We start from the raw sequence: 44,598 nt of genomic DNA, 5'->3' as shown, positions 1-44,598 counted from the left end.
GATGGTACTGCATGCGGGAGCGTGTGGGAGAGTAGGACACCGCCGAACTAAACATAGAAGAAGCCCCGTTGACACGGTCAGTGTCAACGGGGCTTCTTCGCGTTTCCGGGAAGCTGTCTCGCTCACAGATAACGGGTCGATAAACCCGCGGGATCGTCCCCGTACCTCGCTCTCTCCTCCTGTGTACCCCCACAACAGGAGGCTTTGTGAGTTCGAAGCGAGCGCGTTCACGAGGAGAGCACCGCGCGAGGCGGTGGAAGTTCATGGCGCCCGGCGGGGCCGCGGCCGTCGTCCTCGCCCTTGTGTGGAGCGCGATGGGAATGCCCGGCTGGGCCGACGAGACGACGACGAAGTCATCGGCCGAGGTGGCTTCCGAGGTCAAGACGGCTCCGGTCGGCGCCGTGGCCTGCGACGACGGTAAGGACGGCGACGGCAAGGGCCGGTACCAGGCTGTTTACGTCTACCGCGAGGGGCACGGGCCCCGGAAGACCGGCCCCGCTTCGGTGCAGCGGGTGGTGTGGGACATCGACCAGGTCTTCGAGGCCAGCGCACAGCGGTACGCGGGCTACGACTCCAGCCGCCGCCCCCGCGTCGTCCAGGATGAGAAGTGCCGCCCGGACGTGCTGTCCGTCCCGGTCTCCGGGCTCGGCGAGAAGCACGCGATGGGCGAGGTGCGCGAGGCCGCGTCGGCCGCCGTGAAGAAGGCCGTCACCAAGCGGCTCGGCGGCAGCGAAGCGAAGTTCGAGAAGTGGGACAGCACCCACAGGAAGCTGTTCTTCTACGACACGGGGAAGCCCGACGGCTGCGGTACGGCCGGTGCGCCGGGGCCCGAGTCGCGTGCCGATGCGCACAGTGGCTGGGCCGAGGTGTCCTGGGGCTGTGCCGGCGAGGGCGCGATGACCCACGAGATGGTCCACAACTTCGGCGTGACCCACTGCGACGAGGACAAGGCCCAGGGGAACGACCCGATCTGCCGCGGCTACGACAAGACCCCGCGGTGCCACGGGGCGCGTTCCGGCTCCGTGCTCGACTGCGGACTGGACGACTTCCACTACTTCGACCCGCGCCCGGCCTCCGGCTCGTACCTCGCGAAGCATCCGAAGGAGAACGTCGCGCGCAGTCCCTATCTGATGCGGAATCGTACGGCGAAGCCCGTCGCGGCGCGGCTCGCCGACGTCGAGAGCGGCAAGTGCCTCACGAAGAACGGCAGCGGCAACGGGCTGAAGCTCAGCGCCTGTTCCGGTGACGAGCAGACCTGGGTGCGCCGCATCGACAAGCGCGGCTACTTCACCTTCCAGCTCGGCGAGAAGTGCCTGCAGAAGGGGAAGGGCGGCAGCGCGGTGCTCGCCGACTGCCGGTCGGGCAAGGGCGGTCAGCAGTGGTGGGTGAGCGCGAACCAGGGCGACACCCGCGACGCGTACCAGCTCCTGCCCCGCTTCGGCGGTGACGAGGCCGCCAAGCCGGCCGGGGCCAGCACGTTCCGGATGCGCCAGGCGTAGTCCGGCGCCGTTCGTCGCCGAGCCCTCCGCTTCGCATCCAGCTCGTCAGGTTCGTCAGGTTCGTCAGAAGAGCGTGCCGTCGTAGGTGAAGCGGAGGGACTTGGTGTTGTAGTAGTTGGCCGTGGTGCCGATGGTCGCGGCGTGGGGCTGGCCGTTGGCGGCCTCGTTCCAGTCGTCCAGTCCGAGAAAGTAGAGCCCCGAACCCTTCTGCGCGAAGACGATCGTGTCGTCGCTGGTGTTGTTCTCGCCGCCCTTGTAATACGTCCAGCGGGCGGAGCGGGACGAGCTGTCGCAGGCGCGCTGCTGGCGTACCGGGGAACCGTCCGCCTCCGCGCCCGTGTGGACCAGGCACATGCCGGTCGCGCGGTTGCGGATGCGGGCCTCCTGCGCCGCGCGGTCGACGAGCAGCTCCCACTGCTGCGAACGCCCGCCCGTGCACGCGGCCTCGCGCGGCTGGGCGCCCGCCGCCGCGGCGATGTCCATGCAACGGCCCGTCGACGCGACCCTCAGCCGGGTACGGGCGTCCGCGGCCGGGGACCAGGCGGGCGGGCGGTGCGTCGTACGGTCCGGCTTGCGACTGGGCTTCTTGCGGCCCCCCTTGGAGGGCTTGGGCTTGGGCTTGGGGCTCGGTGGGGCGGAGTCCTCCGGCGTGGCCGTAGCGGCCCGGCGGGTGGGTTCGGGGGCGGCGCGGTCCGGGTCGTCGCCGTCCGGGTAGAGGACGAAGCCGCCGATGGCGAGGGCGAGTACGGAGGCGCCGACGGCACACGCGATCTTGGTGGACGCGGCGATTCCGGTGGCCGTCGCGGCCGTGCCCGCGCTTGCCGTGCCCGCGCCCGCCGCCCCTGTGGCGGCCGTAGCTGTGACCGCTGTGACTGCTGTGGCCTTGGTGAGGTACGCGCTGCCCGCCCAGAGGAGGACCGCGGCGGGGAGGACGGTGCGCAGGCCCGTGTTGAGCCGGGTCAGTTCGAGACGGGCGCGGTGGCACTCGGGGCAGGTGGAGAGGTGGCGTTCGAGATCCCTGTTCGTACGGCGGCCCGTGCGGCGTATGGAGGCGGCGAGAAGGCCCGTGTAGCGGCGGCACTCCTCGGAGGCGTGCGGGGAGCTCTGCACGCGTTCGGCGTGCACGGTCAGGTAGGCCTCCCGCAGGCCCTCCCGGGCGCGTGCCGTGAGCGAGGCGAGGCCGCTCGGGCTGATGCCGAGCAACGCGGCGGTACGGGGCGCGGGTTCGTCCTCCACCGTCGCGTGCCACAGGGCGGTCTGCCAGCGCTCGGGGAGGGAACGGAACGCGCGGAGGACGAGCTGCTCGTCCTCCAGCCGCAGCATGCGCTCCTCGCCGCTCTCGGCGTCGGGATCGGTGGCGTCGGAGAGCCAGCGGTCGAAGTCCGGGGCGAGTTCGGTGCGCCGGGCGGTGTCGTACCAGGCGGCGGCCGTACGGCGGACGGTCGTCAGCAGATACGGGCGCCACGCCTCGGTGGGCCCGCCGCCGGAACGGAGCGCCTGGAGCGTGCGGACGAACGCCTCGGAGGCGAGGTCCTCCGCCGTGTGCGCGTCCCGGCAGCAGTTACGGGCGTACGCGAGGACGGCGGGGCGGTGGCGGCGGTACAGCTCGTCGAGCGCGGCCTGCGAGACCTCGGGCGGGCCGGTGCGTATCGCCGCCGTGAGGGCGGCGTCGCTGTCGGCTGGCCGGTCCGTGCGGCTCACGGGGCCGGAAGCGGGCCCGGAGATGGGGCTGGTGGGGCCGTTGGTACCACTGGTGCCGTTGGTGCCGTTGGTGCCGCTGGGGAGCATGGCGGTCATTGTGGGGGATGCCCGGCGGCGTACGGAAGCGGGGACTCCGATGCTCCGACCGTCCATCGGTTGACCGTCCGATGCCCGATCGTCCGCTGTCTGACGGTCCGATGCCCGATCGTCCCCTACGGGACGTTCAGCTCGACGATCGAGGTGAGTGGTGGGTCGAGCCGGCCGGCGGATGACCGTGCGGCCATGCGGCGGCCGTGCTCGACCACGCTCTGGGTGAGCGCGTTGAGGATCGGCAGCACGTCCGGATCCTCGCCCACTACGTACAGCGTGCCCGTTTCGTTGATGAACGATTCCATCGCGATGCGATCGGCACGCGCCGCGGTGCATGCGTTCCGGACATGGAGCTGTGAGAGCGGGGCCAGTGCACGACGGATCAGCGCCGTGGCGTCGGAGCGCAGTTGCGGGTGCCCCGTGAGGACGGCCTCCAGTTCGCCCGCCGAACCGGACGAGGCCTTGGGGTGCGTACGGAGCGTCTGCACCGGATCGGTCGCCGGGCTGGAGGCCAGGGCCCAGCGGTGGACCTCGCGGAACGGGCGGTCCTCCAGCGCCGCGGCGTGCAGCCAGCAGCGCAGCAGCGTCTCGGCGGAGGAGTGGACCGTCGCGTCGATGGGGCGCGGCGAACGCAGCGGGGCCAGGAGCGCGGCGGCGCGGGCGGCGGCCGTCGCGCGGTCGGCGCAGCCGTGGTGCGGGGACCAGCGGAGGCGGTCCGGGGTGTCACAGGCGTGCGTGGGGTCGAAGAGATGCACGGGGCCGAGCTTCGAGCGGGCCGCCTTGGTGGCCGCCCACACGGTGGCGCTCGGCGAGGCCACGAGGGCGGCGCCGGGGGCCTCCAGGACGCGGGTGACGGCGTCCTGGCCGTCCTGGCCGGGCTGTGCGGCGCCGGGGACGCCCGGTGCACCGAGGGGGCCCGGTTGGGCCGGGAACGGCGCGGGTGCGGCTCCTGGCCCGGATGCCGGTGCCGGGGCGCCCGCGCCGGACGGGTATGCGGGGCCCGTATCGTCGGCCGGGCGTCGTGCCGCGGGGTCCATCGGGTCGGCGTGGTCCGGGTGGCCGGAGGAGTACGCGACGGGACGTTCCTGTTGCGGACGCTCCCGTGGCGGATGCTCTGCGAAGTGACCATCTACGGAGGGACCGTCCGCGAGCGGACGTTCCGACGCCGGACGTTCGACGGGAGTACCTCCCGCAGAGAGACCTCCCGGTTCCGGACGGTGCGCGAGAGGACTCTCCGGTGTCGGACGATCCTTCGACAGACCATCTCCAATGGAACCGTCCCGTGTCGATCGTCCGCCTCCGCCCCCGCCTCCGTGCCCGCCGTCGTACCCGCCTCCTCGCCCGCCTCCGCGTTCCGCGTCGCCGCCCGTCTCCCTCGCGATCCGCCGTGCCTGGCGTACCGCCCGGGCGCGGGTGATCGTGCCCAGGGCGAAGATCGTCAGGACGATCAGGACCATGAACTGGCTGATGAAGATGCCCCAGAACAGTCCGTATCCCGACAGTTGGCCCGCCGGGGTCTCGGGCCAGGCGCCCTTGAGGTCGTGCGGCTCCGTGGCGAGTTCGCGGATGGCCAGCGGCGTACGCCCGAAGCTGACGCCCTCCGGCCACGAGCCGTGCGAGAAGAGCCCCGCCAGCCCCGTTGCCGTCCAGGTGAAGAGCGTGACGCCGAGGAGGAAGCCGAGCACGCCGATCAGCAGGCCGTCCGGGATGCCCGCGCTTCCCGTGCGTTGGGGACCGCGTGGGCCGTGCGGCCTGGGCTGGTGGGATGCGTTGTCGTGGGGCACGGCTCCGACATTCAACCGGGGGCGGGGTACAGGGGCAAGGTCTCCTGGCGGGGCTCCTGGAGCGAGGGACCGTTCCAGGCCACCCCGGCCGGGCTACGGCATCACGCCACCACGCCGCCCGAGTTCGAGGACGACGAGCGTTCCATGGCCAGGGCTCTCGCCTCGGTCTCCGCCTCCAGGTCCGCCTCCAGCGCGGCCTCGAACGTCGCCGCGTCGGTCTCGGCGCGGGCCGCCGCCGACTCGGTCATCGCGCGGTCGGTGAAGACGAGCGGGCGTTCGGCCTCGGTGACCAGGTGCTTGACGACCTGCACGTTTCCGTTGACATCCCAGACGGCTATGCCCGGCGAGAGAGTGGGGATGATCTCCACGGCCCAGCGTGGCAGGCCGAGCACCTTGCCGGTCGCGCGGGCCTCGTCGGCCTTCTGCGCGTAGATGGTCCGCGTCGAAGCCATCTTGAGGATCGCCGCCGCCTCCCGGGCCGCCGCGCCGTCGACGACGTCCGAGAGGTGGTGGACGACCGCGACGAACGACAGGCCGAGGCGCCGCCCGAACTTCAGCAGCCGCTGGAAGAGCTGCGCGACGAACGGCGAGTTGATGATGTGCCACGCCTCCTCCACCAGGAAGATGCGCTTGCGCCGGTCGGGCCGGATCCAGGTGTGCTCCAGCCAGACGCCGACGATCGCCATGAGGATCGGCATCGCGATCGAGTTCCGGTCGATGTGCGACAGGTCGAAGACGATCAGCGGGGCTTCCAGGTCGATACCGACCGTTGTCGGCCCGTCGAACATCCCGCGCAGGTCACCGTCGACCAGCCGGTCCAGCACCAGAGCCACGTCGAGGCCCCACGCGCGTACATCGTCCACCGCGACGTTCATCGCCTCGGCCGACTCCGGCTTGGGGTGGCGGAGCTGTTCGACGATGTCGGTGAGGATCGGCTGGCGGTCGGCGATCGTGGCGTTGACGTACGCGTGCGCCACCTTCAGCGCGAAGCCCGAACGCTCGTCCAGGCCGTGTCCCATCGCGACCTCGATGATGGTGCGCAGCAGCGCGAGCTGGCCCGTGGTGGTGATCGCGGGGTCCAGCGGGTTGAGGCGGATGCCCTGGTCGAGCGCGGCGGCGGGGTCGAGGCGGATGGGGGTTATGCCCATCTCCTCGGCGATCAGGTTCCACTCGCCGACGCCGTCCTCGCCCTGGGCGTCGAGGACGACGACCTGGCGGTCGCGGAAACGGAGCTGGCGCAGGACGTACGTCTTCTCCAGCGCCGACTTGCCGTTGCCGGACTCGCCGAGGACGAGCCAGTGCGGTGCGGGGAGCTGCTGACCGTAAAGCTGGAAAGGATCGTAGATGTAACCCTTCCCGCTGTAGACCTCTCGGCCGATGATGACGCCCGAGTCGCCGAGTCCGGGCGCGGCCGTGGGGAGATAGACGGCCTGCGCCTGGCCCGTGGACGTGCGGACGGGGAGGCGCGTCGTCTCGGTCTTGCCGAAGAGGAAGCTGGTGAAAGCTTCGGTGATTGCGGTCAGCGGATCGAGCGCGGCCATTGTGGCTACCTCCGGCCTGGGCCTGTGCGGGTGTTACCGGGTGATGCCGAGCGACTCCGGACGGAACCGGATGGAACCGAACGGTACCGAGTGGCACCTGGTGGTGCGGGGACGTGCGGGTGTGCCGTTCCTCTTGCCCTCTTGATCGTACGGACCGAACGGCACGACCCACAGGGGACGTTGGCTGCCGTGCGCCTCCCTCCCCGCCGTCCGTGTCAGCGGCGGATGCCCGTCGCGAACGGCAGGGTGTTGACGAACGCCCTGTGGTGTTCCCTGTCGCACCACTCCAGTTTCAGATAGCTCTTGCCGGCCGAGGCCCTGATCGTCCGCTTGTCGCGGGCGAGTGCCTCCGGGGAACGCGAGGAGACCGTGATGTAGCCGACGAGGTTGACCCCGGCAGCGCCGGAGGCCAGGTCCTCGCCGCGCTGGTCGACGCGGCCGTGCGCGGCGACGTCGCGCGGGTCGATCGTGCGGTTCATCTTGGCGGCGCGGCTCGCCTCGGCCTCGTCGTTGGTCTTCTCCGTCAGCATCCGCTCGATCGCGAGCTCGGTCGGTTCCAGATCCATCGCGACCGCGACCGTCCGGATCACATCGGGTGTGTGGACCAGCAGCGGGGCCAGGAAGTTGACCCCGACCGGCGTCATCGGCCACTCCTTCACCCAGGCCGTGGCGTGGCACCAGGGTGCACGGGTGCTCGACTCGCGGGTCTTGGCCTGGAGGTACGTCGGCTCCACCGCGTCGAGCTCGGCGGGCCACGCGTTCCGCTTCGACATGGCCTGGATGTGGTCGATGGGGTGATCCGGGTCGTACATCGAGTGGACCAGCGACGCCAGGCGCGCCTGCCCGAGCGGCTGGCGCACGCGGATGTCGGCCTCGGCGAGGCGGGCGCAGATGTCGGTCAGCTCGCGCGCCATCACGATCGCGAGCCCCTCGTCCTTGGTCAGCTTGCGGCCGGCCGTCCGTCGCGCGGCCTTCGCGAGCGTGGCGCCCTCCGTGGCCAGCTCGCGGCCGTAGTGCATGCAGGCCACGAGGTACGCGCGGTGCTGCTCGCTGGAGGTCGAGACCATGGACTGGAGCTGGTCGTAGGAGGAACGCAGCCAGGGCGCCGCCTTCTCGTCGCCGCGCTGGGCGACGTCCTTCGCGTGCGCGTCGGGGTCGGCGGGGAGGGTGCGGGCGAGCATCTGGAGGCGCGTCACGTACCCGTCGCCGTTCGCGACGTGCTTGAGGAGCGTGCCGAAGCGGTCGACCAGGGCCTCCTGGTCCTCGCTGTCGCGCAGGCCGACGCCGGGGCCCTCGATCTCGATCGCGGCGGTGACCGTGCGCCGGTCGGCGTGGAGCAGCACCGCGATCTCGTCGGGGCCGAAGGGCGCGGCGAGCCAGTTGATACGGCCGACACCGGGCGGCGGGCCGACCTCGACCTCCTTGCCGTCGATCCGGGTGCCGGCTTCGGCGGCGTCGGAGCGGTAGGTCGTTCCGTTGCGGAGCATCCGCTTGTAAGAACGGTTGATCTCAAACCATTTGTAAACCGTCCGTCCCTTGTACGGCACGTAGATCGCCGCCAGCGCGATCACCGGGAAGCCGATGAGCGCCGGGATGCGGAGGGACAGGACGGGGATGAGCAGGCCGCTCATCATGCCGAGGAAGGCACCGGCGATGATCAGGCCGATCTCGCCGGTCTCCCGGTTCTTGCCGACGATCGCGTTGGGCCGCGCACGGCCGATCATGTACGTACGGCGCGGACCCGTGACGCCGGGCGCCGTGTGGGAGGGGGTCGTCACCGGCGGTCACCTCCGGAGGGGCGGTTGGGTTTGGGGCTGGCTTGTCGGGGCGGACGAGAGGCGTGTGGCGAACGGGGCGCGGGGGGCGCGGGTTGTTTCCGTACGGACGCGCCGCCGCCGTCGGAGCCGGCGCCGCCTCCGCCGCCCGCGCCGACCGGGGGCACGCCTGCGCCGCCTCCGCCGTTCCGCGAGCTGTGGGCCGCGACGCCGCCGGTGACGGTGCCGCCCTGCCCGCCGCCGCCCGGCGAGGCGCTCTGCGCCGCCGCGCCGCCTGCCTGGCCGCCGCGCGCGCCGTGCGTGTTGATGCCCTGGCGGACGAGCGAGGCGGGCGAGGAGACGACCGCGGCCGCCGCGCGGGAGGAGGGGTCGCGGATGGAGTTGCGGTGGTTGACAATGTCGTCGCCGAAGCCGGGCACGAAGCGGTAGATCATCGCGCTCGCGAAGATGGCCAGCAGGATGATGGCCAGGCCGGAGATGATCGCCGACGTGGCATCGGGCCCGTCGCCGCTCGCGAGCGCGCCGGCGAGGCCGAGCACGATCACGATCACCGGCTTCACGAGAATCACAGCGATCATGATGCCCGCCCAGCGGCGGACGTGTCCCCACAGATTCTTGTCGACCAGCCCGGCGTACACGGCGGTGCCGAGCAGCGCGCCGACGTACAGCATCGCGGCGCGTACGACGAGTTCGAGGTACAGCACGCCCGCGGCGAGCACGGAGACGAGCGACACGACGATCAGCATGATCGGGCCGCCGCCGACGTCGTTGCCCTTCTTCAACGCCTCGGAGAACGTCCCGAAGAACTGATCCGTCTTCCCGGACGTCCCCGACGCGACGACGTCCGTCACGCCGTCGGTGGCCGAGACGACCGTATAGAGGATCAGCGGCGTGAACGCGGACGCCAGCACGGTCAGCCACAGGAACCCGATCGCCTCGGTCAGCGCCTCGGTGAGTGGCACGCCGCGCACGGCCCGCTTGGCGACGGCCAGCAGCCAGAGGGTGAGCGTCAGGATCGTCGAGGCGGCGAACACGACGGCGTACTGCCGGAGAAACTCACCGTTGGTGAAGTCCACCTTCGTCGTGGAGTTGACGAGGTCGGCAAGCTTGTCGACGGTCCACGCGGCGGCGTCGGCGCAGCCTTTCGCGAGCGACTTGAGGGGGTCGGCGGCGTACTCGGGCTCGGGGGCACGGCCGCCTCCGCCTCCGCCGCCGCCTCCGCCATCGTCACCCTTCTCGCAGATGTCCTTGGCGGGGCCTGAGACGAGTTCGCAGGGATCGTCATCGGGCGCGGCGAACGCGCGCGATGCCGTGAGCATCAGCATGATCGGCAGACCGGCCGCCACCGTGGCGAGCCGGGCCGCGCGGCGATGGGGACTACCGGGCATAGGTGAAGCCTCCGTATTCGTTCGCCGCTTCGCTGATCTCGTCCGCGCCGGAGACCGGATCGTCGCCGGTGACCGGCGTCGGACCCTTCTTCTGCTTGGAGTCGGTGACCTTCCAGTCGCCGTCGCTCCATTCCAGTTGGAAGGTGATGGTGAACCAACTCGCCGTCACTGGCTTGGTGGACTTCTCGCCCGCGACACCGAAGAGCCCTGTGCACCAGACGGCCACGGTCGCCTTGTCCGACCCGTACTTCTTGACGTCGGTTCCAGCGGGCATCGTTCGGTTCACGAAGGTGGACCCGGAGGGGGCCTTGCCCTTTTCGTCGAGGCCGATGCTCTTGTTGAGACTCCTGCTGTAGTCGGCGTCGAAGCCGGACTGGAGCTTGTCCAGGGCGGAGGGCGCGGCGACGGCCTCCACGATCTCGTGACGACTGTCCTCCCTGAACATGCCGTCGCCCCCCAACGCCATCGCATAGTTCGCCGCGGCACTCTCCGCGCCCTGTTCCGACTTGGAGAAGCCGGAGGGGATCTTTCCGGGGTCGCTCTGCACCGGCTTCTCGCCGGACGGCGCCGTCGGCTGGGCGGCTTCCGGTTTACGGTCGCTGCCTCCGCCTCCGCCCCCGTCGTCGGAACCGCCGTCTCCGCCTCCCCTGTTGGCGAACGCGATGGCGGCGATGAGCAGGACCACCACGCCCACGACGGTGATCAGGCTCCGTCCGGGACGGGGCGTGGGCGTCCTGCCGCCCTCGCCGTCGGGCAGCCGTGTGCGCGTCGTGAGCCGTCCGCCCCGGCTCGCGGGATGGCGCTCATTCCCGTAGTCGCCGCCGTCACTCATGCCGGGCTGGCCCCCTCGACCTCAACTCAACTTCCCAACTTCCGTCAGAGCATTGTCTCCTCACTCGACGTTAGCGGCGCCACGCCTGCCATGTGCCGAGAGCGGCGGAGGCGGACGGAAGCATCCCAGCACTCGGTACGGTGCGCCTCCGTGCATCGTTCCCCGGCAGCGCATACGTACTGCTGGGCCACTATGTGAACCGCGTGAACGGTTCCGCGGCAGGGGCTGCACCGTCTATCCACAGCCTGTGGATGAACGAGCTGAAGGGGCAATGCTGAGGGCCTTACGCCGGGTGCGCCCCCTGTGTGCCCTCCAGCGCCCGGCCGAGCTGTGCGTGCAGTGTCGCGGCCTCGGCGGGGGAGAGAGTGAGATCGAGGCCGGTGTGGTGTTCGCGATCCCGAAGCAGCCATAGCGGAATGGTGATGTGGCCAGTGATCTCGATCCGAACGTTCTTGGTGGGGACGATGTCGATCCGCCACCCGGCGAGGTCGTCGCTGACGCGCAGCCATGCGGGGGCCATGGGGGAGCGTGCGTAGACGCGGGCGCAGGGCGGGCAGGCATAAAGGATGGCGCCGGGTCCGCTTCCGGTCTCGACGGCGTCGACCATGACGGGGTGGGGGGTCGGCTCCTGGCACAGGATGCAGATGTCGGCCCGGGACGGGGTCACGCGGCGGCGCCGATCGGGACGCCGTGGATGATCCAGGGTCCGACATCGATGCCGTCGAGCGCGAGCGCGAGAGCCGTGCGGCGCTCTTGTTGCTCGTGGACGGTGAGATAGGGGCGCACGAGGGGAGAGGCGTCGCCGTCGACGAACGGGGCGCTGTGCTGAGCGCGGTGCGCGGGCAGCGTGCGCTGGTGGGGGATGCGCGGTGCTTGTGCGTGGGCTGGGCGCCTCCTCGCAACGGGAACGGGGGTGGGCCTGAGCAGAGCCCTCAACCATGCGAGGGCACAACGGATATGGTCGGTCACGTCGACGCTCCTGTTGCCGCGTTGGCCATGCCCCGGGACGGCTGCTATCCGTCGCCGGGGTCTCTTGTGCGAACCAACCTATACACGTCAGTACGCGTCGGGGTATGCCCGGCCATATACGATCGGAAACAGGCGATCTTAGACTGAGTTGTTTACGGTTGTGCTCATGGATCCTCAACTTCCCGATGGGTACGGCCCGGACGACGAGGTGGAGCACGACTCGCCAGATCCCGTTTGGCTACAGCTCGCGGCTGTCCTGATCGCGCGTATCGAGCGTGGTGACTATCCGGTACGCCGCTCCATCCCGAGCGAGACGCAACTCATGGACGAGTTCGGCATAGCACGCGGCACCGCGCGGAAGTCGATTCGACTGCTGGCGGACCGCGGCTACGTGCAGACGGTCACAGGGCGCGGAAGTTATGTGATGGAGCGTCACACTGAAGAGTCCCCGAGTGCAGTGCGCAAACAATTTGAATAGAGGTCAAAGCGGGACGCCTCAGGTCCATGTTTCCCGTAAAGCGATTCATTTCCCTTCGCAGGCGAGCCTCTTTTCGGCCTCGACTGCAACTCCAGTCGCCAGCTTCTCGAACTCTTTATGAGTGCGCGCGGCATCATCTTTATGGAGAAGGTGATCTACGTTGAGTCTTAGCTGGAACCAGTCGTAGCGGTAATTCTCGTCATGAGAACGGCACTTGAGTGTCACGACGAATCCGTGCAGCCAGGTTGCCGAATCGTAGCGACCGTTGTGCCTGCGAGGTTTAGCAGAAGGGTAATATTTCTTCAGTGCTGCCTTGGGGTCTGGGGTGCGCACAGGGTAATCTCTTGACACCCAATTTCCATCCAAATCCACGGACGGAAGCCCGTCGATGTCATATCGGCATCCCTGTGAATCCAGTCCAGATTTGTCTCCCCAGGGTGCACCATTTTCTTTTTTGATCCGCTTTCCGCCCTTGAAGATCTCCAATAGGGCGCCCCGTGAGACGTTGAGGCCACAGAATTCTGACGGTACTGGATATCCTCGTTTCGGGGTCTCTGGTTCTTCGCTGCTGCAGCCGCCCAATGCCATGGAGAGGGAGGCGATGATGGCGCAGAATACCACTCCTCCGGATCGGGAAATTCTTGACATGCTCGCCTTTCTGTTAGCTCTTGGCGGGTGCGGCCCCGTGCGCGCGGGCCGCATTTGTGCCACTCGTGTAGGCGTCTTCTGCCCTGATCCCCGCGCCCTGCCTTAGTGCGTCGAGGGAATCCTTATCGAGATCTTGAGCCCTTCCCGCTTCGTTCGCGAGCGACCAGGCAGTGCGCATGGTTAGATCGCGGCTGTCATCGAAGATTAGTTGAGCTTTGTTCTCTGCGTCGTAGGTTACTTCCGGAACATCCTTCTGGATGTGGTCCATGATAATTTTATTGAGATCCTCCTGTGCCCATCCGGCGGGAGGAATGGCGAGTGCGGATCCGTGAGGGCCACCGATAGCACCGCCAGTTGCTAGACTCGCAAAACGATTCGCCCATTTACTCGCTTCCTCGACCTTTTCGTTGGAAGAGCGAGCATCCGCGATCTTTTCCTCGTAAATACTGTCGGCCTTCGCCTCAGCCATGATCCCAGAGACGCGGGCACCCGCCTGGGTTGCGTCGGCGGAACGAGCCCTGATTTCTGCTTCCGTGAGATCAGGAGTGATTCCCTTGGCAACTTCTTGCAAGTGATGGGCCGTATAGGTCTGCTGGGCGGCGGTGATGGCGCCGTAGGAGTGCGGGTCCCGTGCTATTGAGCCGAGGAATGACGTCAACCCGTCTTCGAGCTTCGCCGTAGCTCCGTTCACCGGAAGATCCGGGTTCGGATACATCTTGCGCTGAATGTCTCCGGAGTAGTCCGCTGCCATATCGCCAAGTGCGGGGCGGAGATGGAGGAAATCGCCTACCTTCTCGCCCTCCTTTCGGATGAGGCTGGGATGCTCGCCGAAGAGTTGGACTGTCTTGTCCATGATCCGGGCATTCGCGGCGGAGTGGTGCGGTGGGATCGTAGCCGCTTGTTCCTCTGGCATGCGGCCGGTGGCGCCGGCCTTGAGCGCTGCCTCGAAGCCGTCGTACGCGTCCTTGTCGAGCGCCTTCTTGTCCTCCGGGTCGACAGGGGGTTCCGAACCATTGATGCTCTCCCAGTCCCGATATTTGACCAGGTACTCCAAGCGATCGTTGTGCGCGGAGTTCGCTCCCTCAGGCGTGTACGAGTCGGAGGAGGGATCCAGATAGCTGGCCGCGGTTTCAGGTTCTTTGGCCATCAGACCGAGAACGGCATCGTATGGATCGGTCTCCAAGTCACCCTTCGGGAAATTGCTGCTGTTGTCCCAGATATCTTTGTCTTTCTTCTCCGCCGCGTGAATGTCATCACCGAGGTCATGGAGCATCTGGGCCGAATAGCCGTCGCCGTGCTTCATCAGCGTGGCCAGTGTCTGGTAGCCGCGTGCCTTGGGGTCGGCATATGCGGGGTTGGGGGGAAGTCCGGAAGGCGTGGACCACTCCTTCGCTCCGACCCGTTGCATCTCCTTCCGCCAGTCCTGGTAGAAGGCACCGTCCTTCCCGTTCAGCCATGCTGCGTACTTCTTGCCGTATGCCTCTGAGCCGAGTGCGAGCTTCTTGCCGTTCTTGTCCTCGAAACGGGGGACTGCCGTTGCTGATGCGACGTTCGTTGCGAGGCTCTTCTCCAAGCTGCGGTACTGGGCGGCGTCCGGCTCGCCGTGCTCCTTGGCCTGCAGCACGGTCAGTGCGTTGGCGAGCTTGATCGTGCCCTCCGCGCCGTCACCGCCGAGGCCCTTGAGGAACGGGCGGGAGAACTCGGGGTCCGTTGCGTTCGAGCGCATATGGACCTGGAGTTCGTGGCGCTCCTTCGGAGTCAGGCCGCCGCCGTCCTTGTCCGCGTTGAGCCGCATGGCCAGGTCTGCCGAGCGCTGGGCCGCGTATTTCTCCACGTCCCCGACGGCCCTGCTGTTGAAGCCGTTCTTGTCGCCCTTGCCGTCGGTGTCCTTCGCCGCGGCCTTGAGGGCGAGCATGTTGTCGTAGTCGGTGTCGTCGACGTGCTGGACGGCTTTCTGGATGCGGCGGGTCCACTTGGCCTCGGCGTGCATGCGAACGGGGTTGCTGGCGGCGCCATCGACGTCCTTCGTCAGCAGCTTGCTCGTGTCCGTGGTGCACTTGCCGTACTCGTCGACCTTCATGCCGCCCTCCTCGATGGCGGCATCCCTCACCGACGTGAGGTGCTTCCGGGCTTCCACGAGCCGTTCGTGGGCATCGTCCAGGAGGCTGGCGACCTTCTCGGCCTGGGTCTTCGCCGCGCTGAGTTCGTGGAGCGTGGTGTTCGAGGAGAGCCAGAAGCTTGTTGACGCGTCGCCTGACCAGCCCTTGAGTTTCGTACGGACGTGGTCGCGGTAGTTGTTGCGTACCGTCTCGCAGCCTTCGGCCATCTTGCGCCATTCCCCGGCGGCCGTGGTCAGCGCACTCAAGTCGGCATTCATGATGTCGTGATAGGTCAACTGCACCCGATGCTCCCCCTCGCTCCTCGCTCGCAGGCTTCCTCGGCTAAAGGTCGTTCACGCGGCTCTTGCCCTCTGAACGAGCGATGCTCGTGAAGTCGTGCACCTTGCGGTGCTCCTCGCCCTCGAAGAGCTTGGCTGTGCCGCCGAGAGCGTTGATCTCGCGGTGGAAGTGATTGCAGACGTTCTGCCACGCCTCTTCCCAGCGCTCCTGGCAGAAGTCCAGACCCTTCCTCGTGTCCCAGCCGCGCAGTGCTCCCCGCGCCGTGTTGCTGGTGCCGAAGAGGGCGGAGGAGGCCGTTATCGCCTGGGCGCCCTTGCGTACCGCTGCCGGGCCGAGTTCGCGTTCGAGGTAGCGGGCGGCGGCCCGTTTGTCCGCCGGCGTGACATCCAGGTCCGCGCCTGTGTTGCCGTCCGGGGGCAGGGCGTGATTGAGGCGCATACGCGCGTTCTCGCTGCTCCGAGCCCACTGCTGCTCGAAGGACATGTGGGTGCGCTCCCATCGCTGAACGTAGTGATGTGCGTGCGGTGTGCGGTTGGATGAGCACTTTAGCCAGTCGGCGCCGAGTCGGCGCTGGAGCGGTCAGTCGCGGTTGACCGATTGGACTTCGCCGACTGTGACGGACTGTTCGTCGCCGTAGGCTCCATCGGGGAGTTGGCCGCCCGCACCGTCCGTACCGGTCCAGTCGGTCTCCCACGTCAGCGACGCCTTGAGGGGGTAGTCCTGGCCCTTGGGGGTGGAACGGAGGTAGGTGAGACCGCAGGGCGGGTCCTGCGCGGACTTGCCGCGGGTGTACGGGATACCGATCGAACCATTGCCGTTGACCGGGCATACGCCGTTCCTAGTGACGCGAGTGACAGTTCTGTCGCACACCGTAGTTACGGAAGTGGCCGCTTCGCAGCGGGAACGGGGGGTTCCTGTTCGGTTCACGTCAAGAATCGGCCGCGGTCTCGACGGCTCGGCCGCTGAGTTGAGTATTCGTACCCATGCGCCCGGCCCCGCGGCGGCGCACCGTGGGGTTATGACTTCATCTCCTCCGAGCATTCAACGGCCCACGACCACCGCCTTCTTCGTGCAGTCGGCCATCGCCTTCGGCGTCGCCATGGCCGCGTTGCTGATCGGGATCATCCGGCTGCCCGTGGGGCAGTGGGAGCGGGGGTTCCTCGGCCTCGGGCTGGTCTTCGTCGTCACGTCGGCGTTCACGCTGGCGAAGTGCGTACGGGACCGGCAGGAGGCCGAGGAGGTGACGAACCGCGTCGACAAGGCGCGGATCGACAAGATCCTCACGGATCAGGACCAGTTCGGGCAGACACAGGTCTGAGAGAACCCAGGGGTCCCCGCCCGTCTCAGTCCCAGCGGTAGCCGTCGCCGAAGAGCAGGAAGTGCTCCAGGACGTCTTCCATCGGGTCGTCGATCTGGCCCGCGTTGACCAGGCCGACGCGGGGGCCGTTGTGGGAGTGCTTCGGGTACTCGTCGGCGTGGGCCGTGCCGGCCGTCAGGGCCGTGAGGGCGGTTACGGCGGCCGCGGTGGCGGCGAGGGCCGCCCAGCGGCGGAGGGGTTCGCGCATGGCTGTCTCTGACTCTCCTCGGGACGCGTGCGTTGCGCCCTGGTTATCGATCAGGATGAAGAGACGTCACGCAGTTCATGCGATGAGCGGCTGCGCCGCGCGACGCGTCACCCGAAGCTCGTACGGGACAGCCACTCGTCCAGCAGTGGCGCGTCGCCCAGCACCTCGACGCGGGGATCGGTGGCGGGCAGGCGGCGGTAGAGGGTGAGCAGGACGTCCGTCAGGAGGGCGCGGACGGCGACCGTGGCCCTGCCGTGCTCGCGGCGCCAGGTGAATCCCTCCGGGCCCAGCTCGATCAGCCACTCGGCGCGCAGTTCGGGGGCGGTGGCGGTGGCGTGCAGATGGAGGCTCTTCCCGGCGTGTTCGCGCAGGCCCCGCAGCTCTTCCTGGTGCTCCTGGACGGCGGGGCAGGCGAGGATCTCCAGCCATTCCTCCAGGCAGTCGGCGGCCACCTCGGGCGTGACGGAGAACGGCGTCCCCGCGGCGAACGAGGCGTCCGCGCGGTGGATGACCGTCTCGTGTACGGCCCGGCGCGCCCAGAAGGCGGGGTTCTGCTCGGTGGACCAGCTCCATACCCGTACGTGCGGGCCCGCGGCGCGCAGCTCCTCGACCGCGAGCTGGGCGCTCTCGGCGAACCAGGCGTCCAGGGCCTCCATGGGCGCCTCGTCGCCGGGTCCGTGGAAACCGGGAACGTTCTCGTCGGGCACCATCTCCGTGGCGCGGGAGCGGACGATCTCCCCGAACCAGCGGTACGCGCCCCCGAGGTGGAGGGTGAGCTGCCGCAGGGTCCAGTCGGGGCAGGTGGGGACGCGTGCGGTGAGGCCCGCCGTTCCGGCGGTGGCCAGCACTTCCCTGAACAGCCCGGCCTGGCGGGCCAGTTCGTCGCAGTAGCGCGTGTGCGTGAATGCGTGGGCCATGGGGGCAGGCTAGAGGCCGCCCGGGGCGCCCCGCCCCTCCTTATCGGAGTCCCGTCGGCCCTGGACGAAGTGGTCGAACTCGTTGTTCCGTACGCCCAGGACGAAGGCGTCCCATTTGGCGCGGGTCGTGGTGACCACGTTCGCAGGGTCGTCGGACTGGCGGATGTGGACCAGGCCGTCCGGGCCGTCGGCTATCTCGATGCACGCGGCGTCGGGGGAGGGGTCGTCCGTGGCACGGATCCATTCGAGCCCGTCCCGCGCCGGAGATCCTTCCCGCGCCGGATGCCCTTTCCGCGCCGGAGATCCTTCCCGCGCCGGATGCCCTTCCCGCGCCGGAGATCCGTTCCGCGTCGGACGGTCATTCCGCGCCCGCGACGGGCCCGTCACGCCGGCACCTTGCGGGCCAGCGTCACCCCGTCCCGCAGCGGCAGCATCACGGACTCGACGCGGGGGTCGGCGGCGATCGTGTCGTTGATCCGCCGGATCGCGTTGTCCGCGTCCGTCTGGGCCTCGGGGTCGATGACGCGGCCCTGCCGCAGCACGTTGTCGAGCACGATCAGGCCGCCGGGGCGCATGCGGGGGACCAGCGCCTCGTAGTACGCGGGATAGCCCACCTTGTCCGCGTCGACGAACGCGAAGTCGACCGTCTGGTCCTCCGGCAGTGCGGCCAGGGTCTCGACGGCGGGGGCGAGGCGGAGGTCGATCTTGTCGGCGACCCCGGCCCGCTCCCAGTACCGCCGGGCGATGGCCGTCCACTCCTCGGAGACGTCGCAGGCCAGCAGGCGTCCGTCCTTGGGGAGGGCGCGGGCCACGCACAGCGACGAATACCCGGTGAAGACCCCGATCTCGACCGCGAACCGCGCGCCCGTCAGCCGCACCAGCATGGCGAGGAACTCGCCCTCGTCCTGGGTGATCTGCATCGTCGTCCCGGGGACGGCCGCGTGCGTCTCCTCGACGAGCTCCCGCAGGATCTCGTCGGCGGGGGTGCAGTGCGCGAGCAGATAGTCGCTGAGGGCGGGGTTGACGATCTCCATGGGGCTCCTCCCCGGGACGGACGCGGACGGGGCAGGGCCGCTGGGGCCTAGACCGCCATCCCGTAGACGATGGTGAAGAGAGTGCCGAGGGAGCCGATGATGAAGACGCCGGTGAGTCCGGCGACGATCAGGCCCTTGCCCTGCTCGGCGCTGAAGGTGTCGCGCAGGGCCGTGGCCCCGATGCGCTGCTTGGCCGCGCCCCAGATGGCGATGCCGAGGCAGAGCAGGATGGCCACCGCCATCACGACCTCGATCATCACGCGCGCCTCGTTGCCGAGGGAGCCGAAGGGGCCCCAGTCCGGGGCGATTCCGCCGATGATGGTGGTGATGTCGCCCTTTTCGGCCGCCAGGAGCATGGTGAACTCACCGCCCAAGTTCGAGTGTTGTCTCGCTCGGATTGTGCCATGGCCCGGTGACGCGCGGGGGACCCCGCGCGCCCGAAGTGCGAGCCGGTGGTGTGGTCTTGTTGAACAGGATGGCTCAACGTTTCGCCCAGGGCCCCCCGTTGCGCGGATTTCGGCGCCCGTGTGGGCTTTCGTACATCCGTGCGCCCCTCGTGAGCCTGCTGGAGTTGGCTGAAAAGATGGCCAGGTGCCGGGTTCGGCATTGGAATGGGGCCGCATAGGGGATGGTTGAGAGGTGCGAGGGAAGAAGCTGTGGCTGCTCGGCGTCGGCGGTGGGCTCGGGGTCATGTCCCTGTTCGTCGCCCTGCTCGTCGTGGGGACGTACGTCGCGGCGGCGAACCTCGCGGGCGGCCCGGCCCGCGGCGGCGCGGTGAACCTGGCGAAGGGCACGGTTCCGGCCGCGTACGCGTCGCTGGTCCAGAAGTGGGGCAATCTCTGCCCGGCGCTCAACCCCGCCCTGCTGGCCGCGCAGCTCTACCAGGAGAGCGGCTGGAAGCCCAAGGCGCAGAGCCACGCGGCGGCGCAGGGCATCGCGCAGTTCATCCCGGGCACCTGGGAGACGCACGGGATCGACGCGAACAAGGACGGCAAGCGCGACGTGTGGGACCCCGAGGACGCGATCCCCTCGGCGGCGAGCTACGACTGCAAGCTGGCCAAGTACGTGAAGGACGCCCCCGGCGACCGGACGGACAACATGCTGGCGGCGTACAACGCGGGTTCGTACGCGGTGATCAAGTACGGTGGCGTCCCGCCGTACCGCGAGACGAAGAACTACGTGTCGACCATCCGCAAGATGGAGCAGAGCTTCGCGTCGAGCAAGGGCCGCGTGAATCCGTCGGAGCAGGCCGCCGGCGCGATCTCCTACGCACAGGAGAAGCTCGGCACCCCCTACCTGTGGGGCGGGGACGGAACGGCCGAGGACGGCGGCAAGTTCGACTGCTCCGGCCTGACCAAGGCGGCGTACGAGGAGGTGGGCATCGATCTGCCCCGCGTCGCCAACGACCAGTGGAACTCGGGGCCGCACCCCAAGCGGAGCGAGCTGCTCCCCGGCGACCTCGTCTTCTTCGGCACCGATCTGGACGATCCACGGTCGATCGACCACGTGGGGATCTACGTCGGTGGGGGACATATGATCGATGCTCCCTATACGGGCGCTAAGATCCGTTTCGACCCGATTGACTCGCCCAACTACTTCGGGGCCACCCGCCCCACCGCCAAGTAGCGGCCACGACGACCACAGTCCGTGAGGCATAGGCCCTGAGCTGCGCGAACGGATCACTCTTGGGTAACGTCCTGGTGATCGTTCGGTAAGAACGGAACGTCACGCGGGTGGCCGGGCGTTTTTCACTGCGGAACGGGACTTCCGCAGAGCGACCGCGGCGGCAGGGCCTCGGGGGACCACGGGGGTTTGACAGCGCGCAGACCAGCGACGAGCACAGCAGAGCAGAAATGAAGGGGCCGCACCTCGATGGCTGTTTGGGACAACCCTGATGTAGGGCTGCTCTACGAGATCAACGGGCTGGCGAAGGACGCGCCGACATGGACCGACCGGCTCATGGAGTGGGTCGGCGAGTACGGCATCGCCGTCGGTCTCGTGCTCGTCGGGATCTGGGCCTGGTGGGGCGTCTCGCGCAAGCGGGAGTCGCGCGACGAGGCGGTGGCCGGCTTCGCCGGGCTGCTCTGGGCCCCGCTGGCCGCGGTGATCGCCCTGGTGGTCAACATCCCCATCCGCGGCTTCGTGGAGAGACCGCGCCCCTTCCTGGACCACAAGAGCGTCGAGCCGCTGATCGACGGCAAGACCGACTACTCGTTCGTGAGCGACCACGCCACGCTGACGATGGCCATCGCCGTCGGAATCTTCATGGTCAACCGGAAGTTCGGGCTCGCCGCGATCCTCCTCGCCGTCGCCGAGGGCTTCTGCCGGGTCTACATGGGCGTGCACTACCCGACGGACGTCGTCGGCGGCCTCGCGCTCGGCACCGCCGTCGCGCTGCTGCTGGCGCCCGCCGCGATGTGGGTGCTCACACCCGCCGTACGCGTCGCCTCCGGCCGTGCCGCGTGGCTGAACACCCTGGTGTGGGCCGGTCCGGCCTCGGCGCGCCCGGCGGGTGCCCAGGCCGGACGGGGGTCCGCGGGCGCCTCGGGTGCCTCGGGTGCCGAGCGGGCCCGGACCGGCGGGGACGGCACGGACGGCCGTACGGCCCGGGGCTCCGCCTCCCGGCGGGGCTCCGGCGACCGCGATCTCGCGGCCTGAGGCCGCACCCGGCCCGCCGGTCAGTCCGGCCAGCCCGGTCAGTGAGGGCCGCGTCCACGCCGGGCGCGGCCCTCGCCGTATCTCCTACGCGGAGGGGGCCTGCGGAGCCGTCGACGGGGCCGGAGCCGGGTCCGCGCCGCCCGTACGGGCGTGCTCAGCGGCGTCCGCGCGGGCCCTGTCCCGCGCCCTGCGGGCCGGGCCGCGCCAGCCGCAGGTGCACACGGCACCGCTGAACGACCCTCTCTCGCGCGTCGTCGCCTCGTGCTCCCCGTCCCCTGCGGCGGTGTCGAGGACCTGCTCGTCCGGCTGGTGTTCGGGGGCTCGCTCTCGCACGTGACCACCGTACTCGGCCCGTGACGGCCCGTACGGCGCCCTCGTTAGGCGGTGGGGCGCACGCAAGGGCGCGCGCGGGTGCGAGAGGTCGGCAGGCGATGGCGGTGCGGTGGCACGGACTCGGCGGTGCGGTCGCCGCCTCGGCTCTTGTCAGCGTGACGCTCTTCACGGCCACAGGCTGCGCCGAGGGCGGTGCGGCCGCCGACGACCCGGTGCCGCCCGGGGGCTCGCGCCCCGGCGCGAGCGCCGTGCGCCAGGCCGCGGACACCCTCTACCGCGCGGGCACCTCCCGGGTCCGTACGTCGATGGAGATGGACAGCGGCGGCACCCGCGTCACCGTCGAGGGGACGGGCGGCTTCGACTACACGCGGCGCAGCGGCAGGCTCGTCGTCTCGCTCCCGCAGGGCGCCTCGGGGGCGCGCCCCGGAGAGCGCAGGCCGGTCACGGAGCTCATCGCGCCCGGCGCGCTCTACATGAAGAACCGCGGCGAGGGCGTCCCCGCCGACAAGTGGGTCCGGGTGGAGACGGCCACGCTGCCCGACGGGAACCTCGTCACGGGCGGTGCCACCGATCCGGTGAGCGCCGCCGAACTGCTGCGCGGCGCGCGGAAGATCCGCTACGAGGGGCGGCAGGAGCTGGACGGGGTGCCGGTCTGGCACTACAGCGGCTCGGTGGACATCGAGGCGGCGGCGGTGGCCGCGCCGCCGTACGCGCGGCGGCAGTTGAAGGCGGCGGAGAAAGGGTTTTCCGGTCACGAGGTTCCGTTTGACGCCTACCTCGATGGGCAGGCGCGCCTGCGGAAGGTGCAGCACCGGTTCACCTTCGCCAGCGCCGGCGGCGGCATCGACGTCGCGTCGACGACCCGGCTCCATGGATTCGGGGCACCCGTGCGTGTCGTGATGCCTCCGTCCCGGGACATCTACGCGGGCAAGATCGCCCTTCCGTAGCGCTCTGGCGGGGCGGGCATGGCCGTGTTGGGTCCGGCCGGAAATGGTTCGTAAGTGCCATGCGCGGAGGGTGCGCTCGTCCCTACGCTGGGGAACTGGGCTCTGGAACCGGAGCGCTCCGCATCTCGACCTGAGGAGCACAGGAGGTGATACGTGTGCCTGAATCGATGCCTGACGGCTGGGACGCCACCCGTGGTCAGCGCCGTTCGGTGATCCAGGACCACGTGGCCCTCGCAGAGATCGAGCTGTGCGGCGAGCTGATGATCGCCGCCTCCGCCGCCGACGAGCCGCTGAGCCTGGCGCGGATCGACGAGGTGCTCAGACGGGCGGCGGGCGAGCTGGACGAGGCGCCGCAGACCTCCCGCTGACCGCGCCTCGCGCTCCCTACGTCCGCATCAGGCGGGCGATGGCGGCCGTGGCCTCCTCGACCTTGGCGTCCATCTCGGCGCCGCCGTCGAGTGCGGCGTGCGCCACACAGTGCCGCAGGTGCTCCTCCAGGAGCTGCAGGGCGAAGGACTGGAGGGCCTTGGTGGAGGCGGAGACCTGGGTGAGTATGTCGATGCAGTAGACATCCTCGTCCACCATCCGCTGGAGGCCGCGGATCTGGCCCTCGATCCTGCGGAGGCGCTTGAGGTGGGCCTCCTTGTCCTTCGAGTATCCGTGCTCGCCCGTGGCGGCGTGTGCGGAACAGCACTCGGAGGTCGCCTCCGCCACGGTGTCCGCCACCGCCTCCGCCGGCGCTTCGGCCTGGCCGGTCTTAGCCGTCGTCATGGATCGGTCCTCCCGGGGGTGCTCCAGTGGGGACAAGGTGAGGGATACCCCTCCTGGGTATATGGTACCGGACTTTACGGAGGCCGGTTCTGGCCACGAGTCTCCATGGGTGACACTGGGGGACGCCGGTTAGCCGTGGCCGGATGATGCGCCTAGCATCAACGCAACCGACATCGACGCATTCCGAGGACCCCCAGTGCGCTTTCGTCTGACCCCCAGGGAGACGAGCTTCTACGACATGTTCGCGGCCTCCGCGGACAACATCGTGACGGGCTCGAAGCTCCTGATGGAACTGCTCGGGGCGGATTCCTCCGCACGCGCCGAGATCGCCGAACGGATGCGGGCCGCGGAGCACGCGGGGGACGACGCGACGCACGCGATCTTCCACCAGCTCAACTCCTCGTTCATCACGCCGTTCGACCGCGAGGACATCTACAACCTCGCGTCGTCCCTCGACGACATCATGGACTTCATGGAGGAGGCCGTCGACCTGGTCGTGCTGTACCAGATCGAGGAGCTTCCCAAGGGCGTCGAGCAGCAGATCGAGGTGCTGTCCCGCGCGGCGGAGCTGACCGCGGAGGCCATGCCGAACCTGCGCACCATGGACAACCTCACCGAGTACTGGATCGAGGTCAACCGGCTGGAGAACCAGGCCGACCAGATCCACCGCAAGCTGCTCGCGCACCTCTTCAACGGCAAGTACGACGCCATCGAGGTCATGAAGCTGAAGCAGGTCGTGGACGTGCTGGAAGAGGCCGCCGACGCGTTCGAGCACGTGGCCAACACCGTCGAGACCATCGCGGTCAAGGAGTCCTGACCCTCCGTGGACACCTTCGCGCTGATCATGACCGTCGGGGTCGCGCTCTTCTTCACGTACACGAACGGCTTCCACGACTCCGCGAACGCCATCGCGACCTCCGTCTCCACCCGGGCGCTGACCCCGCGCGCCGCGCTCGCGATGGCGGCCGTGATGAACCTCGCCGGGGCCTTCCTCGGCAGCGGGGTCGCCAAGACCGTCAGCGAGGGGCTCATCCAGACCCCGCACGGGTCGAGCGGGATGGCCATCCTGTTCGCCGCGCTGGTCGGCGCCATCACCTGGAACCTCATCACCTGGTATTTCGGGCTGCCCTCCTCGTCCAGCCACGCGCTCTTCGGCGGCATGGTGGGCGCGGCGCTCGCGGGCGGCATCGCGGTCTACTGGTCGGGCGTGATCGAGAAGATCGTGCTGCCGATGTTCATCTCGCCGATCATCGGTCTGCTCCTCGGCTACCTCGTGATGTGCGTCATCCTGTGGCTCTTCCGCAAGTCCAATCCGCACCGGGCCAAGCGCGGCTTCCGTATCGCGCAGACCGTCTCGGCCGCGGGCATGGCCCTCGGTCACGGTCTCCAGGACGCGCAGAAGACGATGGGCGTCGTCGTGATGGCGCTGACCATCGCCGACGTCCAGGACCACAACGACATCCCCGTATGGGTCAAGGTCGCGTGCGCCGCGATGCTGTCGCTGGGTACGTACGCGGGCGGCTGGCGCATCATGCGGACGCTGGGGCGGCGCATCATCGAGCTGGACCCGCCGCAGGGCTTCGCGGCCGAGACGACGGCCGCCTCCGTGATGTACACGGCCTCGTTCATGTTCCACGCGCCCATCTCCACCACCCATGTGATCACCTCCGCGATCATGGGCGTCGGCGCGACCAAGCGGGTCAGCGCGGTGCGCTGGGGCGTCGCGAAGAACATCATCATGGGCTGGTTCATCACGATGCCGGCCGCCGCCGTGGTCGCCGCGGTCATCTACTGGGCCGTGAAGCTGGTCTTCGGCTAGCCCCTTCTCCGACAGAGGCCCGTCCCCCTTTCCGGAGAGGGGGACGGGCCCAGATCGCCCGGCGGTGGCACCGCCATGCAGCACCGCCGGGCAGCCTTTCCGCGGCCGGTTCAGCCGTTGCCGGCTCGGCCGGGACGGCTCAGCCGAAGCGGCCGGAGATGTAGTCCTCCGTGGCCTGGACCGAGGGGTTCGAGAAGATCCGCTCGGTGTCGTCGATCTCGATGAGCTTGCCGGGCTGGCCGACCTCCGCGAGGTTGAAGAACGCGGTGCGGTCGGAGACGCGGGCGGCCTGCTGCATGTTGTGCGTGACGATCACGATCGTGAACTTCGACTTCAGCTCGCCGATCAGGTCCTCGATCGCCAGCGTCGAGATCGGGTCGAGCGCCGAGCAGGGCTCGTCCATCAGCAGGACCTGCGGCTCGACCGCGATCGCGCGGGCGATGCACAGGCGCTGCTGCTGACCGCCGGAGAGGCCGGAGCCCGGCTTGTTCAGCCGGTCCTTGACCTCGTTCCAGAGGTTCGCGCCCTTGAGGGACTTCTCGACGATGCCGTCGAGCTCCTTCTTCTTGAAGTCGCCGTTCAGCCGGAGACCGGCGGCCACGTTGTCGTAGATCGACATCGTGGGGAACGGGTTGGGGCGCTGGAAGACCATGCCGATGGTGCGGCGTACGGAGACCGGGTCGACGCCCGAGCCGTACAGGTCCTCGTTGTCCAGCATCACCTTGCCCTCGACGCGCCCGCCGGGGGTGACCTCGTGCATGCGGTTGAGGGTGCGCAGGAACGTGGACTTGCCGCAGCCGGAGGGGCCGATGAAGGCCGTGACGGAGCGGGGCTCCACGGTCATGGAGATGTCGTCGATCGCGCGGAAGCCGCCGTAGTAGGCGGAGAGGCCGCTGACGTCGATGCGCTTGGCCATGGGAATCACCGTCTTAGTGCTTGGGGGCCTTCCAGCGGGCGATGCCGCGGGCGACCAGGTTGAGGATCATGACGAAGGCGATCAGCACGAGGGCCGCTGCCCAGGCGCGGTCGTAGCTGGGCGCGTTGCCGTTGGCCCACTGCTCGTAGATGTAGTACGGCAGCGAGGACTGGGCGCCTTCGAAGGGGTTGGCGTTGATCTGGGCCGAGCCGAAGACCAGCAGCAGGATCGGCGCGGACTCGCCCGCGACGCGCGCGACGGCGAGCATGATGCCGGTGGTGATGCCGCCGACGGCCGTGGGCAGGACGACCTTGAGGATCGTCTTCCACTTGGGCACGCCCAGGGCGAGCGAGGCCTCGCGCAGCTCGTTCGGGACGAGCTTGAGCATCTCCTCCGTCGAGCGGACGACGATCGGCATCATCAGGATCGCCAGGGCCATGGCGCCCGCGAACCCGGAGTAGCCGAAGTCCAGGATGATGATCCAGAACGAGAGGACGAAGAGGCCCGCGACGATCGAGGGCACGCCCGTCATGACGTCGACGAAGAACGTGACGGCCTTCGAGAGCTTGCCGGTGCCGTACTCGACCAGGTAGATCGCGGTCAGCAGCCCGATGGGCGCGGCGATCAGCGTGGCGATGGCGACCTGCTCCAGCGTGCCGATCAGGGCGTGGTAGATACCGCCGCCCTCGTCCATCGTGATCACGCCGTTCATGGAGTGGGTCAGGAAGAACCCGTCCAGGACCTTGACGCCGCGGGCGATCGTCTCCCAGATCAGGGAGGCCAGCGGGATCACGGCGAGGATGAAGGAGACCCAGATCAGACTGGTCGCGAGGCGGTCCTTGGCCTGGCGCTTGCCCTCGACGGCCCCGCCGACGACGGCGGTCAGCACGATGTAGAGCAGCGCGGCTATGAGGCCCCACTGGATGCGGCTCTCCAGGCCCGCGACGGCGCCGATACCGACGCCGAGGAGCACGGAGCCGGCGGCGAGGCCCAGCGGGGCCCAGCGCGGCAGCCGGGGCTGGCGGAGTGTCGGGGTCGGGGGCTCCGGGGTGACCGGGGCGTCCGCGACGATGGTCTCGGTCATGCGTTCGCTCCCGAGTACTCCTTGCGGCGCGCGATGATCAGCCGGGCCGCGCCGTTGACCAGCAGGGTGATGACGAAGAGGACCAGGCCGGAGGCGATGAGCGCGTCACGGCCCATGGAACCGGCCTCCTTGAAGCCCGCGGCGATGTTCTGCGCGAACGTGCCGCCGCCCGGGTCGAGGAGGCTGGTGCCGATGAGGAAGTTCGGGGAGAGGACCGTGGCGACGGCCATCGTCTCGCCCAGCGCGCGCCCGAGGCCGAGCATCGAGGCGCTGATGACGCCGGAACGGCCGAAGGGCAGCACCGACATGCGGATGACCTCCCAGCGCGTGGCGCCGAGGGCGAGAGCCGCCTCCTCGTGCATCTTCGGCGCCTGCTGGAAGACCTCGCGGGAGACGTTCGTGACGATCGGCAGGATCATGATCGCGAGCAGGATGCCGACCGTGAAGAGCGAGCGGGCCGCACCGCCCTCGTACGCGAAGATCCCCGTCCAGCCGAAGTAGTCGTCCAGCCACTCGTACAGCCCGGTGAGCTGGGGGACGAGGAAGAGGATGCCCCAGAGGCCGTAGACGATCGAGGGGACGGCGGCCAGCAGGTCGATCACGTAGCCCAGGGGGGCCGCGAGCTTGCGGGGCGCGTAGTGGGAGATGAACAGCGCGATGCCCACGGCGACGGGGACGGCGATCACCATCGCGATGATCGAGCTGACGACCGTGCCGTAGGCGAGGACCGCGATGCCGAACTTCGGCGGGTCGGCGTTGGCCTCCCACTCGAAGGCGGTCAGGAAGTTGGCCTCGTCGGCGCTGATGGCGAGGGCCGCGCGCCAGGTGAGGAAGACCGCGATGGCGGCCATGATCACCAGCAGGGCTATCCCGGAGCCGCGCGAGAGGCCGAGGAAGATCCGGTCACCGGGCCGCGTGGCGCCCTTGCCGTTCGAGAGGGGCGCGGGCGGGGGACTGGGGGGAGAGTCTGTGGGCGGATTCGCTATAGCCATGGTTTCTCCGGTCTGGGTGCGGGCCGCTGCGGGGATCCTTCGCGCGGCCATGGCGGTGCACCGGATGGGGGGACGAGGCCCCGCCCCGGCCCGGCGGGGAGGCCGTCAGGGGGCGGAGCGGGGCTGCGTCGCGGGGAAGCGGTGACTGCGTCCGTCGGACCGTCAGGCCAGGGAGTCGACGGTGGTGCGGACCTTGGCGATGATCTCGTCGGGGATCGGCGCGTAGCCCTTCTCGGAGAGCACCTTCTGACCGTCCTCGCCGGCGGTGTACTTCAGGAAGGACTTCGTCGCGTCCAGCGACTCCTTCTTGTTGCCCTTGTCGCAGGCGATCTCGTACGTGACGAGGGTGATCGGGTAGGCGCTGTCGGCCTTGGTCTTGTAGTTCAGCTCCAGGGCGAGGTCCTTGCCCTTGCCGACGACCTTGGCGTCCGCGATGGCCTTGGAGGCGTTCTCCGTGGTCGCCTCGACGGGCTCGCTGGCGCCGGTGTCCAGCTTGACCGTGCTCAGGTCGTTGCCGGTCGCGTAGGACAGCTCGACGTAGCCGATCGCGCCGTCGTTCTGCTTGACGTTCGTCGCGATGCCGGAGGAGCCGTCGGCGCCCTGGCCGCCCTTGCCGGCCCAGGCCTTGGAGGGCTCGTACTTCCAGGCGCCCGGGGCCGCGGTGTTGAGGTACTTGGTGAAGTTGTCGGTGGTGCCCGACTCGTCGGAGCGGTGGAACGCCTGGATCTTGGTGCCCGGCAGCTTGGCGTCGGGGTTCAGCTTCTTGATCGCGGCGTCGTTCCACTTGGTGATCTTCGAGTCGAAGATCTTGCCGAGGGTCTCGGCGTCGAGGACGAGGTCGTCCACGCCCTTCAGGTTGTACGTGACCGCCACGGGACCGCCGACCATCGGCAGGTCGATCGCCTGGCCGCCCTTGCAGACCTTCTTGGACTGCTGGACCTCCTTCGGCTCCAGCGCCGAGTCGGAGCCCGCGAAGGCGGTCTTGCCCTGGAGGAACTCCTGGATGCCCGCGCCGGAACCGGTGGGCTTGTAGTTGAGCTGGGTGCTGCTGCACGCCGACTGGTAGGTCTGCGTCCAGATGTCCATCGCGTTCTTCTGCGCGCTGGAGCCGGAGGCGAGCAGCTTGCCCTCACCATCGCACTTGATCTTGCTGGCGGCCTTGGTGGTGTCGCCGCCGGAGCCGCCGGAGTTGTCGTCCGAGCCGCAGGCGGTGAGGACCAGGGCGCCGGAGACCGCGATAGCGCCGAGCGCGACGGCGCGGAGCCGGTTCGTGCGCTGAAGCTTCACTTTGGTTCAGTTCCTTCCTGGGGCCCGCCGGACCGAGGCGGCGGCGCGCGGTGTTGAAGTGCGGCCCGGAGGGGGCCGGCTCTTGGGTTTTTCTGCGTCTATCTGGCTATGCGGCGCACCTCCCGTCGTAGGCGGTGGCGCGCTCTGCGTAAGGCCGAAATTAGGCAGAAGAGGTGAATCGGCCAACGGAGCTGAGTGAACGCAGGGTGAACCTCGTCCGTACGCCTGGCGCGGTTCCGCTCACCGGGGCGGAGACGGTGAAGCGGTCGCGCGCGGGGGCGGGCCGGGCCGCGCGCGGAGGGTGAGCGGGGAGCCCCGGGGGAGGGTGCGGGAAAAGTGTCGCAGCACATGCGCGTGCCCGGCGCAAACACGCCCAGACCCGCGAGTAGGCGTAGCTCTGTTCGTTTCGAGGATCACATGGCAACATCCGCTGCGTTGACGTCGGTTGACCAGACGAACTGGGGGTGGGCCGGGTGACCAGGCCGGAGACCGGGCGCCGTGCGGTGATCGTCGTGGCGTGTGCCATGGGAATGCTGGCCGGGCCCGCGCTGGGCGCCGCGAGCGCGCAGCCCGCACCGCCGGACGTCCCGCCGGGCGGGAAGAAGCCCAGCCTGGAGCAGGTCCGCAAGGAGATCGAGCGGCTGCACGACAAGGCGGGCTCGGCCACGGACGCGTACAACGCGGCGGAGGCCAAGACCAAGAAGCAGCAGAAGGCCATCGTCAAGATCGCCAAGAAGATCGACGACACCCAGGGCAGGCTCGACGGCCTGAAGGACACGGCGGGCGCGATGGCCCGCGCCCAGTACCGGCAGGGCGGCATGCCGGACGAGGCCAAGCTGATGCTGGGGAACGATCCGGAGAGCTTCCTGCGCGACGTCTCCCTCGTCCGCAAGGGCCAGCACGCCACGCGCGGCTTCATCGGCAGCCTGACCAGCACGAAGACCAAGCTCGACCGGTACGCGAAGAGCGCCACGGACGAGTGGAAGAAGCTGGAGGCCAACCGGAAGAAGAAGGCCCGCGCCAAGAAGAAGATCAAGTCGCAGATAGCGCGGGCCGAGGGGATGGAGTCCCGGCTGGCCGAGGCCGAGCGCAAGCGGCTGCGCGAGCTGGAGCGCCAGGCCGCCCAGGCGGCACAGGCGAAGTGGCTGAAATCCGACGCGATGAAGAAGCTGAAGAAGCTGGGCAAGGGCGCGGGCACCGCCTCCCCGGCGGGCAAGCGCGCCATCGCCTGGGCCACCGAGCAGATCGGGAAGGACTACGAGTGGGGGGCCGAGGGCCCCGGCACCTTCGACTGCTCGGGCCTCACGATGAAGGCGTGGGCGGCGGCGGGGAAGAGCATCCCGCGCACCTCCCAGGAGCAGTGGAAGAGCCTGCCCCGCGTCCCGGTCGAGAAGATGCGCCCCGGCGACCTGATCATCTACAAGAAGGACGCGAGCCACGTAGGGATATACGTCGGGGACGGCGCCCTGCTGCACGCCCCGCGCACGGGGCGTCAGATCACCGTGGAGGGCGCGGGCACCATGCCCATCCTGGGGGTTGTGCGCCCCGACAAGTGACGTTGGTCATGTACCCGCTCACTGCGACAGGCGGCGTCCGGACCAACTCCCCCTGAACCGGGGGCATATGCCAGAGGCGTTTTACTCTGCGCCATTCCGTACGCGCGCGCGAGGGCGCTAAGGTCCTCTCGGACAGCCCGGGATGACGTGCAGCCGACCATCGCACACCGCCCCGGGCCGACCGAGTGGCGGAGCCGTCTGGCCCGCCACCGCGCCCTCGGGGGGAGGGAAGAGGACACATCATGCCCGTAAGCGTGCGGCAGGAGAGCGCGGCGTTCCCGCCGCCGCCCTCCGGGGCGGACGCCGCGGACGCGACGGCTACCGCGGCCGCGACGGCGGACGCCACGGCCACGGCGGACGCGACGGCCGCTTCGGCGGCCGTGGGGAACGCTGTGGGAAGCGCTGTGGGAAACAGGGCCGTGGCGGGCGTCACGGACGCGGCGGCTGCCACGGACGCGGCGGCCGCGATGGACGACGCGGACGTCACTGATGCGGGGCCCGCCGTGGATACGGGTTCCGTTCCGGACGCGAGGTCCGTCACGGGCGCCGCTGTGGACGCGGGGTCTGCGGGGGACACGGGGTCCGCTGCGGATGTGGCGTCCATGACGGGCGCGGGGGCCATGGCGGAGTCCGTGCACGGTCTGACGCTGCTCGTCATCGAGGACGACCCGGCGGGCCCCGTCAGCGTGCCCCGGATGCTCGACGCCTCCGGCAGGCCGGTCCGCGTGCGCACCGCGCGGAATCTCACGGAGGCCCAGCGCCTGCTCACCGACGACGTCCACTGCATCCTGCTCGACCTCGCGCTGACCGGCGTCGCCGAGTGCGGCGAGCCGGCCGCGTCCGGTGAGGGCGGGAAGGGCCGGGAGCTGCCCGACGTCGCCGGCGAGCTGGACATCCTGCGGCACGTGCTGCGCCTCGCGCCCCGCCACGCCGTCCTCGCCCTCACCGACGGCGCCGATGCCGAGCGCGCCGCGGAGGCCGTACGCGTCGGCGCGCAGGACTACCTCTTCCGGGACGAGCTGGACGGCCGCCTCCTGAGCCGCGCCATCCGGTACGCGGTCGAGCGCAAGCGGGCCGATCTGGCCCAGCGGCAGCTCACCGAGTCCCGGCTGCGCGCGCAGGAGAACGCCCGCCTGGAGCGCGGGCTGCTGCCCCGTCCGCTGCTGGAGGGCAGCGAGCTCAAGTTCGCCGCGCGCTACCGCCCCGGGCGCTCCCGCGCCCTGCTGGGCGGCGATTTCTACGACACCGTCCGCACCGCCGACGGTGTCGTGCACGCCATGATCGGGGACGTCTGCGGCCACGGCCCCGACGAGGCGGCACTCGGCGTCGAGCTGCGCATCGCCTGGCGCGCCCTCACCTTCGCCGGGCTCTGCGGCGACGAGCTGCTGGGCAACCTGCAGAAGGTGCTGGAGCACGAGCGGGCGAGCGACGAGATCTTCGCCACGCTCTGCACGGTCGACATAGCCCCCGACGGGCGCAGCGCGGGCGTCTGCCTGGCCGGGCATCCCTCGCCGCTCTTCGTGGGCAGCGGCGGCGCGGCCCCGAGGCTGCTGCCGTACGACGAGGGAGGGCCCGCGCTCGGGCTGCTGCCCAAGGCCCGCTGGCCCCGCAGACAGGTGGAGCTGGGCCGCGCCTGGAGCCTGATGATGTATACGGACGGGCTGATCGAGGGCCGTATCGGCGGCGAGCCGGCCGGTCCGGCAGCCCGTGGCGGGCGTACCCGGGAGCGGCTCGGGCAGTCGGGGATGCTGAGCATCGTCGCCCGCCGGATGTCCGAGGGCGCGCGGGGCGAGGCCCTGCTGGACGCCACCATGGGCGACGTCCGCGCGCTCAACGGCGGAGAGCTGACGGACGACGTGGCCGTGATCCTGCTGGACCGCGACTGACTACCGCCCGTTGAACGGGCCGTACGGGCCGTCGCTGCTGCTTCCGCCGCCGCGGCGGCCACCGCGTCCCCCGCCCGCGACCTGCTTGAGCGCGGGGCGGACGTCCACGATGTAGACGATGCTGGCGATCAGGCCGACGAGCATGAGCAGCATGCCCAGCCCGGGGATCTGCACGAGGTTCACGACGACGGCAAGGCCGAGGAGAATCAGCCAGAACTGCTTGGTCTGCTTGTCCGCGGCGCGGTAGGCGTCCTCGCGCCGGATCGCGGCGTCGACGAAGGCGAACACGGCGAGGCCGAGCACCACGAGTGTGATCAGCCAAAGCAGTGTGCCGAAGCCCTCCATCAGCATGGTGTTTCACACTCCTGGTCCTGTGAGGTCAGGCGCTCCCGTCGCCGCCACCGTACCCCAGTACGAGGCGGTCGGACCGGGCACTCGAGCGATGCCCGGCCCATCCCGGCCGCGCCGGGCGTCCCGGCTGCCCCGGGCGCCCCGGTCGGTCACGACTCGGTCTTCGGCCCCGACTTCGGCCCGCTCTTCGGCTCAATCTTGGACTCGGTCTTCGACTCCGGCTTCGGGGCGGCCTTGCGCGTGGTGGTGGACTTACGGGCGGTGCCGCCGCCGTTCGTCTTCTTCGCCGCGGAGGGCTTGGCCTTGGCGGCTCCGGACTCGGGCTTCTCCGTGGCCGAGGCCGTAGGCGTGGAAGCCGTGGTCGTGCCGGTGGCCGTGGCAGAGGGTGCGGGCTCCTCGACCGGGGGCTCGGCGACCTTGACCGGCTCGCGCTCGACGGTGACCTGCGGGGCCTCGGACTCGTCCTCCCCGCGCCAGTTCTTGACGGCCTCGCGGCCGCGCACGGCGTACTCGTCGTAGGCCTCGCGGGCCTTGACCGCGTACTCGGCGGCGAAGCCGACGCTCTGGAGCGCCAGGTGCTGGGCCTGCTCGCGGAGCTTCTTGATGTCGGTGTCGATGCCGCCGAGCGTCTCGGTGACCTTGGCCTGGGTCTCCTTGGCCTGCTTGGAGACCTTCGCCTGGAACTCGCGGGGGTCCGTCTCGCGCACGGCCGCGATGCGCTGCGGCGCCTCTTCGCGGATCTTGTCGAGGACGCCCGCCGCGAAGTAGAGGGGGGTCGGGTCGGTGAGGGTCTTGCGCAGGTCGTTGGTGTTGGGCATGAGGGTGTGCCTCCGGTGAACTGGACGTGTTACGGGCTCTGTTCGGCGGCGGCCCCCGCGTCTCCCGCGACGGTGCCGTTCTCCTTGCGGAAGGACTCGTAGATCTGGAGCAGCGCCTGCTTCTGCTGATCGTTGATCGACGGGTCGGCCATGATCGCGGCCGGGACCTGGAGCAGGTCCTCGCGGTCGCGCTCGTCGAGGATCCCCGCCTGGACGTAGAGCGTCTCCGCCGAGATCCGCAGCGCCTTCGCCAACTGCTGGAGGATCTCGGCGCTCGGCTTCCGCAGGCCCCGCTCGATCTGGCTCAGATAGGGATTGGAGACCCCGGCGGCATCCGCGAGCTGGCGCAGCGACAGCTTCGCGTTCCGCCGCTGCTCCCGCAGGAACTCGCCGAGATTCCCCACATTGAGAGAGGCCATGCCCCCAGGGTGCACCCGAGTGCTAGCTTTTGCAAGCGACCCGCTTGCAAGTGTTCCCCTAGGGGATGCCGGGGATGTGTTCCCGCCCCTCCGGGCAAGCGTTCCCGCCGGGCCGGTGCCGTCCGGGAGCATGAGGCATGCGCCCGGACGACTGGCAACTCACCGACGGCATCGACGGCATCGACGGCTTCCTCGCCCGGGCCGGAGGCTTCCTGCGCTCGCGGCCCGCCCTGCACAACATGTCGCTGACGGACATCGAGAAACTCCGCGTTCGGATACGCGCGTGCATGCGCACGCGTATACGCGGCGCGGCCGAACGCGACGCCGGAGCCGCCGTCCTCGGCCGGCTGGAATCAGGGGGCGAGGTCCGCGCGGTCTTCTCTCTCGCCCCGCGCGGCCGCCTGGTCCTCACTCCTCTCTCCGCCGAGCAGGCGGACGCGCTCGCTGCTCGGCTGGCCGCCCTCGGCCGCTTCCCCGCCGACGTCATCGCGGACCACGACACCGCCGGGGCCTTCGCCGAGGCGTGGCGGCGGCGCACCGGCGCCGTGCCGGTGCCCTTCTGGCGGACTCATCTCAACCGTCTCGGCACGCTCGCCCCGCCGCGGCCGCGCCCGGCGGGCCGGGGCCGGGTCGCGGGCGGAACGGACCGCGAGCAAGTCGTGCGCTGGTGCCGGGAGTTCTGCGTCGAAGTCGGGGAGCGGTCCTCCGTCGACCTGATCGACGCCGGTTCCTGGGCCGCCTCGCGCTTCGGCGACAGGCACTTCACGTTCTGGGAGACCCCCGCCCCGGACGGCACCCCCGTCTCCATGGCGGCCGCGACCTCGCTCGTCGGCGGCATGGTCCGGGTGGACCCCGTCTACACCCCGGCACACCTGCGGGGCCGCGGCTACGCGGGCGCCGTGACGGTCGAGGTGAGCAGGGCCGCGCTGGCCGCGGGCGCCACGGATGTCGTCCTGTTCGCCGACCCGGCCAACCCCACCAGCAACGCCCTCTACCGGCGCATCGGATACGCCCACGTCGCCGACTTCGCCGGGTACAGGTTCTCCCCGGGCCGCGCTTGACGCATGCCGATATGGGCATATGATTGATCCATGGCACGAGCAGCGACGACGTCGGACGTCTTCAACGCGATCGCCGAGCCGCAGCGCCGGGAGATCCTGGTGCTGCTTCGGTCGGGTGAGCGGTCGGTGACCGAGTTGGCCCGGGAGCTGGAGATGACCCAGCCGGGGGCGTCCAAGCATCTGCGGGTGCTCCGGGAGGTCGGACTGGTGCGCGACCGCAGGGAAGGCAAGCAGCGGCTGTACGGCCTCGACGCCGCCGGGCTGCGTCCCGTCCACGAGTGGACCGGTGGTTTCGAGCAGTTCTGGAACGAGAGCTTCGACCGGCTGGACGCCTACGTGCAGGACCTGAAGCAGACAAGGCAACAGGCAAGGGAAGCGGAGTAACTGATGGGCACGACAGGACGAGGAGCGCCGTCGCACTCGCCGACAGCCGACCGCGAGATCGTCATCTCCCGGATCATCGACGCCCCACGGGAGCTGGTGTTCGAGGCGTTCACCGACGTCCGGCACCTGTCGGGATGGTGGGGCCCGGAAGGGTTCACCACCACCACGCGGGCCTTCGAGTTCCGCGTCGGCGGGGCGTGGGACTTCGTGATGCACGGACCGGACGGGACGGACTACCAGGAGTGGATCACCTGGACCGAGCTGGCCCCGCCGGAACGGATCGCGATGCTCCACGGCGAGACCCGCGACGACCCGAACGCCTTCGAGTCGGTTCTGACGTTCGAGCCCGAAGGCACGTCGACCCGCATCGAGATGCACACGACGTTCCCCACCAAGGAGCAGCGCGACGAGGCGGTCGAGAAGTACCACGCGATCGAGGCGGGCCGGCAGACCCTGGGCAACCTGGCCGCGTACGTCACCGAGAACCTGCGGAAGGGAGCTGAGGACTGATGGCCGGGAAGGTCTTCTTCAGCGTGTCGATGTCGCTGGACGGTTTCATCGCGCCCGAGTCCTCCGAGGACTTGATGGGGCGGCAGTGGATGGAGCTCCAGGGATGGGTCTTCCCGCAGCGGTTCTTCCGGGAGAACCTGAAGATGGGCGGGGGCGGCAAGGAGGGGCGCGACAACGACATCTTGCGGGAGACGTTCGAGCGCACCGGCGCGAGCGTGATGGGCAAGCGCCTGTTCGACGCCGGCGAGGAGATGTGGCCGGAGGAGGCGCCGTTCCACACCCCGGTCTTCGTCGTGACGCACGAGAAGCGTGACCCCTGGGAGCGGCCGGGCGGGACCACCTTCCACTTCGTCAACGACGGCATCGAGTCCGCCCTCGACCAGGCCCGCGAGGCCGCCGGCGACCGCGACGTACGCATCGCGGGCGGCGGCGCGACGATCCTGGAGTACGTGAACGCGGGCCTGGTCGACGAGTTCTCGATCGCGCTGTCACCCGTGCTGTTCGGCACCGGAGTCCGCCTGTTCGAGGGCGTGGACGCCGGGCGCGTGGCCCTGGAACAGGTCCGCGCGGAGCACTCCCCGAAGGTGACGCACCTGACCTACACCGTCCGGGAGCGGTAACCGTCCCGGACCCGGTGAGCGGACAGCCCTCCTGATCCCGGGTTCAGTGCTCGTCGGCCGTGAGGAAGTCGAGCAGGATCTGGCGGCTCGTCTGCGAGGTGAGGCTGCCGTACGCGTCGTCGAAGGCGTGCTCCGCGAACGGGAGTTCCCGGACCTCGGTGTCCACGCCCTGCCTCTTGAGCGCGTCGCCGAAGCCGGTGACGGTCTCGGGGCGGGCGCTGCGGTCGCGGTCGCCGACCACGAGCAGGGTGCGGGGCAGGCCGGGCCGGACGTCGTTGGTCGGGGACACCTCGCGATAGCGGTCCGGGTACTGCTCGGGAGTGCCGCCGGTGAACATCTCCGCCGCCTCGCGGGTTCCGGCCACGTCGTCCTTCCACATCCGCGTCACATCGGTACCGGGGTAGAAGCCGATGACGGAGGCCGGGGGCGCGGGGGTGGCGCCCTCGGGGGCCTTGAGGGTGCCGTTGTGGAGGCGGTAGGCCGTGTTCATCGCCAGGGTGCCGCCCGCCGACATGCCGCCGAGCGAGACCCGTCCGCTGTCGATCCCGTACGTATCGGCGTTCTTCCGCACCCAGCCCAGCGCCGAGGCGAGGTCCTGCGGGGCCTTGTCCCAGGTGGGACGGTCGGGCCCGGCAAGGCGGTAGTCGACGGCGAAGACGGCGACGCCGTGGTCGGCGAGCCAGCGGCCGGTGCCGCGCAGGTCGCTCTTGTCGAAGGTGTGGAAGCCGCCCGCGTGCGCGAGTACGACGGCGGGGATCCCGTCGCCCTTCCCGGATTTCCCGGATTTCCCGGTCTTCCCTGACCTCTGGGGCAGGTACGCGTCCACCCGTTGCGGCGTGCCGTCGGGGCTCGCGTACGTCTCGGTCGCGTCCGGCTTCACCGCCGGATAGGCGAGTTCGGTGAACGCCTGGCCCAGGGAGATGTCCACGCCGGCGTTCTGCGCGGCCCGGAACTGGATTCCCCCGATGGCCAGCGCGCCCATGGCACACAGGGTCGCGAGGGCGGTGACCGTACGCCCCCAGCGCACCAGGCCCGAACGCCAGGCCAGTGCGGCGAGTACGGCCGCGACGAGGGCGAGGAGGGCTATGTGGAACGGGTACTGTCCGCCGAGCACCGGCCCGATCACCCCCACCTTGGGTAGGGCCGGAAAGTACGCGCCCAGGATGATGGCGAGGGCCAGGAACGCGAGCAACGAGGCGAGGGCGGCGGAGACGCCCCGCAGGATCCGTACCGCGCGGCTTCCCCGGGAGTGTGGGTGTGGGGGCGTGTGCGGGCGAGAGCGTGGGTGGGGGTCGGGGGGCGTGGTCGTGGGCCTGGGCGTGGGCATGGCTGTGCTCCTGCTTCTGTGAGGTGGGTGAGAGGGGATGCCGTAACGGTAGAAACCGGGCACCCGCTCCGGCCTCACGCTGTGGAGCCGTTCCTCTGCCTGGCTCTCAGGTAGGGGTCACAGGTTGGTGCGGCCCGGGGAGACCAGGCCCGTCTCATAGGCGAAGACGGCCGCCTGGGTACGGTCCCGCAACTGGAGCTTCTGCAGGATGCTGCCCATGTGGGTCTTGACGGTCTGCTCGGCGACGACGAGTTCGGCGGCGATCTCCGCGTTGGAGAGCCCCTGGGCGACGAGGGTCAGCACCTCCGTCTCACGGTGGGTGAGTTCGTCGATCCGTACCTGAACGGGTGGCCTGGTGGAGCTGCTCAACCGGGCGAACTCGGTGATCAGCCGCTTGGTCAAGCCGGGGGAGAGCAGGGCCTCGCCGGCGGCCACCGTGCGTACGGCTTCGGCCAGTTGGACCCCGGAGGCGTCCTTGAGGAGGAAGCCGCTCGCTCCGGCGCGCAGGGCCTCGTACACGTATTCGTCGAGGTTGAAGGTGGTCAGGACCAGGATCTTGGTGTCCAGGCCGGGCTGCCGGGTGATCCGGCGGGTGGCGTCGATGCCGTTCAGCCCCGGCATCCGGATGTCCATGACCATCACGTCGGGGCGCAGCTCCTCGGCCTTCGCGACCGCCTCCAGGCCGTCCACGGCGGTCGCGGTCACTTCGAGGCCTGGCTGGGCGTCGAGAAGGACCGAGAAGGCCTCGCGGACCATGGCCTGGTCGTCGGCGATCATCACCCGGATCGTCATACGGCTCGTTCCCTGTCTGCGGTCGGGGCCGCGGCAGGCACCGGCAGCAACGCTGTGACCTCGTAGCCGCCGCCGGTCGTGGGTGTGGGGGTGGGTGTGGGCGTGGACATGGGCGTGGACATGGGCGTGGGCCCCGCGGAGAACTCTCCCCCGAGCGTCGCGGCGCGTTCGCGCATGCCCAGGATGCCGTGGCCCACTCCCGGCGAGGGCGGCGCGGGCCGCCGCGCGGGACCGTTGAGGACCCGCAGCCGGAGGGCGGACGGGGCGAACTCCAGCTCGACATGGGCTGCCGCTCCGGGGGCGTGGCGCAGGACGTTGCTGAGCGCCTCCTGCACGATGCGGTAAGCCGCCAGCTCCACGCCTCCGGGCAGCGGGCGGCGCTCCCCGGAGACCACAGCCGTCACGTCGAGCCCCGCCGCACGCACACCGGCGAGCAGGTCGTCGAGCCGCTCCAGGGTGGGCTGCGGGGCCTCGGGGATGCGGCCCTCGGGAGCGGCCTCGGTCGCGTCCTCGGAACGGAGCACTCCCAGCAGGCGACGCAGCTCGGTGAGCCCCTCCAGGGCACCCGCGCGGATGTCGGCGAGTGCCGTGACCAGCGCCGGGGGCGGATCCGCGACCCGGTACGGGGCCGCTTCGGCCTGGATCGAGATGACGGACATGTGGTGGGCGACCACATCGTGCAACTCGCGTGCGATACGGGCACGCTCCTCCAGCACGGTGCGGCGCGCCCGTTCCTGCGCGAGGGCGGACTCCTGCTCGGCGAGCCGGGCACGGACCTCCCGCGTCCCCCGCACCCCGGCCGCGGCGGCCACGACGAGGGCGAACAGCGCCAGCATGATCCCGGTGAAGCGCCAGGGCACGGCCCCGTACGTCTGAAGGGCGAGGAGAAGTGCCGCGCTCGTCAGCGTGGTCCAGGCCAGTACGCGTGGCGGGTTGCGCAGCGCGATCAGGAACAGCAGCCCGGCGTGCACGGCCCATGCCCATCCCCCGTACGAGGAGTAGGGCTGATGCAGCGAGAAGAGCGGCAGCATCACCAGCGACAGCCACCAGGCGGGCAGCGGCCGGCGCAGGCCCGCCACGAGCAGCGCCGCGTGGAGCATCCCGAGCGGGCGCGCCCGCATGTCCTCGGTACCGAAGTACGCCGCGAGTGCGGCCAGTGCCGCGACCGCGAGATGCGGCAGCCGGCGCAGCGCCCGCGGCCCGCTCATCGGCGGCATCGGCTGCGGGGCGGACGGGAACAGATCCCTGCGTACGGTGCCGAGTGTTCTGCGGGCGGCGGGCACTGTTCCTGTCCCCGGGCTGGCGCTGGTCATGCGGTCAGTATTGCCCATTTGTCCTTTTGTTCGTGTGGTCGGGCAAGGCATGTGCGGCCCTACGAGCTGTCCCTGGTGGCCCCGGGCACGAAATTACGCGGCCTGCCCTCGGGGCGGCCTCACCCCGAGGAGCCGTCTTCCGCTCTGGCTCTCAGGTATGAGGGACGGGCTCCGGCACGGCAGGGCGGGGGCTAGGGTGCGATCGCATGACCGATCGTGTTCTGGAGCTGCTGCGTACGCGTCCTGATCTGGCCGAACTGGCCGCGTTTCCGTTCAACTTCGACATCGAACGGGCGGACCACGTCGAGGAGGTCCACCTCGCCTCCGGCGCGTCGCTGGAGCCGATCGCGGGCGACGACACCGGCGGCACGTTCTTTCTGTGCGGCGGAAGGACGGTGCTCCACGCCTCCTCCGACGGCCACGCGTCGCTGTGCGGCGAGAGCGTCGCCGAGGCCGTGGAACTCCTCGTCCGGCTGCCGTGGTGGTGCGAGGACGTGTCGCCCGAACTGGACGAGGAAGGGCTGCGCGCGGCGGTGCGCGAGGGCGACGCCGAGGCGCGGGAGCAGTTCGCGCCCGATCTGGACGCGCAGCGGACGGCGCTGCTCAGCGGCCTGGGGCTGCCGACGGACCGGCCGCTGACGGAACTCGTCGCCATGGACGAGGCCGCGACCCGCCGCACCGAACCGGACCACGTGCTCCTCAACTCCGCCGAACTGTGCGCGTACCGACTGGAGGGGCGCTACCGCCAGCCCCTGCGCGACCTCGTCCTCGCCCCGGGCCGCGAGGCACTGTCGCGGTTGCGGAACGATCCGCAAGCTGACGATTCCGACGCGGACGAAACGCTGACCGATCCGTTGCTACGGGCCGGGATGCTGCGTGCGGCGTGGGCCGACCGCCAAGGCGGCGACCTGCCGCTGCTCCGGCTCCTGCTGGAGCGCGAGAACGCCGAGCGGAGCGAGTGGTTCCACGAACGGCGGCTGGCGGCGGCGCTGGTGGCGTCGTACGGGCGGGAAGAGGACGTTCCGCTCCTGCGGGAGGCCACGTCGGGGCAGGTCACCGATGTGGCGGGCGCACTCGCATACGGGCGGGACGCCGTCGCGGACGCTGGCGAGAACGCCGTCGCGGACGCCGTCGAGGACGAGTTCACCTGGATCGAGCTGGCCCACCGGCAGGGCCTCGTCGAGAACGCCCGGGTCGCGCTCATCCGCATCCTCGACGACACGGGCCCCGACCCGGTACGGCTGCGCGCGGTGAGCCGCGCGCTGGAACGCCTCGGCGACCACGCACAGGCGGCACGCGCCCAGTTCAACCTCCTCTCCCTCCAGGGCACCGCGGCCGACCGGGCGGCCGAGGCGTACGTACTCGCCCGTCTGGAACGCCTCAAGGGCGACCTCGCCGCCACCGAACGCGCCCTGGAACGCGCACGGACGGCGGTCGGCATCGACGGTTCCAAGGTGGGTGCCCCGCCGGACGGGACGGTTTCCTCGTGGCCACGGCGCGGCCTCGGCTGTCTGATCACCGAGCAGCATCTCGAACTGACGCTGGCCGCCGTCGGGGCGGGCGAGACGGAGCTCGCCCGCCGCACGATGGCGCACTCCCGCCTCCTCCTGGACACGATCGGCAAGGAATCGGCGAAGGCCCTGAGCGGACTGTCCACCCGGGCGAAGTGGGCGGTGGCGGGGCTGGGACGCTCCGGGAGCGACCGGCGGCGGTGAGGGCGCCCGCTCACGGAGCCGTCGGCGGCTCGTTCTCGTACGCGCGGTGGAGCAGCTCCAGGAAGGACGGGGCCTCGGGGATCTTGGTGTCGGCGATGCGGTGGACGGGGACGCCCGGCGTCCAGGAGTTCATGACGACGGAGCCGGAGAGCGCGGGGAGATCGGCGGGCGTGATCTCCCGCGTGAGCTGCGGGACGCCGAGCCGGTCCAGTTGCCGCCGGACGATGGCCATCGTCGTACCGCCCAGCATCGCGGCCTCGGGCCACACCACCGACGTTCCGTCCCAGAAGGCCAGGTTCCAGATCGATGCCTCGCTCAACCTTCCCCGGCCGTCGAGGAACGCGGCGTCGTCGAAGCCCTGAGCCACGGCCTTGCGCAGGTAGTACGTCTTGGCCATCTCGCCCACGTGCTTGATCTCCGGCACGACCCGCTCGTGCGGGAAGGCGGCGAGGGACAGCGGGCCCTCGGGGCCGTTCGTCGGCGGGCCGGTACGGACGAGGAGTTCGGGCTCGGCGTCGGGGTCGGGGACCCTGAACTCGCCCGTGGGGGAGTGCACGGTCGCCCTGAGGGAGAGGTCGGACGGCCCGGCCTCCAGCGCCGTACGCAGCTCGGACAGCACGCGCTCGTCCGGCAGCGCCCGGCCGAACAGCTCGACCGAGGCCGAACGCAGCCGCTCCAGATGAAGATCGAGCCCGCGCACCCGGCCCCCTCGTACCTGCATGGCGGTGAAGTGCGCGTATCCGGCGAAGGCGAGCGGGCCCAGCTCCTCGGCGGTCGCCGCCCGGCCGTCGCGCTGCACGACGTAAGAGGTCATCGCGGTACTCCTGCGGTAGGGGACCGTACGGCTCGGAACCGGTTGCCGCGAGATGGTGCCGATGGAGACGATCCGGATCGGAACCAGTACGGTCGGAAATGATTCGGAAGTGATTCAGAAGTGATGCAGTGATTCGGAAACGATGTGGCGCGGAACGGGCCTACGGAATGCCCGCTCACGACGCCGACGCTATGGCTTCACACCGGTGAGAAGGTCAAGCTCGCGCCGCTGGGACGAGCCATGTCGGAGAACGGGGGGGGCAGACGCAGATGCTGATAGGGGAACTGTCACGGCGCACCGGCGTCAGTACGCGACTGCTGCGGTACTACGAGGAACAGGGCCTGCTCGACGCCCAGCGCGGCGCGAACGGCTACCGGCACTACGACGAGGGCGCCTTCCTCACCGTGCGGCAGGTACGGGCTCTGCTGGACGCGGGCCTGTCCACCGAGCTGATCCGCGACATCCTGCCGTGCGTGCGCGGCGAACGGCCCGAGATCGAGATGTGCGTGGACCTGCGCGAGGTCCTGGGGCGGGAGCTGGCGGCCACGGACGCGCGCATCGACGACCTCCAGCGGAACCGCCGCGCGCTGGCGAGCTACTTGGGCGAGCCGGATCCCGCGCCGTCGACGCAGCGCTGAGAGAAGTCCCCACCTGGGGCCCTGGGCCCCCGGCGCCGGGCCCCAGGGTCAGCTCGACCCTCTCGACGCCGACTCGCTCGGTACCTCGACGCCGGTCCGCCCGGCCCGTCAGCCCGCTCGGCTGAGGACGTCGCGGGGCGCGGCGTCGAGCACCGTGTCCAGCAGGGAACGCGAGGTGCGCAGGGCGTCGATCTCGCGGGTCATGCGCTCCCGTTCGGTACGGAGCTGTCCCACGAGGTTGGGGCAGGTGGGCGCCAGGCGCCCGTCGTCGTCGCGGATGCAGGGGAGGACCTGGGCGATGACGGCGGTCGAGAGCCCGGCCGTCAGCAGGCAGCGGATACGGCGCACGGTCTCCAGGTCCGCCTCGCTGTACTCGCGGTAGCCGCTGGGCAGCCGCTCGGGGGAGAGCAGGCCCTGCTGCTCGTAGTAGCGCAGCGAACGTTCATGGACCCCGGACCGGCGGGCCATCTCCTTCATCCGCAACGAAACCATCCCCTTCGGACTCAGGGTGAGAGCCGACTTGACTCTGACACCAATGTCGGAGTTTAGCGTTCTGGACATGGCTACTGACCAGGCACTTCTTCGCCCCCACCGGTACGAGCGGTACGAACTCGACGTCCTCACCCGCGGGAGCGGCCCCGCGCTGCTGCTCGCGCATGGCGCGGGCGGCGGGATTGAGGGCAACTTTGGTCTCGTCCTGGACGATCTGGCACGGGACCACACGGTGATCGGACCGTCCTACCCGGGAGTGGGCCGTACACCGCTTCCGGAGGAGCCGCTCGACCTCGACGTGCTCGCCGACAGCCTTGTCGCCTCGGCCGTCGAACGTGGGCACGAGCGGTTCGCCGTCCTCGGCGAGTCGCTGGGCAGCGCCGTAGCGGTCCGGGTCGCGACCCGGCACCCCGAACGTGTCACCGCCCTCGTCCTCACCGCGGGGTTCGCCGTCGCCGACCCCGTGCTCGACGGC

49 protein-coding genes (1 of these 49 only partly in view) are annotated in these 44,598 nt (G+C 69.9%); 18 read left to right on the top strand and 31 right to left on the bottom strand.

The genetic code is table 11. From position 1 onward, the window contains the following. Positions 1–206: 206 nt before the first annotated feature. Entirely contained in the window at positions 207–1,499 is a 1,293-nt protein-coding gene (locus tag ABD343_RS40655; protein ID WP_344535908.1) for a ricin-type beta-trefoil lectin domain protein, read from the top strand. A gap of 63 nt (positions 1,500–1,562) precedes the next feature. On the opposite strand, the gene ABD343_RS40650 is transcribed toward ABD343_RS40655, so the two are convergent. The 8 genes from ABD343_RS40650 to ABD343_RS40615 form a co-directional block, all read right to left on the bottom strand. Beyond that, on the bottom strand, positions 1,563–3,287 hold the full coding sequence (locus ABD343_RS40650; RefSeq protein ID WP_344535906.1) for a sigma-70 family RNA polymerase sigma factor: 1,725 nt from the start codon (positions 3,285–3,287) through the stop codon (positions 1,563–1,565). Positions 3,288–3,412: 125 nt separating this feature from the next. Beyond that, complete coding sequence (locus tag ABD343_RS40645; RefSeq protein ID WP_425578391.1) at positions 3,413–5,074, bottom strand: hypothetical protein; 1,662 nt, start codon at positions 5,072–5,074, stop codon at positions 3,413–3,415. A 101-nt stretch (positions 5,075–5,175) separates the two neighbouring features. After that, entirely contained in the window at positions 5,176–6,615 is a 1,440-nt protein-coding gene (locus ABD343_RS40640; protein WP_344535905.1) for an ATP-binding protein, read from the bottom strand. Between the two features lie 215 nt (positions 6,616–6,830). Beyond that, entirely contained in the window at positions 6,831–8,339 is a 1,509-nt protein-coding gene (locus ABD343_RS40635; RefSeq protein WP_425578393.1) for an SCO6880 family protein, read from the bottom strand. Between the two features lie 50 nt (positions 8,340–8,389). After that, positions 8,390–9,778: a hypothetical protein gene (locus ABD343_RS40630; protein ID WP_344535902.1), complete on the bottom strand. Its 1,389-nt coding sequence runs from the start codon at positions 9,776–9,778 to the stop codon at positions 8,390–8,392. After that, complete coding sequence (locus tag ABD343_RS40625; RefSeq protein ID WP_344535901.1) at positions 9,768–10,610, bottom strand: DUF8175 domain-containg protein; 843 nt, start codon at positions 10,608–10,610, stop codon at positions 9,768–9,770. Before ABD343_RS40625 ends, ABD343_RS40630 begins: the two co-directional genes overlap by 11 nt. Positions 10,611–10,893: 283 nt before the next feature. Then, a complete protein-coding gene (locus ABD343_RS40620; RefSeq protein WP_344535900.1) occupies positions 10,894–11,277 on the bottom strand; it encodes a hypothetical protein in 384 nt (127 codons plus the stop codon). Then, positions 11,274–11,396 carry a hypothetical protein gene (locus ABD343_RS40615; protein WP_344535899.1) on the bottom strand — a complete coding sequence of 41 codons (123 nt, stop codon included), beginning with the start codon at positions 11,394–11,396 and terminating at the stop codon, positions 11,274–11,276. The genes ABD343_RS40620 and ABD343_RS40615 overlap by 4 nt, the downstream gene beginning before the upstream one ends. A gap of 349 nt (positions 11,397–11,745) precedes the next feature. On the opposite strand from ABD343_RS40615, the gene ABD343_RS40610 reads away from it, so the two are divergent. Further along, entirely contained in the window at positions 11,746–12,057 is a 312-nt protein-coding gene (locus ABD343_RS40610) for a GntR family transcriptional regulator (protein ID WP_344535898.1), read from the top strand. Between the two features lie 45 nt (positions 12,058–12,102). On the opposite strand, the gene ABD343_RS40605 is transcribed toward ABD343_RS40610, so the two are convergent. The 4 genes from ABD343_RS40605 to ABD343_RS40590 all read right to left on the bottom strand — a co-directional run bounded on the left by ABD343_RS40605 (position 12,103) and on the right by ABD343_RS40590 (position 15,974). Continuing rightward, the gene (locus tag ABD343_RS40605) at positions 12,103–12,705 is read right to left on the bottom strand and encodes a hypothetical protein (RefSeq protein ID WP_344535897.1); all 603 of its coding nucleotides are present in this window, start codon (positions 12,703–12,705) and stop codon (positions 12,103–12,105) included. 13 nt (positions 12,706–12,718) lie between these two features. Continuing rightward, complete coding sequence (locus tag ABD343_RS40600) at positions 12,719–15,106, bottom strand: hypothetical protein (RefSeq protein WP_344535896.1); 2,388 nt, start codon at positions 15,104–15,106, stop codon at positions 12,719–12,721. A 40-nt stretch (positions 15,107–15,146) separates the two neighbouring features. Then, entirely contained in the window at positions 15,147–15,587 is a 441-nt protein-coding gene (locus ABD343_RS40595) for a hypothetical protein (RefSeq protein WP_344535895.1), read from the bottom strand. Positions 15,588–15,683: 96 nt separating this feature from the next. Further along, positions 15,684–15,974: a hypothetical protein gene (locus tag ABD343_RS40590; RefSeq protein WP_344535894.1), complete on the bottom strand. Its 291-nt coding sequence runs from the start codon at positions 15,972–15,974 to the stop codon at positions 15,684–15,686. A 148-nt stretch (positions 15,975–16,122) separates the two neighbouring features. On the opposite strand from ABD343_RS40590, the gene ABD343_RS40585 reads away from it, so the two are divergent. Beyond that, the gene (locus ABD343_RS40585) at positions 16,123–16,422 is read left to right on the top strand and encodes a YiaA/YiaB family inner membrane protein (RefSeq protein WP_344535893.1); all 300 of its coding nucleotides are present in this window, start codon (positions 16,123–16,125) and stop codon (positions 16,420–16,422) included. A gap of 25 nt (positions 16,423–16,447) precedes the next feature. Here the strand turns inward: ABD343_RS40585 and ABD343_RS40580 are convergent, their stop codons facing one another. The 5 genes from ABD343_RS40580 to ABD343_RS40560 form a co-directional block, all read right to left on the bottom strand. After that, positions 16,448–16,669 carry a hypothetical protein gene (locus tag ABD343_RS40580; RefSeq protein ID WP_344535891.1) on the bottom strand — a complete coding sequence of 74 codons (222 nt, stop codon included), beginning with the start codon at positions 16,667–16,669 and terminating at the stop codon, positions 16,448–16,450. Between the two features lie 107 nt (positions 16,670–16,776). After that, positions 16,777–17,586, bottom strand: coding sequence for a maleylpyruvate isomerase family mycothiol-dependent enzyme (locus ABD343_RS40575; RefSeq protein ID WP_344535890.1), 810 nt, complete (start codon positions 17,584–17,586; stop codon positions 16,777–16,779). Between the two features lie 9 nt (positions 17,587–17,595). Then, positions 17,596–17,973 carry a DUF397 domain-containing protein gene (locus tag ABD343_RS40570; RefSeq protein WP_344535889.1) on the bottom strand — a complete coding sequence of 126 codons (378 nt, stop codon included), beginning with the start codon at positions 17,971–17,973 and terminating at the stop codon, positions 17,596–17,598. Next, entirely contained in the window at positions 17,970–18,620 is a 651-nt protein-coding gene (locus tag ABD343_RS40565) for an O-methyltransferase (protein WP_344535888.1), read from the bottom strand. Before ABD343_RS40565 ends, ABD343_RS40570 begins: the two co-directional genes overlap by 4 nt. 47 nt (positions 18,621–18,667) lie before the next feature. Then, positions 18,668–18,976 carry a hypothetical protein gene (locus ABD343_RS40560; RefSeq protein ID WP_344535914.1) on the bottom strand — a complete coding sequence of 103 codons (309 nt, stop codon included), beginning with the start codon at positions 18,974–18,976 and terminating at the stop codon, positions 18,668–18,670. A 283-nt stretch (positions 18,977–19,259) separates the two neighbouring features. Between ABD343_RS40560 and ABD343_RS40555 the strand changes: the two genes are divergently transcribed. Then, positions 19,260–20,246 carry a C40 family peptidase gene (locus tag ABD343_RS40555; RefSeq protein WP_344535886.1) on the top strand — a complete coding sequence of 329 codons (987 nt, stop codon included), beginning with the start codon at positions 19,260–19,262 and terminating at the stop codon, positions 20,244–20,246. A 246-nt stretch (positions 20,247–20,492) separates the two neighbouring features. Then, positions 20,493–21,278 (top strand): phosphatase PAP2 family protein, encoded by a 786-nt coding sequence (locus ABD343_RS40550; protein WP_344535885.1) that lies wholly within the window; start codon positions 20,493–20,495, stop codon positions 21,276–21,278. A gap of 84 nt (positions 21,279–21,362) precedes the next feature. On the opposite strand, the gene ABD343_RS40545 is transcribed toward ABD343_RS40550, so the two are convergent. Then, a complete protein-coding gene (locus tag ABD343_RS40545; RefSeq protein ID WP_344535883.1) occupies positions 21,363–21,611 on the bottom strand; it encodes a hypothetical protein in 249 nt (82 codons plus the stop codon). 98 nt (positions 21,612–21,709) lie between these two features. Between ABD343_RS40545 and ABD343_RS40540 the strand changes: the two genes are divergently transcribed. Beyond that, on the top strand, positions 21,710–22,558 hold the full coding sequence (locus ABD343_RS40540) for an SCO4651 family lipoprotein (protein ID WP_344535882.1): 849 nt from the start codon (positions 21,710–21,712) through the stop codon (positions 22,556–22,558). 167 nt (positions 22,559–22,725) lie between these two features. Then, complete coding sequence (locus ABD343_RS40535; protein ID WP_344535913.1) at positions 22,726–22,926, top strand: hypothetical protein; 201 nt, start codon at positions 22,726–22,728, stop codon at positions 22,924–22,926. Positions 22,927–22,942: 16 nt separating this feature from the next. Here the strand turns inward: ABD343_RS40535 and ABD343_RS40530 are convergent, their stop codons facing one another. Beyond that, positions 22,943–23,329: a metal-sensitive transcriptional regulator gene (locus ABD343_RS40530; protein WP_344535881.1), complete on the bottom strand. Its 387-nt coding sequence runs from the start codon at positions 23,327–23,329 to the stop codon at positions 22,943–22,945. A 196-nt stretch (positions 23,330–23,525) separates the two neighbouring features. On the opposite strand from ABD343_RS40530, the gene ABD343_RS40525 reads away from it, so the two are divergent. Next, entirely contained in the window at positions 23,526–24,146 is a 621-nt protein-coding gene (locus ABD343_RS40525) for a DUF47 domain-containing protein (RefSeq protein WP_344535880.1), read from the top strand. Positions 24,147–24,152: 6 nt separating this feature from the next. Further along, positions 24,153–25,148, top strand: coding sequence for an inorganic phosphate transporter (locus ABD343_RS40520; protein ID WP_344535878.1), 996 nt, complete (start codon positions 24,153–24,155; stop codon positions 25,146–25,148). Between the two features lie 139 nt (positions 25,149–25,287). Here ABD343_RS40520 and pstB read toward each other — a convergent pair whose 3' ends face one another. The 4 genes from pstB to pstS all read right to left on the bottom strand — a co-directional run bounded on the left by pstB (position 25,288) and on the right by pstS (position 29,427). Beyond that, positions 25,288–26,064: a phosphate ABC transporter ATP-binding protein PstB gene (gene pstB, locus ABD343_RS40515; RefSeq protein ID WP_344535877.1), complete on the bottom strand. Its 777-nt coding sequence runs from the start codon at positions 26,062–26,064 to the stop codon at positions 25,288–25,290. Between the two features lie 13 nt (positions 26,065–26,077). After that, complete coding sequence (gene pstA, locus ABD343_RS40510; RefSeq protein WP_344535876.1) at positions 26,078–27,148, bottom strand: phosphate ABC transporter permease PstA; 1,071 nt, start codon at positions 27,146–27,148, stop codon at positions 26,078–26,080. Further along, positions 27,145–28,140, bottom strand: coding sequence for a phosphate ABC transporter permease subunit PstC (pstC, locus tag ABD343_RS40505; RefSeq protein ID WP_344535875.1), 996 nt, complete (start codon positions 28,138–28,140; stop codon positions 27,145–27,147). The genes pstA and pstC overlap by 4 nt, the downstream gene beginning before the upstream one ends. A 162-nt stretch (positions 28,141–28,302) precedes the next feature. After that, positions 28,303–29,427, bottom strand: coding sequence for a phosphate ABC transporter substrate-binding protein PstS (pstS, locus tag ABD343_RS40500; RefSeq protein ID WP_344535874.1), 1,125 nt, complete (start codon positions 29,425–29,427; stop codon positions 28,303–28,305). A 473-nt stretch (positions 29,428–29,900) separates the two neighbouring features. On the opposite strand from pstS, the gene ABD343_RS40495 reads away from it, so the two are divergent. After that, positions 29,901–30,983 (top strand): C40 family peptidase, encoded by a 1,083-nt coding sequence (locus ABD343_RS40495; protein ID WP_425578390.1) that lies wholly within the window; start codon positions 29,901–29,903, stop codon positions 30,981–30,983. Positions 30,984–31,225: 242 nt separating this feature from the next. Next, on the top strand, positions 31,226–32,869 hold the full coding sequence (locus ABD343_RS40490; RefSeq protein WP_425578389.1) for a PP2C family protein-serine/threonine phosphatase: 1,644 nt from the start codon (positions 31,226–31,228) through the stop codon (positions 32,867–32,869). On the opposite strand, the gene ABD343_RS40485 is transcribed toward ABD343_RS40490, so the two are convergent. The 3 genes from ABD343_RS40485 to ABD343_RS40475 all read right to left on the bottom strand — a co-directional run bounded on the left by ABD343_RS40485 (position 32,870) and on the right by ABD343_RS40475 (position 34,457). After that, complete coding sequence (locus ABD343_RS40485) at positions 32,870–33,220, bottom strand: DUF2516 family protein (RefSeq protein ID WP_344535873.1); 351 nt, start codon at positions 33,218–33,220, stop codon at positions 32,870–32,872. A 149-nt stretch (positions 33,221–33,369) separates the two neighbouring features. After that, on the bottom strand, positions 33,370–34,038 hold the full coding sequence (locus ABD343_RS40480) for a hypothetical protein (protein ID WP_344535872.1): 669 nt from the start codon (positions 34,036–34,038) through the stop codon (positions 33,370–33,372). 29 nt (positions 34,039–34,067) lie between these two features. Then, a complete protein-coding gene (locus tag ABD343_RS40475; protein WP_344535871.1) occupies positions 34,068–34,457 on the bottom strand; it encodes a helix-turn-helix domain-containing protein in 390 nt (129 codons plus the stop codon). Between the two features lie 137 nt (positions 34,458–34,594). Here ABD343_RS40475 and ABD343_RS40470 point away from each other — a divergent pair, with 137 nt between their 5' ends. The 4 genes from ABD343_RS40470 to ABD343_RS40455 are packed head-to-tail and all read left to right on the top strand — an operon-like array spanning position 34,595 to position 37,032. Then, the gene (locus tag ABD343_RS40470) at positions 34,595–35,518 is read left to right on the top strand and encodes a GNAT family N-acetyltransferase (RefSeq protein WP_344535869.1); all 924 of its coding nucleotides are present in this window, start codon (positions 34,595–34,597) and stop codon (positions 35,516–35,518) included. Positions 35,519–35,548: 30 nt separating this feature from the next. Continuing rightward, positions 35,549–35,902 (top strand): ArsR/SmtB family transcription factor, encoded by a 354-nt coding sequence (locus ABD343_RS40465; protein ID WP_344535868.1) that lies wholly within the window; start codon positions 35,549–35,551, stop codon positions 35,900–35,902. A gap of 3 nt (positions 35,903–35,905) precedes the next feature. Continuing rightward, a complete protein-coding gene (locus ABD343_RS40460) occupies positions 35,906–36,412 on the top strand; it encodes an SRPBCC family protein (protein WP_344535867.1) in 507 nt (168 codons plus the stop codon). Next, on the top strand, positions 36,412–37,032 hold the full coding sequence (locus ABD343_RS40455; RefSeq protein ID WP_344535866.1) for a dihydrofolate reductase family protein: 621 nt from the start codon (positions 36,412–36,414) through the stop codon (positions 37,030–37,032). Before ABD343_RS40460 ends, ABD343_RS40455 begins: the two co-directional genes overlap by 1 nt. Before the next feature lie 43 nt (positions 37,033–37,075). Here ABD343_RS40455 and ABD343_RS40450 read toward each other — a convergent pair whose 3' ends face one another. The 3 genes from ABD343_RS40450 to ABD343_RS40440 form a co-directional block, all read right to left on the bottom strand. Beyond that, positions 37,076–38,224, bottom strand: coding sequence for an alpha/beta hydrolase (locus tag ABD343_RS40450; protein ID WP_344535864.1), 1,149 nt, complete (start codon positions 38,222–38,224; stop codon positions 37,076–37,078). Between the two features lie 252 nt (positions 38,225–38,476). After that, on the bottom strand, positions 38,477–39,151 hold the full coding sequence (locus ABD343_RS40445; RefSeq protein ID WP_344535863.1) for a response regulator: 675 nt from the start codon (positions 39,149–39,151) through the stop codon (positions 38,477–38,479). Then, positions 39,148–40,464: a sensor histidine kinase gene (locus ABD343_RS40440; RefSeq protein WP_344535861.1), complete on the bottom strand. Its 1,317-nt coding sequence runs from the start codon at positions 40,462–40,464 to the stop codon at positions 39,148–39,150. The genes ABD343_RS40445 and ABD343_RS40440 overlap by 4 nt, the downstream gene beginning before the upstream one ends. Before the next feature lie 206 nt (positions 40,465–40,670). Between ABD343_RS40440 and ABD343_RS40435 the strand changes: the two genes are divergently transcribed. Then, entirely contained in the window at positions 40,671–42,179 is a 1,509-nt protein-coding gene (locus ABD343_RS40435; RefSeq protein WP_344535860.1) for a hypothetical protein, read from the top strand. A 10-nt stretch (positions 42,180–42,189) separates the two neighbouring features. On the opposite strand, the gene ABD343_RS40430 is transcribed toward ABD343_RS40435, so the two are convergent. Further along, complete coding sequence (locus ABD343_RS40430) at positions 42,190–42,993, bottom strand: aminotransferase class IV family protein (protein ID WP_344535858.1); 804 nt, start codon at positions 42,991–42,993, stop codon at positions 42,190–42,192. Between the two features lie 269 nt (positions 42,994–43,262). On the opposite strand from ABD343_RS40430, the gene ABD343_RS40425 reads away from it, so the two are divergent. Further along, positions 43,263–43,631, top strand: a complete 369-nt coding sequence (locus tag ABD343_RS40425; RefSeq protein ID WP_344535857.1) for a MerR family transcriptional regulator — start codon at positions 43,263–43,265, stop codon at positions 43,629–43,631. Positions 43,632–43,739: 108 nt separating this feature from the next. Here ABD343_RS40425 and ABD343_RS40420 read toward each other — a convergent pair whose 3' ends face one another. Next, complete coding sequence (locus ABD343_RS40420; RefSeq protein ID WP_425578388.1) at positions 43,740–44,108, bottom strand: MerR family transcriptional regulator; 369 nt, start codon at positions 44,106–44,108, stop codon at positions 43,740–43,742. A gap of 82 nt (positions 44,109–44,190) precedes the next feature. Here ABD343_RS40420 and ABD343_RS40415 point away from each other — a divergent pair, with 82 nt between their 5' ends. After that, positions 44,191–44,598 carry the start of an alpha/beta fold hydrolase gene (locus ABD343_RS40415; protein ID WP_344535854.1) on the top strand. It continues 411 nt past the right edge of the window, so 408 of the gene's 819 nt are visible here — the first part of the coding sequence; the start codon lies at positions 44,191–44,193; its stop codon lies beyond the right edge, outside the window.

Source organism: Streptomyces albiaxialis (genome assembly GCF_039530985.1).
GTDB lineage: Bacteria > Actinomycetota > Actinomycetes > Streptomycetales > Streptomycetaceae > Streptomyces > Streptomyces albiaxialis.
This window is presented reverse-complemented; position numbering and strand designations above follow the sequence as displayed.

Bases quoted from the DNA above. Each gene is read 5' to 3' on its own strand.
- ABD343_RS40650 (WP_344535906.1), bottom strand. From the start codon at position 3,287: ATGCTCCCCAGCGGCACCAACGGCACCAACGGCACCAGTGGTACCAAC.
- ABD343_RS40640 (WP_344535905.1), bottom strand. From the start codon at position 6,615: ATGGCCGCGCTCGATCCGCTGACCGCAATCACCGAAGCTTTCACCAGC.
- ABD343_RS40635 (WP_425578393.1), bottom strand. From the start codon at position 8,339: ATGATCGGCCGTGCGCGGCCCAACGCGATCGTCGGCAAGAACCGGGAG.
- ABD343_RS40630 (WP_344535902.1), bottom strand. From the start codon at position 9,778: ATGCCCGGTAGTCCCCATCGCCGCGCGGCCCGGCTCGCCACGGTGGCG.
- ABD343_RS40625 (WP_344535901.1), bottom strand. From the start codon at position 10,610: ATGAGTGACGGCGGCGACTACGGGAATGAGCGCCATCCCGCGAGCCGG.
- ABD343_RS40610 (WP_344535898.1), top strand. From the start codon at position 11,746: ATGGATCCTCAACTTCCCGATGGGTACGGCCCGGACGACGAGGTGGAG.
- ABD343_RS40605 (WP_344535897.1), bottom strand. From the start codon at position 12,705: ATGTCAAGAATTTCCCGATCCGGAGGAGTGGTATTCTGCGCCATCATC.
- ABD343_RS40595 (WP_344535895.1), bottom strand. From the start codon at position 15,587: ATGTCCTTCGAGCAGCAGTGGGCTCGGAGCAGCGAGAACGCGCGTATG.
- ABD343_RS40585 (WP_344535893.1), top strand. From the start codon at position 16,123: ATGACTTCATCTCCTCCGAGCATTCAACGGCCCACGACCACCGCCTTC.
- ABD343_RS40580 (WP_344535891.1), bottom strand. From the start codon at position 16,669: ATGCGCGAACCCCTCCGCCGCTGGGCGGCCCTCGCCGCCACCGCGGCC.
- ABD343_RS40575 (WP_344535890.1), bottom strand. From the start codon at position 17,586: ATGGCCCACGCATTCACGCACACGCGCTACTGCGACGAACTGGCCCGC.
- ABD343_RS40565 (WP_344535888.1), bottom strand. From the start codon at position 18,620: ATGGAGATCGTCAACCCCGCCCTCAGCGACTATCTGCTCGCGCACTGC.
- ABD343_RS40560 (WP_344535914.1), bottom strand. From the start codon at position 18,976: ATGCTCCTGGCGGCCGAAAAGGGCGACATCACCACCATCATCGGCGGA.
- ABD343_RS40550 (WP_344535885.1), top strand. From the start codon at position 20,493: ATGGCTGTTTGGGACAACCCTGATGTAGGGCTGCTCTACGAGATCAAC.
- ABD343_RS40540 (WP_344535882.1), top strand. From the start codon at position 21,710: ATGGCGGTGCGGTGGCACGGACTCGGCGGTGCGGTCGCCGCCTCGGCT.
- ABD343_RS40535 (WP_344535913.1), top strand. From the start codon at position 22,726: ATGCCTGACGGCTGGGACGCCACCCGTGGTCAGCGCCGTTCGGTGATC.
- ABD343_RS40530 (WP_344535881.1), bottom strand. From the start codon at position 23,329: ATGACGACGGCTAAGACCGGCCAGGCCGAAGCGCCGGCGGAGGCGGTG.
- pstB (WP_344535877.1), bottom strand. From the start codon at position 26,064: ATGGCCAAGCGCATCGACGTCAGCGGCCTCTCCGCCTACTACGGCGGC.
- pstA (WP_344535876.1), bottom strand. From the start codon at position 27,148: ATGACCGAGACCATCGTCGCGGACGCCCCGGTCACCCCGGAGCCCCCG.
- pstC (WP_344535875.1), bottom strand. From the start codon at position 28,140: ATGGCTATAGCGAATCCGCCCACAGACTCTCCCCCCAGTCCCCCGCCC.
- ABD343_RS40490 (WP_425578389.1), top strand. From the start codon at position 31,226: ATGCCCGTAAGCGTGCGGCAGGAGAGCGCGGCGTTCCCGCCGCCGCCC.
- ABD343_RS40485 (WP_344535873.1), bottom strand. From the start codon at position 33,220: ATGCTGATGGAGGGCTTCGGCACACTGCTTTGGCTGATCACACTCGTG.
- ABD343_RS40480 (WP_344535872.1), bottom strand. From the start codon at position 34,038: ATGCCCAACACCAACGACCTGCGCAAGACCCTCACCGACCCGACCCCC.
- ABD343_RS40475 (WP_344535871.1), bottom strand. From the start codon at position 34,457: ATGGCCTCTCTCAATGTGGGGAATCTCGGCGAGTTCCTGCGGGAGCAG.
- ABD343_RS40470 (WP_344535869.1), top strand. From the start codon at position 34,595: ATGCGCCCGGACGACTGGCAACTCACCGACGGCATCGACGGCATCGAC.
- ABD343_RS40465 (WP_344535868.1), top strand. From the start codon at position 35,549: ATGGCACGAGCAGCGACGACGTCGGACGTCTTCAACGCGATCGCCGAG.
- ABD343_RS40460 (WP_344535867.1), top strand. From the start codon at position 35,906: ATGGGCACGACAGGACGAGGAGCGCCGTCGCACTCGCCGACAGCCGAC.
- ABD343_RS40455 (WP_344535866.1), top strand. From the start codon at position 36,412: ATGGCCGGGAAGGTCTTCTTCAGCGTGTCGATGTCGCTGGACGGTTTC.
- ABD343_RS40445 (WP_344535863.1), bottom strand. From the start codon at position 39,151: ATGACGATCCGGGTGATGATCGCCGACGACCAGGCCATGGTCCGCGAG.
- ABD343_RS40440 (WP_344535861.1), bottom strand. From the start codon at position 40,464: ATGACCAGCGCCAGCCCGGGGACAGGAACAGTGCCCGCCGCCCGCAGA.
- ABD343_RS40435 (WP_344535860.1), top strand. From the start codon at position 40,671: ATGACCGATCGTGTTCTGGAGCTGCTGCGTACGCGTCCTGATCTGGCC.
- ABD343_RS40430 (WP_344535858.1), bottom strand. From the start codon at position 42,993: ATGACCTCTTACGTCGTGCAGCGCGACGGCCGGGCGGCGACCGCCGAG.
- ABD343_RS40425 (WP_344535857.1), top strand. From the start codon at position 43,263: ATGCTGATAGGGGAACTGTCACGGCGCACCGGCGTCAGTACGCGACTG.
- ABD343_RS40420 (WP_425578388.1), bottom strand. From the start codon at position 44,108: ATGAAGGAGATGGCCCGCCGGTCCGGGGTCCATGAACGTTCGCTGCGC.